Origin of the sequence: Enterobacter quasiroggenkampii (assembly GCF_043972695.1) — a bacterium.
In the GTDB taxonomy this organism is placed as follows: Bacteria; Pseudomonadota; Gammaproteobacteria; order Enterobacterales; family Enterobacteriaceae; genus Enterobacter; species Enterobacter quasiroggenkampii.
The window spans coordinates 1,034,018-1,089,870 of record NZ_CP143745.1; the positions used below are offsets into that span (position 1 = coordinate 1,034,018).

The window sequence follows — 55,853 nt, forward strand, 5'->3', positions numbered from 1 at the left end:
CACTTTCGGTGTGAAAGAGCGTAGCGGCCTGCCGCAGGCGGCGCTGGATTACATCAAGCGTATTGAAGAACTGACCGAAGTGCCGATCGATATTATTTCTACCGGCCCGGATCGTACTGAAACGATGATCCTGCGCGACCCGTTCGACGCATAATCTTCGTGACTGCTGGCCTGCGGGGAGACCCGTAGGCCGGATAAGCGTAGCGCCATCCGGCGACCGCTCCTGGATCTCCGCTTTTTCGCCCCGTCTGTCAAATAAATTAGCCGCTAACTATCTGGCTGGTTTATCATCATTAATGAATATCTCTGCGGTTTGTCCGCGATTTCCCTTTTTCCTGAGGTTGATGTGCAGTTAACAAGTTTCACCGATTACGGCTTACGCGCGCTGATCTACATGGCGTCGTTACCCGATGGGAAAATGACCAGTATCTCTGAAGTCACAGAGGTCTACGGCGTATCCCGTAATCATATGGTCAAAATAATCAATCAACTTAGTCGTGCCGGATACGTTGCTGCCGTCCGCGGGAAGAATGGTGGGATCCGTCTTGGTAAACCGGCACAGAGTATTCGTGTTGGCGATGTGGTACGTGAACTGGAGCCGCTCTCTCTGGTGAACTGCAGCAGCGAGTTCTGCCACATCACGCCCGCTTGCCGCCTGAAACAGGCGCTTTCTAAGGCCGTGCAAAGTTTTCTCATGGAACTGGATAACTACACGCTGGCCGATTTGGTTGAAGAGAATCAACCGCTTTATAAATTATTGCTGGTGGAATGAAGAAAATTTCCACCGGAGCTGACAACGGAGGAACCGACATGTCACACGATCCTTTCCAGGAACGCGAAGCCGAAAAATACGCGAATCCTATCCCCAGCCGCGAGTTCATCATTGAACACTTAACAAAACGCGAAAAACCCGCCAATCGTGAAGAACTTGCTGTTGAATTAAACATTGAAGGTGAAGAGCAAATTGAAGCCCTTCGCCGCCGCCTGCGCGCGATGGAGCGTGACGGGCAACTGGTCTTTACCCGCCGCCAGTGCTACGCGCTGCCAGAACGCCTCGATCTGCTGAAAGGGACCGTTATTGGTCACCGCGATGGCTTCGGCTTCCTGCGCGTGGAAGGCCGTAAAGACGATCTGTATCTCTCATCTGAACAGATGAAAATGTGCATCCACGGCGACCAAATTCTGGCGCAGCCGCTGGGCGCCGACCGTAAAGGTCGCCGCGAAGCGCGCGTCGTGCGCGTGCTGGTGCCAAAAACCAGCCAGATTGTCGGCCGCTACTTTACCGACGCGGGCGTGGGGTTCGTGGTGCCGGACGACAGCCGTCTGAGCTTCGACATCCTGATCCCACCTGAAGAGGTGATGGGTGCCCGCATGGGCTTTGTGGTGGTGGTGGAACTCACCCAGCGCCCAACCCGTCGCACCAAAGCGGTAGGTAAAATCGTCGAAGTGCTGGGCGATAATATGGGCACCGGCATGGCCGTTGATATGGCGCTGCGCACCCACGAAATTCCGTACATCTGGCCGAAAGCGGTTGAAGAGCAGATCGAAAGCCTGCGTGAAGAAGTGCCGGAAGAATCCAAAGTGGGCCGCGTGGATCTCCGCTCCCTGCCGCTGGTCACGATCGACGGTGAAGACGCTCGCGACTTCGATGACGCCGTCTACTGCGAGAAAAAACGCGGTGGCGGCTGGCGTCTGTGGGTAGCGATTGCAGACGTAAGCTACTATGTTCGTCCGCACACCCCGCTGGATAACGAAGCGCGCAGCCGCGGTACCTCGGTCTACTTCCCGTCGCAGGTTGTACCGATGCTGCCGGAAGTGCTCTCTAACGGTCTGTGCTCCCTGAACCCGCAGGTTGACCGCCTCTGTATGGTGTGCGAGATGACCATCTCCAACAAAGGGCGCTTAACCGGCTACAAGTTCTACGAAGCGGTGATGAGCTCGCATGCGCGTCTGACCTATACCAAGGTCTGGCATATGCTGCAGGGCGACCAGGATCTGCGCGAACAGTACGCGCCGCTGGTCAAACACATCGAAGAGCTGCATAACCTCTACAAAACGCTGGATCAGGCGCGCGAAGAGCGCGGCGGGATCTCCTTTGAGAGCGAAGAGGCGAAGTTTATCTTCAACGCCGAGCGCCGCATTGAGCGTATCGAACAGACCCAGCGTAACGATGCGCACAAGCTGATCGAAGAGTGTATGATTCTGGCGAACATCTCGGCGGCACGCTTCGTTGAGAAAGCCAAAGAACCGGCGCTGTTCCGTATTCACGATAAACCGTCGACGGAAGCCATCACCGCGTTCCGCTCCGTGCTGGCCGAACTGGGCCTGGAGCTGCCGGGCGGCAACAAGCCAGAGCCGCGCGATTACGCCGAGCTGCTGGAATCCATTAGCGATCGTCCTGATGCAGAAATGCTGCAGACGATGCTGCTGCGCTCAATGAAGCAGGCGATTTACGATCCGGAAAACCGCGGTCACTTCGGCCTGGCGTTGCAGTCTTACGCCCACTTTACGTCGCCGATCCGTCGTTATCCTGACCTCTCTCTGCACCGTGCGATCAAGTATCTGCTGGCACAGGAGCAGGGACATAAAGGGAACACCACCGAAACCGGTGGCTATCACTATTCGATGGAAGAGATGCTGCAGCTGGGTCAGCACTGCTCCATGACCGAACGCCGTGCCGATGAAGCCACCCGCGACGTGGCGGACTGGCTGAAGTGTGACTTTATGCTGGACCAGGTCGGCAATGTCTTCAAAGGCGTGATTGCCAGCGTGACCGGCTTTGGCTTCTTCGTTCGTCTGGACGAGCTTTTTATCGACGGTCTGGTGCACGTCTCCAGCCTGGATAACGACTACTACCGCTTCGACCAGGTCGGCCAGCGTCTGATCGGCGAATCTGGCGGCCAGACCTATCGTCTGGGCGACCGCGTGGAAGTGAAGGTTGAGGCCGTGAATATGGACGACCGTAAAATCGACTTCAGCCTGATCTCCAGCGAGCGCGCCCCGCGTAACGTCGGTAAAACCGAGCGCGAAAGAGCGAAAAAAGGCGGAAATGGCAAAACGAGCGGCAAGCGCCGTCAGGCCGGTAAGAAGGTGAACTTCGAGCCGGACAGCGCGTTCCGCGGTGAGAAGAAGCAGAAGCCGAAGGCGGCGAAGAAAGAAGCCCGTTCCGCGAAGAAACCTTCCGCGAAGACACAGAAAATAGCGGCCGCCACCAAAGCGAAGCGCGCGGCTAAGAAAAAGCAGGCGGAGTAAATTCTCCCCTCACCCTGACCCTCTCCCCAACCGGGAGAGGGGAAATACTTATTACGAGAACCATCAATGAGTGAAATGATTTACGGCATCCACGCGGTGCAGGCCCTTCTCGAGCGCGCACCGGAGCGTTTTCAGGAAGTGTTTATTCTGAAAGGGCGTGAAGACAAACGTCTGATGCCGCTGATCCACGCTCTGGAAGCGCAGGGCGTGGTGATCCAGCTGGCGAACCGCCAGTTCCTGGATGAAAAAAGTGACGGGGCGGTGCACCAGGGCATTATTGCCCGCGTGAAGCCGGGCCGTCAGTATCAGGAAAACGATCTGCCGGATCTGATCGCTGGGCTGGAGAATCCGTTCTTCCTGATCCTCGATGGCGTCACCGATCCGCATAACCTCGGCGCGTGTCTGCGCAGCGCGGATGCGGCGGGCGTGCATGCGGTGATCGTGCCGAAAGATCGCTCCGCGCAGCTGAACGCGACGGCGAAGAAAGTGGCCTGCGGCGCGGCGGAAAACGTTCCGCTGATCCGCGTGACCAACCTGGCGCGCACCATGCGTCTACTGCAGGAAGAGAACATCTGGATCGTCGGTACCGCCGGTGAAGCGGATCATACACTGTACCAGAGCAAAATGACCGGCCGTCTGGCGCTGGTGATGGGGGCGGAAGGTGAAGGCATGCGTCGTCTGACCCGCGAGCACTGCGACGAGCTGATCAGCATCCCGATGGCAGGCAGCGTGTCCTCCCTGAACGTGTCTGTTGCGACGGGCATCTGCCTGTTTGAAGCGGTGCGTCAGCGTAGCTAATGAGTAAACTATAAAAAAAGCCACCCACTTCGGGTGGCTTTTTTTATGCCCTGGCTGGTAATATAATGGCCGAAATGATACCGGCTTTTATAAATATCTTTAAAACTAACACATGGATGAAATTATGAGATGGTCTCTCTCATCGCTTGCCGATGAATTGTCACGCCGGCGCGATATTTATATTGATTTAAAAAATAACAATGATGTACTTATTATAAAAATGAATGAATATGGCGATTTGCCATTAAGTATTTTTATTACATCCCAGCAAGTTATCATTGAAACCTATATATGTCCTGTTAATGACATTAAGCGCCAGGCTGACTTCAATCTCTTCTTATTACGTAATCAAAAAATGCTTCCCTTATCTTCTGTTGGAATTTCGCAAATTCAACATGATGAATATTATGTCGCTTTTGGTGCCTTATCCGTAAGTTCTTCTCTTGAGGATATTATTCTGGAAATCACAACCCTTGCGGAGAATGCGCTGGATTTGGCTGAGCTTACACAAGAATTTATAAATTAACAGGTAGGGAAAGGTATGGGCATCTTGAAGAATCTTTTTACACTGGGTAAATCACTACTCAATCAGGCCGATGAAGCGATAGAAGAAGCGCAGGGCGTTCGGATGCTGGAGCAGCACATCCGGGATGCAAAAGCTGAGCTTGATAAAGCAGGCAAATCCCGGGTTGATCTGCTTGCCCGGGTGAAGCTCAGTAATGACAAGCTTTCCGAGTTGCGGGAGCGGAAGCAATACCTTGAGTCACGAGCGATAGAAGGAATGAGCAAGAATATTGATGCTGCGCTGCTAAACGAGGTTGCAGAAGAAATCGCCCGACTTGAGAATACCATTACTCGTGAAGCACAGGTTTTGGACTCTCTTGAAACCTCAAGAAATAATATTGAAAAAGCCGTAGCTATTACATCACAACGTATTAATCAGTTTGAACAGCAGCTCGAGGTTGTTAAAGCCACGGAAGCCATGCAGCGGGCGCAACAGGCCGTAACGACGTCAACGGTCGGAGCAACATCGAACGTAACGACGGCCGCAGAGTCTTTAAAAAGACTTCAGACGCGTCAGGCTGAACGTCAGGCCAGACTTGATGCGGCAGCGCAACTGGAAAAAGTGGCTGATGGACGTGAGCTTGAAGAGAAACTCGCGCAGGCAGGCGTGGGTACCTCAGGAACAAGCTCCGCACAGGCGGTTCTTGAACGGTTAAAACTTACGCCGGCTCCGTAATGTTTCTCTCCTGGGTCGTGAATGTTTGCAGGCAACATTTATTCCGGCTTACCTGGACAGCGCTGCTGTGCTTGTTTGCCGGGCATTATTTGCTTTGCTTTATTGTCTTTCGTTGGTTGGGAGAGACGACCCTCGTTGGCCGGATAAGTGATTTTGTTTATTACAGCTCAGTGGTTGGGGCGACGATTGGCTTTGGCGATTTGAGTCCTCAGAGCGAAGCAGGGAAGTTGTTCACAGCTCTCTGGCAAATCCCTATTGGCGTTGGCCTTTTCGGCGCGCTGATGGGCAAAATCATTGCATTGGTGCAGGGATTATTAGCTAAAGGAATAGCAGGAATGGGCAATTTTCATTCTCTACGTAATCATGTTTTGGTGATTGGCTGGCGTGGTCATCAGACAGAGAAAATGATCTCATTGCTGCTTTATGATGAGCAGCGGGTATTTAGTCGCGTAGTGTTGTGTGAGCACCAGGATATAGCGCATCCTTTATCCGATAATTTATATGTCGATTTTCTCAAAGTAAGTAACTACAGCGATCCGAAAGAGCAAAAACGGATGGGGTTAGTAAATTGTTCATGTGTAGTCATTTTTGCCAGCTCCGATGAACAAACCTTTACGGCCACACTCTCGCTGGTAAATGATGCGCCAGCGCATTGCCATATCGTTGCTTATCTTGAGGATGAACGCTACGCAAGCTTACTGGAGACCCATTGTCCGACAATAGAGATTGTTCGCAATCTTTCAGCCGAACAGCTTTCCCGTTCGATCCAGGATCCTGGCTCTTCACAATCCGTAGCATCAATCATGAACCCGATGCTGGGTGATACAGGTTACGCGCTGATGGTACCCACATCGGTTTCCTGTATACCTTATGGTGCGTTAATGCATTACATGAAACTGCAACATGATGCGACGGTGCTGGGGATTAGCCACTGTAAAAATGGTCGTGGTATGGAGCTTAACCCTGTGATCTCCACAGAGGTTAGAGGAGGAATGTGGTTGCATTTAATCGGCAATAGTCGCATTTCGTCGAATGAGGTGTGCTGGCAGAACATAGGGAAAAGTCATGCGGAACTTATTTTTTAATTTATTTAATAAAACAGGTCAGCCAGTGATGCGTGGCCCATTGGGATTACATCAACGTGCGGCGTTTACACTTGATACGCTGACATTTCGACTTTCCGCCCGTTTTTTGACTCAAATACCAGAAGAGGAATATACCATTGCAGCGAGCAGCGTGATTGAAGTTGGCGCAGGTTGTCGTATTTATCGTTATTACACTTCTGGTGATGAGTTTTTGCAGATAAATACTACTGGTGGTATGGAAAGGGAAAATATTGATGATATTAAGCTTTTTATTTATCAGGATAGCTTTGGTATTACTTCGGAGAAACAATGGCAAAAAGAGATTGGTGCCGCTTTAATTGGCAGGCCCAGTCTGCAATGGAATGAACGAGACTGGAAAAGAATATTTAACGAGAATGAGGTGGGGAACGTTGAACCGGTTTACCTGCTGGAACACGTTGAAAATAACCAGAACGAAAAATGGGATGTGCATAATTTCATGATGGCATATCATAGGGAGGCGACTGCCGATCTGTATGAGTACCTTTTGCTAACTGGCGAAGAGACATTTTGTGATAATAGCGAGCCAGAGTGGATCTTTTCGTATGCCGTAGGTGTGGATATTCCACTCACTTCGCTAAATATTGTTGGTTAAATTTCTGGGGATGTAAACCATGCTGGGTTCATTATTTGCTTTTCTTTCTTACTTCTTAACCGGTCTGGCGATGACCGTCATATTCTTATTCATCTACTCAAGAATAACGTCACATGATGAATGGATACTGATTAAAGAAAATAACCTGGCGGCGGCAGCAGCATTCAGTGGCACGCTATTGGGGTATGTGATTCCTCTGTCCAGCGCTGCCGTAAACTCGGTTAGCATGCCGGATTACCTGATATGGGGATGCGTTGCGCTAGTCGTGCAGTTACTGGTGTATGGCTGCGTACGCATTTATATGCCGAACATCAGTGAAAAAATCGTTAACCGCCACTACGCCGCAGGTTTATTTATGGGGATGGCAGCACTGGCTGGCGGAATCTTAAATGCTGCCTGCATGACATGGTAATAAATGAACATGGCTAAAAAGAAAAAAACACGGAAGTCTAATCCGATTCAATCTGCATTAGGTAGCCAAAATGCAGCGTTCCGCTCTTCGCCCTCAAAGCGCAAAAGCGGGAAGTATTTGACGCTGGCAATTATGGGCGGAGCTGCATTTATCGCCCTGAAGGGGTGCGATAGTTCGGCTGATGATAATGACGGTGATGGCGTGTTTTACGCATCGCCGCAAGCGTGCATTGACGATGGCAATAGTGCTCAGGTTTGCAGCGATGCATGGAACAATGCGAAAGCTAAATTTGAAGCAGATATGCCGAAAAATATGTCCAGGGAAGACTGTATACGTCAATTCGAGAACTGCTATTACGACAATATCGAAAATAGCTGGATACCGGTTCTGTCAGGATTCTTACTTAATAAAAAAGTCAGAGAAGACGCTGATGAAGGATACAGGTATACAAGCGGAGGTTCATTTTACTCTTCCCGTCCTGTGTGGCGAAGCTCTTCATCCTATGTCTGGCGCTCCGGTAAGCAGGCCAGTAGTCAAATGGGCTATACAACAAAGCGCGTATCAACAATTTCTCGTGGTGGATATGGGCGCTCATCCAGTGCTCGTGGAAGTTGGGGGGGATAATTATGTTACGTCATGACGTTCCTGTTCGTCCGGGGCTGGACAAAATTGCCCACGACCATGGTTTTCATTTTCATATCATCGACGATGAAATTTACTGGGATGAAAGCCGTGCCTACCGTTTTACGTTACAGCAAATTGAAGAAAGAATAGAAAAACCCACGGCTGAACTCCATCAAATGTGTCTGGATGTGGTGGATCGTGCGGTAAAAAGTGAAGAACTGATGACGCAGTTAGCCATCCCGCCACTTTACTGGGATGCCATTGCGGAAAGCTGGCACAGCCAGGATCCTTCACTGTATGGCCGTATGGACTTTGTCTGGACTGAAGAAGGTAGCGTCAAACTGCTGGAATACAATGCCGACACGCCGACGTCCTTGTATGAGTCAGCCTACTTTCAGTGGCAATGGATGGAGGACGCTCGTCGCTCCGGGTTCATTCCGCGAGACGCCGATCAGTTTAATTCCATTCAGGATAAGCTTGTTGCTCGCTTTGAAGAATTAGCTACAGATATTCCACTTTACTTCTGCTGCTGCAAAGAGAGTGAGGAGGATCGCGGCACGCTTCTTTATCTGGAGGATTGTGCCGTCCAGGCCGGGCTGAACACCCGCTTTATCTATATGGATGATATTGGCCTGGGCACCGGCGGATTTTTAACAGACATTGACGATAACGTGATCCGTCGTGCGTTTAAGCTCTATCCTCTGGAGTGGATGATGCGTGATGAAAATGGTCCACTTCTCTGCGCCAGAAGAGAACAGTGGCTGGAGCCGCTCTGGAAAAGCATCATTAGTAATAAGGGTATTTTGCCCCTCTTGTGGCGCTTTTTTACGGGCCATCCCAACCTTCTTCCTGCGTGGTTTGAAAATGAGTTAACGTCGATTCCAAAAGGCGTTCCGATAGTTCGTAAGCCCTTGTTTTCGCGGGAAGGGGGAAATGTGACTATTTTCGACGCACAGCGCAATATCATTGAGAGTGAAGCAGGGGATTATGCAAACGAACCTATGATTTATCAGGGTTTCCAGGCGTTACCGCGTTTTGGCAACAGCTATACCTTGATAGGAAGTTGGGTGATTGATGATGAACCTGCGGGAATCGGTATTCGTGAAGACGGATCGTTGATCACGAAAGATACTTCGCGTTTTATCCCGCACTATATAGCGGGTTAATTTAAGCTGGGGTGAAAACCCCAGCTCTGAGGCTCACTCCTCCAGAGACCGTAAATGGTCATCCTTCCTCAGCGTCATCAGCGCGAAAATACTCACCACCGCCGTTGCCATCACGTAGTACGCCGGAATATCCAGGTTACCCGTCTGCTTAATCAGCCCGGTAATAATTAACCCCGCACAGCCTGAGAAAATCGCGTTCGATAACGAGTAGGCCAGCCCCAGCCCGGTATAGCGTACGCGCGTCGGGAACATCTCAGAGAGCATCGCCGGGCCGGGCCCTGCCAGCATGCCCACCAGACCGCCCGCAATCAATACCACTATCGCTTTCACCGCCAGCGTGCTGGACTCCGCCTGCAGAAGTTTCAGCAGCGGCAGGGCGAGGATCAGCAGCAGCGCGGTGGCGATAATCATCACCGTGCGACGCCCGATCCTATCGCTCAGGATCCCCGACGGAATGATGGTCAGCGCAAACCCAACGTTCGAGATCACCGCGATCAGCAGCGCCTGGTTAAACCCGGTGTGCAGCGCCGACTGCAGATAGGTCGGCATAATCACCAGGTAGGTGTACCCCGCCGCAGACCAGACCATCACGCGGCCAATCCCCATCATGATGGCCCGGAGCGTGGCGGCAGTATCCGCCTGAGCGACAACCGGTTTATCCTGCTGCTGCACAAAGCTGGGTGTCTCTTCCATACTGACACGAAGCCACAGCGCAACAACGCCCATGGGCAGCGCCAGGAAGAAAGGAATGCGCCAGCCCCAGTCGTGCAGGGCCTCAGGCGTGAGGAGGGCAGAGAGCAGCGCCACGATGCCTGCACCCGCTAACAGCCCCAGCGCTACGGTAAAGGACTGCCACGCGCCGTACAGGCCACGCTTGCCGCGCGGAGCAAACTCCGTCATCAGCGAGACCGCACCGCCGTACTCGCCGCCCGCGAACAGCCCCTGCAGGATGCGAAGCAGCGTAACGATCAGCGGTGCGGCAATCCCGATACTGGCGTAGACCGGCACAATGCCGATGGCGGCTGTGGCCAGCGTCATGAGCACCAGCACAATAATGAGCGTCGGCTTACGGCCAATTCGGTCGCCGATGCGTCCAAACACCACCGCACCCAGCGGACGGAAGAAGAAGGCGATGGCGAATGAGGCGTAGGTGAGGATCAGGCTGGTAAGCCCAGCTTCCCCTTCAAGCTGGAAGAAGTTCTTCGCAATGACGGTCGCCAGAAAACCGTAGACCGCAAACTCATACCACTCGATAAAGTTACCAATGGAGCCGGCAATTAATGCTCGCTTGTGCGCATCTGGTTGCATAACGATCCTCACTGAAAAGGGTAAGAATAAATTATTCAACAAAAGCGAAGTCATGAAATAGTTTATTCTTATGTTCTGTGAGCTATTTCACGAATGATATCAGCGGGATCGTGAACGTGTGACTCCCCTCCCATGCAGCGTGTGCGCGGTCTGTCCATACTTATCGTCATTGCCACTGAAGGAGGGAGACAGTATGCACTGGCAGACCCATACCGTTTTCAATCAACCCGCACCACTCTCTAACAGCAACCTTTTTCTCTCGGACTGCGCGCTGCGTGACGCAGTTTCGCGCGAGGGTGCCGAGTGGGATATCGAGCTGCTCGCCAGCATCGGGCAGCAGTTAGGCACCGCAGAGTCGCTGGAGCTGGGCAGGCTGGCGAACGTGAATCCGCCGGAGTTGCTTCGCTATGACGCCACCGGAGAGCGACTGGATGACGTCCGCTTTCACCCGGCATGGCACCTGCTGATGCAGGGGCTGTGTGCCAATCGGGTACATAACCTGGCATGGGAAGAGGAGGCGCGTAAAGGGTCGTTTGTCGCGCGGGCCGCACGCTTTGTGCTTCATGCTCAGGTGGAAGCGGGCACGCTTTGCCCGGTCACCATGACGTTTGCCGCCACGCCGCTTCTGCAGCAGGCGCTTCCCAAAATATTTCACGACTGGCTGACGCCGCTACTCAGCGATCGCTACGATCCGCATCTGGCGCCTGGCGCGCAAAAGCGCGGCCTGCTGATCGGTATGGGGATGACGGAAAAGCAGGGCGGCTCGGACGTGCTGAGCAACACCACCAAAGCGGAAAAATGCGGCGACGGCAGCTACCGGCTGGTGGGGCATAAATGGTTTTTCTCCGTCCCGCAAAGCGATGCGCATCTCGTGCTGGCGCAGGCGAAGGGCGGGTTGTCCTGCTTTTTTGTGCCGCGCTTTTTGCCTGACGGACAGCGCAACGCCGTCCGGCTGGAGCGCCTTAAGGACAAGCTCGGGAACCGCTCCAACGCCAGCAGCGAGGTGGAGTTTCTCGATGCCTCCGGCTGGCTGCTGGGGGAAGAGGGCGAAGGGGTCCGGCAGATCCTCAAAATGGGCGGTCTGACGCGCTTTGACTGTGCGCTGGGCAGCCACGGACTCATGCGCCGTGCGTTGTCCGTGGCGCTGTACCATGCGCATCAGCGCCAGACCTTCGGCAAAAATCTTATCGATCAGCCGCTCATGCGCGAAGTGCTAAGCCGGATGGCGCTGGTGCTGGAGGGGCAAACGGCGCTGCTGTTCCGCCTGGCGCGGGCGTGGGATAAACGCGCGGATCCGCAGGAGGCGGCATGGGCGCGGCTGTTTACCCCGGCCGCGAAATTTAGCGTGTGCAAAGCGGGCATCCCGTTTGTGGCGGAAGCGATGGAGGTGCTGGGCGGAGTCGGGTACTGCGAGGAGAGCGAACTTCCCCGCCTGTATCGCGAGATGCCAGTGAACAGCATCTGGGAAGGGTCCGGCAACATCATGTGCCTGGACGTGCTGCGCGTGCTGGCGAAGCAGCCGGGTATTCACGATCTGCTTGCCGAGGAGTTTGCACAGGTCAAAGGGCAGGACAGACACTTCGACCGCAGCTGGCGACAGCTTCAGCAAAAACTGCGTAAACCGCAGGAGGCGCAGGGGCGGGAAATTGCGCAGCAGCTTTTCCTGCTGGGTGCCGGGAGCGAAATGCTGCGGCACGCATCGCCCCCGGTGGCGCAGGCGTGGTGCCGCATGATGCTGGATACCCGTGGCGGCACGCTGATGAGCGAGCAGGTGCAAAGTGACCTGCTGCTGCGTGCGACGGGCAGAGTCGGTTAGTCTTTTAGCTGGAACAGGCTTACCAGCTGGGCCAGATGTGATCCCTTCTCACGCAGCGTTTGAGCCGTTTGTTCGCTGCGTGAGATACGATCGGCATTAATATGCGACGCTTCGCCAATGTGGGTCATGGCGAGATTCACCTGGCCAATCCCGGCGGACTGCTCGCGTGAAGCATGGTTAATCTCGGTGACCAGCTGGCTGATGTTATCGATATGAATGATGATGTCATCCATCGCCAGGCGCGTCTTTTCAGACAGCGCATGGCCTTCGCTCACTTTCCTGAGCGTATCGCCAATCAGCTGTTCAATCTCCTTCACCGCGTTAGCGCTGCGTCCTGCCAGGGCGCGAACTTCCTGCGCGACTACCGCAAACCCTTTCCCATGCTCGCCCGCGCGGGCCGCTTCCACTGCCGCATTCAGCGCCAGGATATTGGTCTGGAAAGCGATAGACTCAATCACGCGCGTGATGTCTTCGATGCGTTTTGACGCTTCGCGAATGTCGTCCATCGTCGACACCGCGTGGGTGACCGTCTCACCGCCCTGATGCACCGCGAGCGAGGTTTCACCCACCAACTGCTGCGTTTGCTCCATGTTGGCGGCATTTTGCTGCACGGTGGCGGCCAACTGCTCCATGCTGGCGGAGGTCTCTTCCACGCTGCTGGCCTGCTTGTTGATCTGCTCTGAAATCTCGCCGGTATCGGCGGCCAGCGCGTTGGTGCCCAAATGGATCTCGCCTGCGGCCTCGCGGACCTGCAGGACAATTTTTTGCAGGCCGCCGCCGATGCCGTTGATGGCGTCGATCAACTGGCCGACTTCGTCATGGCGCGTCACGGGCAGGCTGGAACGGAGATCCCCTGCGGCATATTGCCGGGCAAGATGGATCACATTGCGCAGCGGTCGGGTCAGCACGCGGCGAATAAGGACCACGAACAGACCAGCAAACAGGATAGATAAGACCACGCCGGCCAGCAGGAAGCGATCGCGCATGGCGTTGACGCTTGCGAGCAGCACCGATTTATCCACTTCGCCGACAATAGTCCAGTTCCAGCCTGGCAGCGGGGTATACGCCATTTTCAGCGTGCGGCCGTCGTCGCTTACGCGTTCCAGGGTGCCGGGCTTGTCACCCAGAAGCTGCTGCTGCGTCGCGTCGTCCCACTTCGGCAGCTGTCCCTCTTCACCGGCATTGAACAGGTATTGCCCGCGCGTTTTGCCGTTGCTGCGATCCAGCACGAAGAAGTGACCGCTCTCACCCAGGCGGCGGTTGAGAATTTTCTCGCGCATGACGTTCCAGGAGTGAGTGATGTCCACCCCGACAAAGACGATCGCAATGACCTGTCCTTCGGCGTTTTTTACGGGCTGATACTGGGTGATGTAGCGTTTGCCAAACAGCAGCGCCAGGCCGCGGTAGACTTCACCTTTGTTGACGGCGGCAAAGGCCGGACTGGAAGTATCCAGCACGGTGCCCATTGCCCGCTCGCCATTCTCTTTGCGCAGGGAGGTCGCTACGCGAACAAAGTCGTTTCCGCTGCGTACAAACAGCGTCGAGATGGCTCCCGTACGGTTCAGGAAGTCGTCCGACAGGGTGTTATTTTCATGTAGCCCGGTGTCGCCGCCTTTCAGAAGCGGGACGCTGAGCCCGTTGATCGTCTGGGGTTGGGAAGGATCACTATTCAGGGGCTGCGGTAAAAAGGTAGTAAACAGCCGGGTATAACTCTCAACCTCTTCACTCAGGCTGGTGTTAAACATCTGCACCATGTCGACCATGCCGGTAGACTGATTATGCAGGTCTTCTACCGCAAGGGCTTCAAGCTGCTGGCTGGCTTTTTGACTGAGCAGAAAAGTGAAAAGCAGAAACAGCGTGGCGACACTGACGCCTGTAAGCAGCGACAGCTTCGCCCCCAGGCCTGCACGGCGAAAAACGTTGATCATAAATTGCTCATCATTGAAAAGGTATGGTTCTTCAACGGCAGAGCGGGGATTACGTTTACTGAATTAATGTAACAAAATGTTATTTTGTTGTTATTGATTGGTTTTTGATTAGATAAAAAATTTGCAAAAGCGAAAAGCCACTAAAAATAAGTGGCTTTTATCAGGAGGGATATTACACGTAGAGAATGGCCTGTACCCGCCAGTGGTCGATATGGTTATCTTCCTGCATCTGGATGATGCGATACCATGAAGCACCCTGCTCATCGGCCTTTAATGCCACAACGCGTTCAACGTCTTGCGGGCTCCCCGAGATATTATTCACGGAGATCTGGCCAATTTCATTCAGGCCAGTTACACAGTCAGCACTGGCGAATTCTGCTGACTGCGCAGTGGTGCTCACCAGGCCTGCTGAGAGCAACAGAGAGGTCAAAGCAAGAGTTCGTTTCATCGTCAGCTCCATTTCACATATCTCCGGTATCCGCCGGGCAATCCTTCGCGAATAAACTCCCTTCCATTGACGCGGGCATGGAGTTTATTGTGGACAGGAAAATGTCTATGGACGCAAAGCAGTGTAAATCTCGTTCAAAGGAAAACCATTATTTACGGTACAAAATGGCCTGTGAATACCACTGTCCCGTTATGATGGTTTCGTCGATCATAATGATGACGTAATAATCTGCTTTGGCGGCGACGGCTTGTGCTTTGATTGCCGCTTCTGCGTCATCCGGGGAGCCGCGAACCAGCGCGGAGACGGTGCCCATTCGTTGTAATCCTTCCGTCTGATTACGACGAATCTCCTGTGGATGATCGGCGACCGGTGGAGCGGGTTGCGGCGTTCCCAGCAGCGCGCTACAGCCACTGAGCAGAAACACCAGCACTAAAGCAGCAAACCTGCGCATAACCATATCTCGTTTCCTGATAGCCATAGTGTAGTTGTCTGTGAATTTAGTTTTGGGGGAATGTTCCCGAAGTGTTATCTGGGACGTATATTTCGAATGAAAATGATGTGAAAGCGTAACCCAGTTCTCAACATTATGAATCATACATTCGTACAGGGTCGACAATGATTGAAATTGAAATACGCCACCTCGGCGACCATGAAATTTTACACGCTATGCCAGCGGGTAAACGTGATAAACCGCTGCCTGTTGTGGTTTTTTATCATGGGTTTACCTCATCGAAGCTGGTTTACAGTTATTTTGCGGTTGCGCTGGCGCAGGCGGGTTTTCGCGTGGTGATGCCGGATGCGCCTGACCACGGCGCCCGCTTTATGGGTAACGAACAGGCGCGCCTTGGGCAGTTCTGGCACATTCTGCACGGGAGCCTGACCGAGTTTGCCGGGTTGCGCGATGCGCTTTATGAGGCAGGGCTGGTGGCAGAGAATCGTCTGGCCGTGGCCGGGGCGTCGATGGGCGGTATGACGGCGCTGGGGATTATGACGCATCATCCGGAAGTGAAGTCGGTCGCCTGCCTGATGGGCTCGGGCTATTTTACGTCGCTGGCGAAGACGCTCTTTCCCCCTCAGGATTTAGCGGAAATCACCGCGACGCTCGAAGAGTGGGACGTGACCCGGGCATTGCCGCGCCTGGCGGATCGCCCGCTGCTGCTGTGGCACGGCGACGCGGATGATGTGGTCCCGCCAGAGGGAACCTTCCGACTACAGCAGGCGTTAATGAATGCAGGCCTGGACGGTAATCTCACCTGTCTGTGGGAAGCGGGCGTCCGCCACCGCATCACGCCCACGGCGCTGGACGCTACGGTGGCGTTTTTCCGCCAGCACCTTTAAACGCGCAGCACTTTTACGCCCTGATCTTCCAGCTTCTGGAGGATCTCAGGGTTGGCGCCTTTGCCGGTGATCACCATGTCGATCTGCTCGGCACGGCTGAACAGCATGCCAGCGCGCTCGCCCACTTTGCTGCTGTCGACCAGCACAACGAGCTTGCCCACAACGTTGAGCATGTTTTGTTCCGCCATCGCGGTCAGCATATCGGTTTTATACAGGCCATCTGCCGTCAGGCCTTTGCCGCTGGTAAACATCCAGTGCCCGGCATAGAGACTGTTTTCGCTGTCCTGAGGGCTAAGGGTGATGGACTGGCTTTTGTTGTACTGCCCGCCCATGATCACCACGCTCTCATGCTCCTGGTCGATCAGATAGTTAGCTAGCGGTAAGTAGTTGGTGATGATTTGCACCGGCTTGCCGCACATTTCACGGCCCAGCAGAAATGCCGTGGAACCGCAGTTGATCACGACGCTCTCACCGGGATTCACCAGCTGCGACGCGGCTCTGGCAATCCGCACTTTTTCATCATGATTTTGCGCCTGATGAATATTCATTGGCGTCCAGCGAGGGCGCTGCTGGCTGATCGCTTCCGCGCCGTTGCGGACCTTTTTCAGCTTGCCGCTTTCATCCAGCTTGTTGATATCCCGCCGCGCCGTTGCCGGGGAGATCCCTAAACGTTCGATCACTTTCTCGACGGTGATAAACCCGGTTTGCGCCAGGAGTTCCAGGAGAATTTGATGCCGTTGCGCTTCCGTCATGAGCTATTCCGATAAGAATTGATTTGAAAAGATGATATTTGAAATAGCGTGAAATTACTAAAAGAAATATGACATCGCCAGACATCAAATCTGGCGATGTGGCTGCACAATCAGAGGAAGGACTTGAACGGCAGGTCTGGCTCAATGGTGAAGCAATCATCGAAACCACGTGGGTAGTGATATTCAAGATTATCTTTGTCCAGCGGCCAGGTGAACTTGCCGCCGACCTGCCAGATGAACGGCTTGAAGCCATACTTCAGGCGGTCTTTTTTCATCTCCCACAGCACGCGGATTTCCTGCGGATCGGCCTGGAAGTTTGACCAGATATCGTGGTGGAACGGAATCACCACTTTGGTATTCAGCGCTTCCGCCATGCGCAGCATGTCGGCGCTGGTCATTTTGTCGGTAATGCCGCGCGGGTTCTCACCGTAGGAGCCCAGCGCCACGTCGATCTGGTGCTCGTTACCGTGCTTCGCGTAGTAGTTAGAGTAGTGAGAGTCGCCGCTGTGGTACAGGGAGCCGCCAGGGGTTTTAAACAGATAGTTAACCGCGCGCTCATCCATACCGTCCGGCAGTACACCCGCGGCTTTCTGATCGGCAGGCAGGGTAATCAGTGCTGTACGGTCAAAGGCATCCAGCGCATGGATTTCAATATCTTTAATTTTCACCACGTCGCCAGGCTTCATCACGATGCAGCGCTCTTTCGGCACGCCCCAGCCAATCCACAGATCCACGCAGGTCTGCGGCCCGATAAACGGCACATCGTCAGCACAGTTTTGCATCACCGCTGCCGCCACGTTCACATCGATATGATCGTTGTGATCGTGAGTGGAGAGCACGGCGTCGATCTGGCGAATGGCAAACGGATCGAGCACAAACGGCGTGGTACGCAGGTTCGGCTGCAGTTTTTCCACGCCCGCCATGCGCTGCATCTGGTGGCCCTTTTTCATCAACGGGTTGCCGTGGCTCTGCTTGCCGGTGCCGCACCAGAAATCGACGCAGATATTGGCGCCGCCTTCTGATTTCAGCCAGATACCGGTGCAGCCCAGCCACCACATCGCAAAGGTACCAGGAGCAACCTGTTCCTGCTCGATCTCTTCATTCAGCCAGCTGCCCCATTCCGGGAAGGTGCTCAGAATCCATGACTCACGGGTGATGGTGTTCACTTTACTCATCGTTTTGACTCCTGGTTTAATCAAAAGTAATCACTTGGTGATTTGTTGTGATTAATGCTGGCACCATTTGACGCGCTTTGCAATGGTAAAAATGCGGATTTTTATCCGTTCAACTTCACAGATTCTCCGCTTCTTGCTTGTTATAGTAGTACGCACAACTCATTAATTTGATGAATTATAAAGATTAATTTGTTTTTGCAATGCAGTAGTGAAAATCATTATTAACTGCATGGAAATAAATTGCGTGATACGTCACAAATAATCAAATGCAATCTTGTGGTGATTATTTGTGATTAATAGAGTGATGACACCAACCGCACAGGGATTACCCCTCGTGTTCTCATTTCTGGAGAGAGTTATGGAGATCCTCTACAACGTCTTTACCGTGTTCTTTAATCAGGTAATGACCAACGCCCCGCTGCTGCTGGGTATCGTGACGTGTCTGGGCTATATCCTGCTGCGCAAAAGCGTCAGCGTGATTATTAAAGGCACCATCAAAACCATTATCGGCTTCATGCTGTTACAGGCGGGGTCTGGCATTCTGACCAGCACCTTTAAGCCGGTCGTCGCCAAAATGTCCGAAGTGTATGGCATCAACGGTGCGATTTCTGACACTTACGCCTCAATGATGGCGACCATCGAGCGCATGGGTGATGCCTATAGCTGGGTGGGGTATGCAGTGCTGCTCGCCCTGGCGCTGAACATCATCTACGTTCTCCTGCGCCGTATTACCGGCATTCGCACCATCATGCTCACCGGGCACATCATGTTCCAGCAGGCGGGGCTGATCGCGGTTTCTCTCTATATCTTCGGTTACCCAATGTGGACCACGATTATCTGCACCGCGGTGCTGGTCTCGCTCTACTGGGGTATCACCTCCAACATGATGTACAAGCCGACTCAGGAAGTGACGGACGGCTGCGGTTTCTCCATCGGCCATCAGCAGCAGTTTGCTTCCTGGATTGCCTATAAAGTTGCGCCATACCTGGGCAAAAAAGAAGAGAGCGTTGAAGACCTCAAGCTGCCTGGCTGGCTGAATATCTTCCACGACAACATCGTTTCGACCGCAATTGTCATGACCATCTTCTTCGGTGCCATTCTGCTCTCCTTCGGTATTGACGTGGTGCAGGCGATGGCAGGCAAAACCCACTGGACGGTTTACATCCTGCAGACCGGTTTCTCCTTCGCGGTGGCGATCTTCATCATCACTCAGGGCGTACGTATGTTCGTCGCCGAACTGTCGGAAGCGTTCAACGGTATCTCCCAGCGCCTGATCCCTGGCGCGGTACTGGCCATCGACTGTGCCGCTATCTATAGCTTCGCGCCAAACGCGGTGGTCTGGGGCTTTATGTGGGGCACTATCGGCCAGCTGATTGCGGTGGGCATTCTGGTCGGCTGCGGCTCCTCAATCCTGATTATTCCAGGCTTTATCCCGATGTTCTTCTCCAACGCCACCATCGGCGTATTCGCTAACCACTTCGGCGGCTGGCGTGCGGCGCTCAAAATCTGCCTGGTGATGGGCATGGTGGAAATCTTCGGCTGCGTGTGGGCGGTCAAGCTCACCGGTATGAGCGCCTGGATGGGTATGGCGGACTGGTCAATTCTGGCACCGCCGATGATGCAGGGCTTTGCCTCCATCGGGCTGGTCTTTATGGCCATCATCATCCTGATTGCTCTGGCTTATATGTTCTTCGCTGGCCGTTCGCTGCGAGCAGAAGAAGACGCGGAAAAACAAACAGCAGAAGTCTCTGCTCATTAAGGAGTTTCGATTATGACCGTACGTATCCTGGCTGTGTGTGGTAATGGGCAAGGCAGCTCCATGATCATGAAGATGAAAGTGGACCAGTTTTTAACGCAGTCCAACATCGACCACACGGTGAACAGCTGCGCAGTGGGTGAATACAAAAGTGAGCTGAACGGCGCGGACATCATCATCGCCTCTACTCATATCGCCGGCGAAATCAGTGTGTCGGGTAATAAATACGTGGTGGGCGTGCGCAACATGCTGTCGCCTGCGGATTTCGGACCAAAACTGCTGGAAGTGATTAAAGAGCACTTCCCACAAGACGTGAAGTAAGGACGCCATATGAAACTACGTGATTCGCTGGCAGAGAATAACTCCATCCTTTTACAGGCTGAGGCCAGCACCTGGCAGGAAGCGGTAAAGCTGAGCGTGGATCTGCTGGTTAAGGCTGACGTTGTCGAGCCGCGTTACTACCAGGCCATTCTGGATGGCGTGGCGCAGCATGGCCCCTATTTTGTGATTGCGCCGGGCCTGGCGATGCCGCATGGCCGCCCGGAAGAGGGCGTCAAGAAAACCGGCTTCGCGCTGGTGACGCTGAAAACGCCGCTGGTGTTTAACCACGAAGATAACGACCCGGTCGACATCCTGATCACCATGGCCGCTGTTGACGCTAACACCCACCAGGAGGTGGGCATCATGCAGATCGTCAATCTGTTTGATGACGAAGCCAATTTCGACCGTTTACGCGCCTGCCGTACCGAGCAGGACGTGCTGGATTTAATTGATAACGCCACAGCGGCGGCTGTTTAAGAGGAATTGAAAATGTCATTACCCATGTTGCAGGTTGCGCTTGATAACCAGACCTTGTCCCACGCTTATGAAACGACCCGTCTGATTGCGGAAGAAGTCGATATCATCGAAGTGGGTACCATTCTCTGCGTGGGCGAGGGCGTTCGCGCCGTTCGCGACCTGAAGGCGCTTTATCCGCACAAAATCGTGCTGGCAGATGCCAAAATAGCCGACGCAGGCAAAATCCTCTCCCGCATGTGCTTCGAAGCCAACGCCGACTGGGTCACCGTCATTTGCTGTGCGGATATCAACACTGCCAAAGGCGCGCTGGACGTGGCAAAAGAGTTTAACGGCGACGTGCAGATTGAGCTGACCGGTTTCTGGACCTGGGAACAGGCCCAGGAGTGGCGTGATGCGGGTATACAACAGGTGGTGTATCACCGCAGCCGCGACGCGCAGGCCGCAGGGGTGGCGTGGGGCGAAGCGGATATCAGCGCGATCAAACGTCTGGCGGATATGGGCTTTAAAGTCACCGTTACCGGCGGTCTGGCACTGGAAGATCTGCCGCTGTTCAAGGGCATTCCGATTCACGTCTTTATTGCCGGTCGCAGCATTCGTGATGCGGCGTCTCCGGTGGAAGCGGCGCGTCAGTTCAAACGCTCAATCGCTCAGCTTTGGGGCTAAGGAGCGGGTATGTTGTCCAAACAGGTCCCGCTTGGCATCTATGAAAAGGCACTCCCTGCGGGGGAGTGCTGGCTGGAGCGGTTACAGCTGGCAAAACAGCTGGGCTTCGATTTTGTCGAAATGTCCGTGGATGAGACGGACGAACGCCTCTCTCGTCTCGACTGGGGCCGTGAACAGCGCCTGGCGCTGGTGAGCGCCATCGCCGAAACGGGGGTACGCGTGCCGTCGATGTGCCTGAGCGCCCACCGCCGGTTCCCTCTCGGGAGCGAAGATGATGCTGTGCGCGCTCAGGGGCTGGAGATCATGCGTAAAGCCATTCGCTTTGCGCAGGACGTGGGTATCCGCGTGATCCAGCTGGCGGGTTATGACGTTTATTACCAGGAAGCCAACGATGAAACGCGCCGTCGTTTCCGTGACGGGCTGAAGGAGAGCGTTGAGATGGCCAGCCGTGCGCAGGTCACGCTGGCGATGGAGATCATGGACTACCCGTTGATGAACTCCATCAGCAAGGCGCTGGGCTACGCGCACTATCTGAATAACCCGTGGTTCCAGCTTTATCCTGATATCGGCAACCTGTCGGCATGGGATAACGATGTGCAGATGGAACTGCAGGCAGGTATGGGGCATATCGTGGCGGTGCACGTCAAAGATACCCGTCCTGGCGTGTTTAAAAACGTACCGTTCGGCACCGGGGTGGTGGATTTCGAACGGTGCTTCGAGACGCTCAGGCAGACCGGCTATTGCGGGCCTTATCTGATTGAGATGTGGAGCGAAACGTCGGAAAACCCTGCGGCGGAAGTAGCAAAGGCGCGGGACTGGGTGCGCGAGCGTATGGCGCGCGCGGGATTACTGGAGGCTGAACATGCTTAAGCTTAAACAGCAGGTCTTTGAAGCCAACATGGATCTGCCGCGCTATGGCCTGGTCACCTTCACCTGGGGTAACGTCAGCGCTATCGATCGCGAACAGGGGCTGATCGTGATTAAGCCGAGCGGTGTGGCGTATGACACCATGAACGCTGACGATATGGTGGTGGTCGATCTTGACGGAAACGTCGTAGAGGGAAAATGGCGTCCCTCGTCAGATACGGCGACCCATCTGGCGCTTTATCGTCGTTATCCCTCACTCGGCGGCGTTGTGCATACCCACTCGACCCATGCCACGGCCTGGGCACAGGCGGGGCTGGCGATCCCGGCGCTGGGAACAACGCATGCGGACTACTTCTTTGGCGACATCCCCTGCACGCGCGCATTAACGCAGGATGAAGTGGAAGGAGAGTACGAGCTCAACACCGGAAAGGTGATTATCGACACGCTGGGAGAATGCGAGCCGCTGCATACGCCGGGGATTGTGGTGTATCAGCACGGCCCGTTCGCCTGGGGAAAAGATGCCCACGACGCCGTCCATAATGCGGTCGTCATGGAGGAAGTGGCACGTATGGCGTGGATTGCCCGCGGCATTAACCCACGGCTTCAGGGCATTGATGATTTCCTGATGAACAAGCATTTCATGCGCAAGCATGGCCCGAATGCCTATTACGGGCAGAAGTGAATAAGTGCTCTGGAATACCGAAAAACAGTTGTAACCGGTGGTATTCCGGAGCCATTCACAAAAAAAGCCCCCGGGCAGGGGGCAACGTCAACTATGGCTATGTTCTCGTTGTTGGCTTTCCTGGTGCTAGCGTTAAGGCGTTATCGGTAAATATCTGCACTGGCGTGCATATTGCCGTTGCTGCCGGGCTCACGGATTAACATCACGTGGTAATAGGTTGCGCCCTGGGCGTCGGTCTCTTCATTTAGTGCCTGATCTGCTTCGCTTTCGGTGGCGAAATTATGATTAATATAGATTACGCCTAAGCTGTGCACATCATCCATGTTTCTGGCCTGTCGGCTGTCTATCTTGATGGCTGCCATCGCGTTTGCACTGAGCAAAAGCGCTGCCATTAGGGCTAATGCGATTTGTTTCATGATATGCGCTCCACGACTGCGTGCTCTGAGAGGGGGACTCCTTCTTCTGTTCAGGTGATCTCTGATTAAAGTGTAATCATTCCTCCGGCGGGGAAGCGTGACCATTTCTGATGCAGTTGTTCAAAAAAACACCGCTTCCGGGTGTGAGTAATTTTAAATCACCCACTTAGACCCGCTTCGCGCTTTGTGCGAATTATTTGTGCAATCAGCTTGAGTTTCCGGGGGCGCGCAAGTATTATGACGCGTCAATTTTTCAGCCGACCTTTAACACGTTCCTTGCCTCCCCGGGCCTCGGCTGACCCAGACAGGAGGCTGAATAATCCGTAAGGAGCAATTCGATGCGTCATTACGAAATCGTTTTTATGGTCCATCCTGACCAGAGCGAACAGGTTCCGGGTATGATCGAGCGCTACACTGGTGCAATCACTGCAGCAGCGGGCACGATCCACCGTCTGGAAGACTGGGGCCGCCGTCAGCTGGCTTATCCGATCAACAAACTGCACAAAGCTCACTACGTTCTGCTGAACGTTGAAGCGCCGCAGGAAGTGATCGATGAGCTGGAAACTAACTTCCGCTTCAACGATGCCGTTATCCGCAGCATGGTTATGCGTACTAAACACGCAGTTACCGAAGCATCTCCGATGGTTAAAGCGAAAGACGAGCGCCGTGAGCGTCGCGATGATTTCGCAAACGAAACCGCAGATGATTCTGATGCTGGGGATTCTGAAGAGTAATTTCTGATGACCAACCGTCTGGCGTTGTCCGGCATCGTATGCAGGGCTCCCCTTCGAAAGGTCAGTCCATCAGGAATTCCGCATTGCCAGTTCGTGCTTGAGCATCGTTCTGTGCAAGAGGAAGCCGGGTTTCACCGGCAGGCGTGGTGCCAAATGCCCGTTATTATTAGCGGACACGAAAACCAGGCCATTACTCACAGTTTAACGGTCGGTAGTGCAGTAATCGTTCAGGGGTTCATCTCTTGCCACAAGGCAAAGAACGGTCTGAGCAAAATGGTTCTGCATGCCGAGCAGATTGATTTGATAGATTCTGGAGACTAGCCATATGGCACGTTATTTCCGTCGTCGCAAGTTCTGCCGTTTCACCGCGGAAGGCGTTCAAGAGATCGACTATAAAGATATCGCAACGCTGAAAAACTACATCACCGAAAGCGGTAAGATTGTCCCAAGCCGTATCACCGGTACTCGTGCTAAATATCAGCGTCAGCTGGCTCGCGCTATCAAACGCGCTCGCTACCTGTCCCTGCTGCCGTACACTGATCGTCATCAGTAATCGGGCACGGTCCATTAATACGACTTTAAGAGGATAAGGTAATGCAAGTTATTCTGCTTGATAAAGTAGCAAACCTGGGCAGCCTGGGTGATCAGGTAAACGTTAAAGCGGGCTACGCTCGTAACTTCCTGGTTCCACAGGGTAAAGCTGTTCCAGCTACCAAGAAAAACGTAGAGTTTTTCGAAGCACGTCGCGCTGAACTGGAAGCCAAACTGGCAGACGTTCTGGCGGCTGCTAATGCTCGCGCTGAAGCAATCAACGCACTGGGCACCGTTACCATCGCGTCCAAAGCTGGCGACGAAGGTAAACTGTTCGGTTCCATCGGTACCCGCGATATCGCTGATGCAGTTTCTGCAGCAGGCGTTAAAGTGGCTAAGAGCGAAGTTCGTCTGCCGAACGGCGTTCTGCGTACCACTGGTGAGCACGAAGTTGACTTCCAGGTTCACAGTGAAGTGTTCGCTAAACTGGTTGTTAACGTTGTAGCTGAGTAATTTTTTACTCTGCTCACGTTGAAACGCCGGCCTTGTGCCGGCGTTTTGCTTTTTACAGATCCCAGTCCTTAACGTGCCCTGATAAAACTGCCGTCCGGCTGGCGGGTAAACAGCACCTGTTGTCCATTTCCGGTATCAATCGTTAACCCTGTCACCACCCCACTGGCATTCTGACGTATTTGCACCATCTGGCCATTCTGCAGGTTACTGAGCGGCTTACCCGCACCTTCCACTTTCGCCATGGCATACACGTCTGTCGGCGGCAGGTTGTGGTCACGGAACAGCTGCGCCAGCGTTTTACCCGGTTCTACGCGATAGGAACGCCACTGTTGCTCAATGCCGGTGGGCTGTTGCGTCTGAGGCTGAGACGGGGCGGCGGCTTGTTCCTGCGGCTGTTCGTCCTGAATGGGCTCTGGCTCAACCGGCGCGACCTGACCCGGGTCGTTAGACGGGGTGACGAGCTGCGTCTGCATCGGCTGTGCGTCAGGCTGCGGTCGGGTTTGCGACTGAATATCCAGCTGAGCATTGCGGGTGACGGGGGCGGTATCAACATCATCGCCACCGGAAGGAAGCAGGAAGCCCACAATCACCATCAGCGCACCAATGATGATCCCTCTGCGATGCAGAGGCGGCAGCGGGTCCATGATGCGAAAATTGTCCGGCGCCTGCCAGATTTTCGCCAGGGTAGGTTTCAGTTCAAATCGCCCGGGCATGGCACTCCTCCTGCTCCGCGTATTTTTTATCCTGTGCCCCGAAGTATAGTTTGCTAACTGCCTGAACGGCGTAGTAAACCCGACATCCGTGACATCAGTTCGGGATTAATCCTGGTTCTCTCTATTGTTTCTGTTTCGTCGCGGTTTGTCACCTTAACTTCAGACAAAGTTTTACCCATAAGGGCATGGCTGATATGCTGCCCGCTACTTTAAATGTGATGGAAGGAAAACCCATGACCACCCCGACTTTTGACACTATCGAAGCGCAGGCAAGTTACGGTATCGGCTTGCAGGTAGGACAGCAGCTGAGCGAATCCGGCCTGGAAGGTCTGTTACCCGAAGCGCTGGTGGCGGGTATCGCTGACGCGCTGGAAGGTAAACAGCCTGCCGTTCCGGTTGACGTTGTGCACCGTGCGCTGCGTGAAATCCACGAACGTGCTGACGCCGTGCGTCGCGCACGTTTTGAAGAGATGGCCGCCGAAGGTGTGAAATATCTGGAAGAGAACCGTGAGCGTGAAGGCGTGAACAGCACCGAGTCTGGTCTGCAGTTCCGCGTGATCAATCAGGGTGATGGCGCAATCCCGGCGCGTACCGACCACGTTCGCGTACACTACACCGGTAAGCTGATCGACGGTACCGTCTTCGACAGCTCCGTGGCGCGCGGCGAACCGGCTGAGTTCCCGGTGAATGGCGTTATCGCAGGCTGGATCGAAGCGCTGACCCTGATGCCAGTGGGTTCTAAATGGGAACTGACTATTCCGCACAACCTGGCCTACGGCGAGCGCGGCGCTGGCGCGTCCATCCCGCCATTCAGCACCCTGGTCTTTGAAGTCGAGCTGCTGGAAATTCTGTAATCGACTTTTCTTATTTCCTCTCCCCGGCTGGGGAGGGGAAAATAGCGTGAAAACCTATAGTTAAGCCGGAATCAATATTTTATCTTGCAAACGAAACTGTTGCGTGTATTTTTGTGAGCTGTTTCGCGCTGTATGAGTGATATGACACTCACTTTCAACATATTATTAACATAATATCTAAATCATAGTATTCATCCCGCCGATTCTTACCTAATATCGATTAGCCCTTACAAGGGAACGTCATTTTTTTGGCGTATTTAAAGGCCAGAAGAGCCTTAACAACACAGACAGGCATAAACAGGAAAATATCACATGGTAGATCAGGTCAAAGTCGTCGCCGACGAAGAGGCGTCGTCTGAACAGTCGCTACGGCGCAATCTCACAAACCGTCATATTCAGCTCATTGCCATCGGGGGTGCCATCGGTACCGGGTTGTTTATGGGGTCAGGCAAAACCATCAGTCTCGCCGGACCGTCAATCATATTCGTCTATATGATTATCGGTTTTATGCTGTTCTTCGTGATGCGTGCAATGGGTGAACTGCTGCTCTCGAACCTTGAATACAAATCCTTCAGCGATTTCGCTTCAGACCTGCTCGGACCATGGGCGGGCTATTTTACCGGCTGGACCTACTGGTTCTGCTGGGTCGTGACCGGTATGGCGGACGTCGTGGCGATTACCGCCTATGCGCAGTTCTGGTTCCCGGGGCTGTCGGACTGGGTGGCCTCGCTGGCGGTCATCGTTCTGCTGCTGAGCCTTAACCTCGCCACCGTTAAAATGTTCGGTGAGATGGAGTTCTGGTTCGCAATGATCAAAATTGTGGCCATTGTCGGGCTCATCGTGGTGGGCCTGGTAATGGTGCTCACCCACTTCCAGTCACCAACCGGCGTTCAGGCGTCGTTTACCCATCTGTGGAATGACGGCGGCTGGTTCCCGAAAGGCATCAGCGGCTTCTTTGCCGGCTTCCAGATTGCGGTGTTCGCGTTTGTAGGGATTGAGCTGGTCGGAACGACCGCTGCGGAAACCAAAGATCCGGAGAAGTCCCTGCCGCGCGCCATCAACTCCATTCCGGTGCGCATCATCATGTTCTACGTCTTCGCGCTGATTATCATTATGTCCGTGACGCCGTGGAGCTCGGTGGTGCCAAGCAAGAGCCCGTTCGTTGAGCTGTTCGTGCTGGTAGGTCTGCCTGCGGCAGCGAGCCTGATTAACTTCGTGGTGCTGACCTCTGCGGCTTCTTCCGCAAACAGCGGCGTGTTCTCAACCAGCCGTATGCTGTTTGGTCTGGCGCAGGAAGGCGTGGCGCCGAGCGCGTTCGCCAAGCTCTCTAAGCGTGCCGTACCGGCAAAAGGGCTGACCTTCTCATGCATGTGTCTGCTGGGCGGTGTGGTGATGCTCTACGTGAACCCAAGCGTGATTGGCGCATTCACCATGATCACCACGGTCTCTGCGATCCTGTTTATGTTCGTCTGGACCATCATCCTCTGCTCCTATCTGGTGTACCGCAAACAGCGCCCACACCTGCATGAAAAATCGATCTACAAGATGCCGCTGGGCAAGCTGATGTGCTGGGTGTGCATGGCGTTCTTCGTCTTCGTGCTGGTTCTGCTGACGCTGGAAGATGATACCCGTCAGGCGCTGATCGTCACGCCGCTGTGGTTTATCGCGCTGGGGCTGGGCTGGATGTTTATCGGTAAGAAACGTATGGCTGGCATGCGTTAAGCATGTTGCCGGGTGGCGCTGACGCTTACCCGGCCTACGTTCGAGGACGTTGCAGGCCCGGTAAGCTCTAGCGCCACCGGGCTTTTTTATTCCCCCGCCAATGCCCGTGGGAACAGAACGTTATTCTCCAGACTGATGTGTTCCATCAGGTCGTCGATCGTTTCGTTAATGCCGTTGTACATCGCTTTCCACGTTGTGCACGCTTCTGGCGGCGGCGTGACGTTGTGGGTGGTATGTTTGATCACCTCCAGCAGTTCGCCCGCGTCATCATGCTCGCTTTCCATCACGCTGATGGGCCCCATCGCCTGGCTTCCCATTCCCTGTTTAATCATCGGGAAGAGGATCTGCTCTTCTTTCATCATATGGCTGGAAAGCTCTTCGTGCAGAAGGGTCAGGTATTTCGCCAGACCGCGCGGTACGGAAGGTTTGTCGGCATGGACGCGCTCGACTTTGGTCGCCTGCAGGATCAGCTCCGGCAGCTGTTCACGGTGACGGTCATGATAACGCACGATGATATGGTCGATGATTTCCGCGAGCGGAGCGGTTCGCCAGTCTTTGTCGATGGGCTGCGCGGCCAGTTGCGCCAGCTCGGCTTCAATCACCTCAACGTCCAGCTCTTTGCGTAACGCCGCACGCGCCAGGGTTTGCTTACCGCCGCAGCAGTAGTCCATATCGTATTTACGGAACAGCGCAGAAGCGCGAGGAATGGAGAGCGCCAGCTCGCCGAGGGGTTGGTCGCGAAAGGCCATAGCAGTTACCTCATTCTCAATAATATAAGATGCATATTAAATGCATCTTTACGATGACGCTATAACCCTTTAGAGGGACGGGTAAAAATGAGATGCAGATCACAAAAAAATATCCGATTTAACTCTCTGAATGGGCTCAGGAAAGTGGTTTCGAAACTTTTTAAAGGTGGAGAAACAGTAAACAACCCGCTGTGCCTGCCGATATATCCACGTCAGACAAACCTGCATATAACAAAGGCAACGCATGTTTAAACGTATAAAAGTCATTACCCTTCTGATTTCGGTGCTGCTTGTGCTCGGCATCATGCAAGTGATTTCCGCCGGTATCTTTATCAACGCCCTGAACAACGATAAAGACAACTTCACCGTGGCGCAGCTCTCCAGCAAGAACGTGGCGGAGTTTACTGATGCGTGGATCAGTCTGAACCAGGCGCGCGTCACCCTGAACCGCGGGATGCTGCGCCTGCAAAGCAGCATGGCCTCGCAAATTAACGGCGGTCAGCTGAATGAGCTGGTGACCACGGCGAAAAATCTGCTGACTGAAGCGCAGGTTCATTACGATAAATACTATGCCTTGCCGAACACGCCAGGCCTGGATGAGAGCCTGACTAACCAACTCGAAGAGCAGTACCGCATTTACTCTGCGACGCTGACGCAAATGAACGTTCTGCTGAGCCAGGGCAATCTGGAAGATATGTTCAAGCAGAATGCCGAACAAAAACAGAACGCGATGCAGACGGTGTATCGTGAATGGCGTGAAGCGCAGGCTGCGCTCACGGATAAAGGCATTCAGGATAACGAAAGTGATTACAAGCGCATCCTGTGGATCCTCTCTGCGGTCATGTTGCTGGTGATTGTGGTGATTATCTCCAGCTGGATTGCGATGCGCCGCGTGCTGCTGCTGCCGCTGGAAGAGGTGATTAACCATATTCGCGCCATTGCGGCAGGCGATCTCACCCAGCCGATTCAGGCCGACGGGAAAAATGAAATGGCTATCCTGGCGCGCAACGTGCAGGAGATGCAAACTTCGCTGGCGAACACCGTGGGCGTAGTGCGTGAAGGCGCAGATACCATTTACACCGGTGCAGGCGAAATCTCTGCAGGCAGTAACGATCTCTCTTCCCGCACCGAGCAGCAGGCCGCGTCTCTGGAAGAGACGGCAGCCAGCATGGAGCAGCTGACGGCAACCGTGAAGCAGAACGCCGATAACGCGCGTCAGGCCTCCCGTCTGGCGCTGGATGCCTCCTCAACGGCGAAGAAGGGCGGTAACGTGGTGGAAGGCGTCGTACGTACGATGGATGAGATCGCCACCAGTTCCAGCAAGATCGCGCAAATCACAAACGTGATCGACGGTATTGCTTTCCAGACGAATATTCTGGCGCTGAACGCGGCGGTGGAAGCGGCCCGTGCAGGCGAGCAGGGCCGTGGCTTTGCGGTGGTGGCAGGGGAAGTGCGTACCCTTGCCCAGCGCAGTGCTCAGGCGGCGAAAGAGATCAAAGCGCTGATCGACGATTCTGGCGAACGCGTGAACGCGGGTTCGCAGCTGGTTAACGAAGCCGGGGCCACGATGGCCGAGATCGTCAATGCGGTCACCCGCGTCACCGACATCATGGGCGAAATAGCCTCGGCCTCTGACGAGCAGAGCCGTGGTATCGACCAGGTGGGCCAGGCGGTAGCTGAGATGGACCGCGTGACCCAGCAGAACGCCTCGCTGGTGGAGGAGTCTGCGGCCGCAGCGGCGGCGCTGGAAGATCAGGCTGCACGTCTGAACGAAGCGGTGGCGGTGTTCAAAATCACCCGCAACCAGGCGGTTAAAGCGGCGCCGGTGAAAACCTATGCGCCAAAAGCGCAGCCCGTAGCGACGGCACCTGAAGCGAACTGGGAAACGTTTTAAGGTCTTGCCCGGTGGCGGCTACGCCTTACCGGGCCTACGGTTTTGTAGGCCCTGCAAGCGCAGCGCCGCCGGGCAATACTCACATCTCCGACGCCGGAACAACACTCGGTTTTTCCGGCTTCGCTCTCACCGCCATCACCACGCCCACGACCAACAGCACGATCCCGCAGGCCGTGAACAACGGCGGCACGCTCTGGCGCATCAGGAAGGTATACAGCAGCCCGGCCAGGGTTTCGAAGACAATCAGCGGCCCTAAGATCACCGTCGGCAGCTTCTGGCTGGCAATATTCCAGCACAGCGCGCCCACCCATGAACACAGCACCGCAATCGCCACCATCAGGCCGATAAACACCCACGGTCTTGGCCCGAAGGGCTGGGCGAAGTCCGGCTGCTGATGGCCCAGCCAGAGGCATGCGCCGAGATACCCCACGACAGATACAGGCAACGTGACCAGCGCCTGCGCCGTCGCCCACATCATTGGGTGCTTGTCCGGATTCTCACGCAGCCAGCGCGCGTTGCGCAGGGCATACCAGGCCCAGCACGCCACGGAAATGAACGCCAGCAGAATGCCAGAGCCGTATCGCCACAGGTCAACATCCCCCTGCCCATGACGCAGCTCGGCAATATTGACGCATATCAGCCCCAGGGCAGTGCAGACCAGCGCCGGTGCCATTTTTGACCACGCCAGTTTGCCATCGCGGTGGCTGTAAAGCAGGTTAGCAAAGACGGGGATGACGACCGGCAGCGTGCCGATAATCATGGTCGATACCGGCGCACCGGTACGCTGAATGGCGCTCGCGAGGCAAACGTAATAGATAAGATTGCCCATCATGGTCAGCGCCAGCGCGGTGCCCCAGTCCTGACGGCTGAGCTGACGCAAGCGCGCGCGCCCCAGCCACGCCAGGGGCAGGGCAATCAGCCCCAGCGCCAGATAACGTCCGGTCGACTGCAATATCGCCGGGTACTCCGGCACGATCAGCGGGCCGACAAAAATCAGCCCCCACATCATCCCGGCCAGCAGGGCATACAACACTCCACTAATCATTTTTCCATCCACAGGTATTTACGCTGTTCTCAGTGTAGGAGGGGCAAATGCGCGCGTATTGTATGAGGTTGCGCATTAGCGCCGGGTGACCTGCTTCTGGTAGCGCACGGGGGTAATGCCATAGCGGTGGGTAAACGCGCGGGTCAGATGCGACTGATCGGTCAGTCCGGTTGCGGCGGCGACCTCTGCGGCGGGCATGCCGTGGGTGAGGAACGCTTTGGCGCGCCAGAGGCGAATGGCCATCAGCATCTGATGCGGCGTCACGTGAAAATGGGCTTTGAACTGGCGCTGGAAATGATACGGGCTGAGTGAAACGACGCTGGCCAGCTCGTCCAGCGTCAGGGCGCGCATATAGTTGTCGTGCAGGTACTCGCGTACCCGTTCGAAGCGGTGCGCGCGTTCCTGAACCCGCGGCGCGTGATGGGCAAACGGCTGGAAGGTCTCAATCAGATCCAGCAGTAATCCTTTTTGCGCAAGCGGATCGTCCGTGTGCCACAAGCCGTAAATAAGCCTGCCAATTTGCTGCGAGCGCAATGGGTCATGACGGGTCACGTCGCTGAACCACCAGTGCCGCAGACCGGTCACCTCTTCCAGTAGATCGGGTTCGATATAGACCATCCGGTAGCGCCAGCCGCCCTCGGTGGCGGATTCGCCGGTATGGATCTCGTCCGGGTTCATGGTAACGACGGATTTTTCCGCCGCGAGATGCTGGCTACCGCGATAGCGAAAGCGTTCGGCACCGGTTTCAATCGTGCCGATCCCGAAGGCTTCATGGGTGTGAGGCTCAAAGGCGTAGTCAGAAATGTGCGCGTGGTACAGCTCCAGGCCCGGCAGCTGCGCCAGATGGCGAAAGCGCGCGCTGTCTCTTTCATCATTAAACTGTTCCGGTACGCCTTGCACGGTAAGCCTCCTCGTGGGTCATCTTTTCATTATCAAAGATGACAAGAGGGGATGCCACAAAAAATAACCATCCCGTAACAATTACAGGATGTCTTTAATGCTCTGCGCCAGCGGCGTGGTGGCGCGTCCGATCAGTTTGCTCAGCGTATGGCTGTCGTCAAAGAGCCCGCCTTTGGAGGCCCCGACATCGGAGTCCGCCAGCATATCGGCCAGACCGGCAGGCAAGCCGACGCTCTTCAGCGCGGCGGCAAAATCCGCTTCACTGAGATTCTGGTAGGTGACCGGCTTCCCGCTCTGTTTGCTGAGTTCAGCCGCCAGTTCGCTCAGCGTCCAGCCGTGGTCGCCCGCCAGTTCATACACCTTGCCCGCATGGCCCTCTTCAGCGATCACTTTGGCTGCCGCCGCGGCATAGTCTGCGCGGGTGGCTGAGGCAATTTTGCCTTCGCCTGCCGCACCAATAAACACGCCGTGTTCCAGCGCAGGCGGCGCGCTCGCCAGATAGTTTTCGGTATACCAGCCGTTGCGCAGCAGGGCATAAGGAATGCCGGACGCCGCCAGCGCTTTTTCAGTGGCAACGTGTTCAACGTGCAGGCCGAGCGGTGAGGTATCCGCGTGCAGCAGGCTGGTGTAGGCGATAAATTTCACCCCTGCCGTTTTGGCGGCGTTAATGACGTTCTGGTGCTGGGTCGCGCGCTGGCCGACTTCGCTGGACGAGATCAGCAGCAGCTTATCCACGCCGCTCAGCGCGGCGGCGAAGGCGGCTTCATCCGTGTAGTCCGCCTGACGCACCACAATTCCCTGCTGGCTTAAGGCTTGCGCTTTCGCCGGGTTACGTACGATAGCTACAATCTGGTTAGCCGGTACGGTTTTCAACAGCTGTTCGATAACGAGATGGCCAAGCTGGCCGGTGGCGCCGGTAATCGCGATCATGATGAATCTCCTTCGTGTTTGTCTGGTGTTGTGGCACACTAGCACCATAGCTAACTTTTAGTAAGTACGTACAAAAAGGTAAGTATGAAAACAACGATACCGACGCTCAGCGAGCAAATGCGCGATGGCAATCTTTTCGCGGAACAGTGCCCTTCACGAGAGGTGCTCAAACACGTGACCAGCCGCTGGGGGGTACTGATTCTGCTGGCGCTGCGCCAGGGGACGCATCGCTTTAGCGATCTGCGCCGTAAAATGGGCGGGGTGAGCGAAAAGATGCTGTCCCAGTCGCTTCAGGCGCTAGAACAGGACGGGTTTGTCGATCGCGTATCGTATCCGGTCGTGCCGCCGCACGTAGAGTATAGCCTGACGCCGATGGGTATCGAGGTCAGCGAAAAAGTCGCCGCGCTGGCGGACTGGATTGAGGTGAATACGCCGAAGGTGATGGCGAACAGGGAGGATCGCGCGGCGTAAAAGCCGGGTGGCGCTTCGCTTACCCGGCCTACGGGATGGAAGATTACGGGTAGGCCGGGTAAGGCGAAGCCGCCACCCGGCACAATCGCCGCTACTTGCTTAAATCCACCTGATAAATCGCGAACCCGATATCATCCGTCGCGACCTGTTTCATCGGATATTGCGCCTTCTCCTTGATAAACGCGGCTGCCTTGTCGGACGGTGACGTTTCAAAACGGATATCCAGCGGCGTATCGCTGTGGATCGGCGCCAGACGCCAGTTGTTATCCACCGCCGGATGAATTTCTCCCGCTTTTTTCGACTCCGCGCTGATCCACGCCGCCAGCACCGAGCGGTTCTCGTCCGGCGAGGCAAAGGCGATATGGCTATCTCCCGTACCGGCAAACTTACCGCCGTAGGCACGGTAGTTATTGGTCACCACCAGGAAGGTGGCATTCGGGTCGATCGCCTTGCCATTGAAGGTCAGGTTTTTAATGCGCTCCGCCTGCGGGTTGATCGCCTGACACGCACCGTCATATTTCGCCGGTTGGGTGACGTCAATCTGGTAGTTCACGCCGTCGATCACGTCGAAGTTGTAGGTGCGGAAGCCGTCCCAGTTAATCAGCGACTGCGGCTTGCTGCTGCGCGGGTCAATCTGGTTAAACTGTCCGGCAGAACACTCCAGCCACTCCTTTACCTCTTTCCCGGTGGCTTTAACCACTACCAGCGTATTCGGATAGAGATAGAGATCGGCGGCATTACGGAAGGTGAGCTGGCCCTTTTCGACCTCAACATAGCTTGCCGGGTCATTCTTACGTCCGCCCACTTTGAATGGCGCAGCGGCCGACAGGACCGGCAGCTTCGCCAGATCCGGATCGCCCTGCACAAAGTGTTCGGCATAGGCTTTCTGTGCCATGTTGACGACCTGGACGGTCGGATCGTCCTGCACCAGCGCCAGGAAGCTGTACATGTTGTCGGCGGATTTACCGATCGGCTTGCTGACGAATTCGCGCGTGGCGTCGTGATCGTGCTTCAGCACGTCGACCAGTTTTTTATCTTCCGCCGCCAGTGATTTCTTCGCTGCCGCGTCGTAGATCGGACGCGCTTCGGCTTTTGACTGCGTCACCTTCCAGCGGTCGCCGTCGTTATTCAGCACCAGATCCACTACGCCAAGATGGTCACCCCACATGCCCGGCATCACCGACGGCACGCCGTTGAGCGTGCCTTTCCCGATATCCGCCCCTTTGATGCTGGCGAAGTCTTTGCCCGGGAAGACCGCGTGGGCGTGGCCGAACAGGATCGCATCGACGCCCGGAACCTCACTCAGGTAGTAAACGGAGTTTTCTGCCATGGCCTGGTACGGGTCGGCGGAGAGACCCGAGTGGGCGACAACGACCACCAGATCGGCGCCTTTCTCACGCATTTCCGGCACGTATTTGCGCGCGGTTTCGGTGATGTCGTTAACGGTCACCTTACCGTCGAGGTTGGCCTTATCCCATGTCATGATCTGCGGCGGGACAAAACCAATATAGCCGATGTTCAGCGTCTGCTTTTTCCCGTCCCGATCGACAACCTCGGTCTCTTTAATCAGGTAAGGGGTAAAGAGCGGTTTTTGGGTCTTAACGTCGATGATATTGGCGTTAACGTACGGGAATTTTGCACCTGCCAGGGCATCGTGCAGGTATGTCAGACCGTAGTTGAATTCATGGTTGCCAAGGTTACCCACGGTATAGTCCAGGGTGTTCATCGCTTTATAAACAGGATGGACCTCGCCTTTTTTCAGCCCCTTAGTCGCCATGTAATCCCCGAGCGGACTGCCCTGAATGAGATCGCCGTTATCGACCAGCACGCTATTTTTCACTTCGCCACGTGCGGCATTGATCAAACTTGCCGTGCGTACCAGTCCGAATTTTTCCGTCGGGGTATCTTTGTAGTAATCGAAGTCCATCATGTTGCTGTGCAGATCGGTCGTTTCCAGAATACGCAGATCTACCGTCGCCGCCTGAACGCTCGCTGCAATCAGCGTCGCCAGAAGCGTTGCACTAAACTTAATCATCAGAGGAGTCCTTTTTTCGATGCAGACCACAAAAGAGTATGTATCTATAGCTTGTTGCTTACAGAAATGTGAATCCTGACAGAAAAATGTAACCTGAAACCGGAATTGCTTCACAGATAGCGGAATTGTTCACATTACGATATAACTAAAACAAAGAGTTAACCTCACTGCGTTAACAAAGAGGTGGAAAATGCTAGATAAAATTTGTCAGCTCGCACGGGATGCGGGAGATGCCATCATGCAGGTGTATGACGGTATTAAACCTATGGAGGTCGTCAGCAAAGCGGACGACTCTCCGGTCACGGCGGCAGATATCGCGGCGCATAAGGTGATCCTGAAAGGGTTACAGGCCTTAACGCCGGACATCCCCGTCCTGTCAGAAGAAGCGCCGCAAAGCTGGGACGAACGCCAGCACTGGCAGCGTTACTGGCTGGTGGACCCCCTGGACGGGACAAAAGAGTTCATCAAGCGCAACGGTGAATTCACCGTCAATATCGCCCTGATTGAGAAGGGTAAAGCGGTGCTGGGCGTGGTCTACGCGCCGGTCATGAAGGTGATGTACAGTGCTGCAGAAGGGAAGGCGTGGAAAGAAGAGTGCGGCGTGCGCAAGCAGATCCAGGTGCGCGATGCGCGTCCGCCGCTGGTGGTGATTAGCCGCTCGCACAGCGACAGCGAGCTGCAGGAGTACCTGCAGCAGCTGGGTGAACACCAGACCACCTCGATTGGCTCATCGCTGAAATTCTGCCTGGTGGCGGAAGGACAGGCTCAGCTCTATCCCCGCTTTGGGCCGACGAACGTCTGGGATACCGCCGCGGGGCATGCCGTTGCTGTGGCCGCCGGGGCGCATGTTCATGACTGGCAGGGCAAGCCGCTGGACTACACCCCGCGCGAATCCTTCCTCAACCCCGGCTTCCGCGTCTCTATTTATTGAGCCAGCAGCTTATGCAGCAGGTCGACAACCTGCTGCACCTCTTCCTGGGTCAGCGCCCCGTCTTTCACCCACTGTACGCGACCTTCTTTATCCAGCACGATAATCGCGGAGCTCTCTTCCTCCAGCTGCCAGGCCTTACGGGTGACGCCGTTGCTGTCGACGATAAACTGCGACCACGGGTAGAGCTTTTTATTGCTCTCAAGGCTTGAGCGCACAAACATCCCCGAACCCGGAATGGCGTCATCGGTATTCACGATCGTGGTGGTCTGGTAGCGGTCGTGAGGGAATTTTGCGGCCTTGATCGCTTCCACCAGGCTGGCATTTTTCTCTTTTGCAGATGTACGACCGGCAATATGTTGTACAACTCTCACTTTGCCCGCGAGTTGCGCGCTATTCCAGGCTTTGTAGCTAAACTTATCATTGTCGAGAATCAATTCTCCCCGGTCAGCAATGCCGACTGGCGGTACACGTTGTCCTTTTTCAATGTTGTGAGCACTCGCCCACAGTGGCAGCAGCAGGCAGGCTGCTGCAAGGATATTACGTAGGGTCATGGCGTTTCCTTATTGTTTGCAGGTGATCCGACCACTTGGTCATACGCTTTTAATGATAAGTGCGATCAATGTGGTTTTCCCGCAATCCCGATGCCAGTTTGCGGGTGAACGCACATATCCATGAAAAAACGACGGCTTATACTGCGCTCAGTCACGCTTTGCAAAGATTATTCTGAATAATTGTAATCAAACGGTAAATAAACTTATGCACACTGGGTAACACCGTAGTTCTGGTCTATAGTCATTGGGCATTAAAATTTGCGCTCAGGACAGTCGGGCCGATTGTGGCACCGCAAGAGCGTATGATTCGCAGGAGATACAAGAATGAAAATTTTCCAACGCTACAACCCGCTTCAGGTGGCGAAGTACGTGAAGATCCTGTTCCGTGGACGGTTGTACATCAAGGATGTTGGCGCTTTTGAGTTTGATAAGGGCAAAATCCTTGTCCCAAAAGTGAAGGACAAACAGCACCTGTCTGTGATGTCCGAAGTCAACCGTCAGGTTATGCGTCTGCAAACTGAGATGGCTTAACCAACGTGCTATGCAGTAGTAGTAGATAAAAAGACGGCTCCCGATGGGAGCCGTTGATGTTTGTGGGGGCAGGAACGTTACGCCGACACCTTCTCTTCCGCATCCGGCAGCTTCGGCACCAGCACGGTCGGTTTGTTGTCGATACGCGTCACCAGCAGCTGGTCGATGCGGTAGTTATCAATATCCACCACCTCAAACTTGTAGCCGGAGAACTTCACCGAGTCGGTGCGTTTCGGGATTTTACGCAGCATAAACATCATAAAGCCGCCGATGGTCTCGTAGTTTCCGGACTGCGGGAACTCGTCGATATCCAGCACACGCATCACGTCTTCAATCGGCGTGCCGCCATCAATCAGCCATGAATTATCGTCACGCTGAACAATCTGCTCTTCCAGCCCCTGGCCTACCAGGTCGCCCATCAGCGTGGTCATGACGTCGTTGAGGGTGATAATACCCACCACCAGAGCGTATTCGTTCATGATCACCGCGAAGTCTTCCCCGGCGGTTTTGAAACTTTCCAGCGCTTCTGAGAGCGTCAGGGTGTCCGGCACAATCAGGGTATTGCGGATCTGCACGCCGCTGTTCAGTGCCAGGCTCTGGTTCGCCAGCACGCGGTTCAGCAGGTCTTTGGAGTCGACGTAACCGATGATGTGGTCGATATCTTCATTACAGACCAGGAACTTGGAGTGCGGATGCTGCGCCACTTTGTTCTTCAGGCTCTGCTCATCTTCATGTAAATCGAACCAGATAATGCTTTCACGGCCCGTCATGGAAGAGGGCACGGTACGGGATTCCAGTTCGAATACGTTCTCAATCAGCTCATGTTCCTGCTTGCGCAGCACCCCGGCCAGCGCGCCGGCCTCCACGACCGCATAAATATCGTCAGAGGTGATGTCGTCTTTACGCACCATAGGTAGCTTAAAGATGCGGAAAATGACGTTTGCCAGGCCGTTGAAGAACCACACCAGCGGGCGGAACACGAACAGGCAGAAGCGCATCGGGTTGATGATACGCAAAGCCACAGCTTCTGGCGCAATCATACCGATGCGTTTCGGGGTCAGGTCGGCGAAGAGGATGAACAGCCCGGTCACCAGCGAGAAGGAGAGGATAAAGCTCAGCTGTTCGGCCAGTTCGGCGGACATGTACTGCGCAAAGAGGCTATAAAACGCCGGGGAAAACGCCGCATCGCCCACGATACCGCCGAGAATGGCGACCGCGTTCAGACCAATTTGCACCACGGTAAAGAACGTACCGGGATTTTCCTGCATTTTGAGAATGCGTGAGGCGTTGATGTTGCCTTCGTCGGCAAGCAGCTTCAGTTTGATTTTACGGGACGCGGCCAGCGAGATCTCGGATATCGAGAAAAATGCACTGACGGCAATCAGACAAAGTATTACTAAAATACTGTTTAACATAGTTTATCCGGCTTCTCGCCAGATCCTCAGAAGGGGAGTTGATACCATTTGTGTGGAAACACATTGAACACCAGCTCGTAGCGTTGAGCCGATTATTTCAGCGGGTAGTATAGCGTAAAGAGATGTAAATCTGCCAGAGGTCACATTTTTGGCATAAAACAGACCGGACAGCGGGCGCTGTCCGGTACATCGCGTTATTTCACGGTAGACAGGCGGACATCGCCCACCGCCCGACGGGTGGCATCGCCTCCCCATACCTGATCGTATTCATAGCCCGTGAGCTGCTTAATCACCACGCGGGTGCTAGCGTCGCAGTCGCGGTAATCGCCACCCAGCTTACGGCGCGCAATCTCCTTGAGGAGCAGCTTGTGCGTCTCACGGGTGAGCTTGAACCTGTAGGTGGTGAAGAAGCTTACCGCCAGCAGAGCTGCCGTTGCGAAGATCATCAGGCCGATAATCGCCCCCAGCGCGCTTTCAGGCTGCGCGCCGCTGCCCTTCACAAAGCCGGATTCCTGCAGCACCAGGCCAATAATCATGATGGCAATCGCCACGGTGCTCTTGCGGGTCAGGACCATCACCCCGGCAAAAATCCCTTCGCGGCGCTGCTGGGTCACCATCTCGTCAATATCCGGAATGAAGCTGTAGATATTCCACGGAATATAGTAGAGGCCAGAGCGGGCGGCACCGAGCAGAATAAAGACCGCGGAGAACAGCAGCGTCGGTACCTGCGTTTTGGTGAGGTAGACCGTAAACAGGAAGGCCAGCACCAGGAAGATACAGCCGTAGGAGAGCCGCAGGGCGGCAGACGGCGTGACGTTCAGCCGGTTCAGCAACAGCATAAACCCATAGGTGCCGGGTACCGAGGCGAAGGCCGCAATGCTCAGCCAGCCGGATACCGCAGCCGCATCCTGGCTCAGACAGTACACGACATAATAGGTAAACACCGAACCGAACACGTCCATCGCCGTGAACGAAAAGATATAAATAATAATATGCAGGCGGAACGCGCGGATACGGAAGGAGGAAAAGAGATCCAGCACCAGATATTTGAGGTGATTCAGTAGCCCGCCGCTGCGCTGGTTATCCACTTTAAAACTGGATTCCTGCTGCACATCCTTCGCTTCCCAGGTGGTGAACCAGGTAATAAATACCGCAAGGCAGAACACGCAGGAAAATATCAGCCCGGTGAGGGTATAGGTAAACGGATTATCTTTCCCCGTGAACTGCATAATCACCCCGGGAACGGATACCGCAAGAAAACCGCCCAGCTGGGAGCAGATCATCCGCACGCCGGACAGGCGGCTACGTTCTTCATACCGGTTCGTCATTTCAGCCGCCAGGGTCTCCCAGGGAACCAGCACCATCGCCGACAGCAGCTCAATAGAGAGGTAGGTGCCCAGGTAGTACCAGTAACCCATGTCCGTCAGCCATAACAGGGCATACAAAAACATGAGCGGTGAACTGAGTAATAAAAAGAAGCGGCGACGGCCAAATTTACGCCCGAGCCAGGTATCCCCGAAGTTATCGGTGATATAACCCATTATCGGGCTTAATAGCGCATCAATCACGCGGGCAATGGCGAATATTGATCCCGCTTCAATGACTGAGAGTCCGCAATAGGTGGTGTAAAAAAATAACAGCCAGGTGCCGATAATGGCGAAAGCGCCTCCGCCAAAAAGATCGGTTACGCCGTAGCCGAGCGCTACGCCATAACCCACTCTACGTTCAGTTGGTTTGACCATAATAATATCCAGTGTAGGGTAATGATTAACCCGTTTTCGGGTCGTTTTTTTATTGAGTGCTGGAATACAAATTACGTTCTAGTTATTGATATCTATCCATTGTCTTAATTGAGATGAGCGGTAAATAGCCTCCACAAGCGTGAGTGAATGTCCGGCTTCACGGATGGTGGTGTAATCCGTGTGCCCCGGGTGGGTGATTGCGTGATAAAACCGGCGGATCGCCTGCTCGTGCCCCAGCCCCCAGTAGCTTTTGACCGAGCCGTCGGGAGAGTCATCGCTGGCCAGCCTGAGGCGCTCGCCGCGGGTGATGCACCAGAGCACGTTGTTATTCAGCAGCAGCGAGCCCTGTTCGCAGTGGATCTCCATCAGAAGCGCGGAATCGGTGGTATTGCAGTTGCTGGCGTAAAACAGGCCGCGCGCGCCGTTGGCAAAGTGCAGCGTGGCCATTGCGCTGTCTTCCCCTTCGGTCACGTCCGCCAGCTCGCCGCTGTCCACCACGCCTTTCACGCGCGTTACGCCACCGGCAAACCACTGCATCAGGTCGAGGGTATGAATGGCCTGGTTGATCAGCAGGCTGCCACCTTCCGTTGCCAGCCGCCCGCGCCACGGGCTTTCGGTGTAGTACGCGCCCGAGCGTGACCACGTCAGCACGGCCTTAATGCTGAGCATTTTCCCCAGCCCGCCCTCCTCCAGCATCTGGCGAATGCGCAGGCTGGTGGGGTTGAGGCGATTCTGGTAGCACACGCCGAGCAGACCCGACGCCTGTTCGGCGGCGCGGGTGATATCCACGAGTTCGCTGCTGTTCATGCCCACCGGTTTTTCGCAGAAAACATGTTTCCCGGCGGCGAGCGCCGCCAGGATCATGCTTTTATGCTCGAAATGCGGCGTGCAGATGTGGACCACGTCGATGGCATCATCCAGCAGCATTTCCCGGTAATCCTGATAGAAGCGGCACTGATAGCGCATTGCCAGCTCCAGCCCTTTGACGCTGTCGATGTCGACCAGCGCGCGTAGCGCGACGTTGGGGAGCAGGCGCAACGCATTCACATGGCAGCCGTGAATCGCTCCGGCACCGATAACCGCCGTGTTCAGGATCGTCATTGTCGCCTCCCGTTATTCCGTCGCGTTGGCCAGCATCTGGGCCTTCACGCAAAGCTCGGCCGCTTTGAAGGCGTGCGCCTGCGTCATGGCGTTTTCGGTACGATGCAGACAGTCGAGGATCAGTTCGCCAAAGAACGGGAACCCGACCTGTCCGGCGACCGGATAGCGGAATTCCCCCTCTTTATTGACGAGATAAACCACGTCCTGCTCGCCGCGGGTGAGATCGACATATTTGCGGATCTCGATATACCCGTCGGTGCCGAGCAGCGTCAGACGTCCATCGCCCCAGGTTGAGAGTCCGTCGGGGGTGAACCAGTCACAGCGGAAATAACCGCTGGCGCCGTTTTCGCCCCTGATTGTTGCGTCACCGAAATCTTCGAATGCCGGATGCTGTGGATGGTTGAAATTGCGTGCCTGACTGGCGACCACGGTGGCGTTACGGTTGCCCGTGTAAAACAGAAATTGCTCAATCTGGTGGCTGCCGATGTCGCACAGAATGCCGCCGAAGTAGCGACGATCGTAGAACCAGTCCGGGCGGCCGGTCCCTTCCCGGTGCGGGCCTGTCCCCAGGGTTTGGACGACGCGGCCAATGGCCCCCTGCTGCACCAGCTGTCCGGCAAACACCGCGCTCTCCACGTGGAGACGTTCGCTGTAGTACACGGCGTATTTCCGGCCGGTTTTCTCAACCATCGCTTTGGCATCCGCCAGCTGTTCAAGAGTGGTGAGCGGGGCTTTATCCGTGAAGTAGTCCTTGCCGGCCGCCATCGCTTTCAGCCCCAGCGCGCAGCGCTCAGACGGGATGGCCGCACCGGCCACCAGGCGCACTTCGTCGTCGTTGAGTATCACCTCCAGCGACTCCGCCACGTTGACCTGCGGGTATTGCTGGATAAATTTATCCACTTTTGCCGGATCGGGGTCGTACACCCACTTCAGCGTGGCCCCGGCTTCAATCAGGCCGTTACTCATGCCATAGATATGGCCGTGGTCGAGCGCGGCAGCGGCAAAAACAAACTCCCCCTCGCGGACGACCGGCTGAGGTTTACCCACCGGCGCGTAGTTCATTCCGTCATTTTTGTTCATGGTGTCACTCCTTAATCCAGGTCTTTGCCAAGGGGAATCGCACCCACTTCGCTGAAGTTGGCGACGCTTGCGGATTTTTCATAAAAACGGGGAGCGTGGGCGCTCGTCCCGCCGGTACGGTAAAACGGGTCGTCGCGCTGAATCGGCAGCGAGACCACGGTGCGGGTAATGGCGGATTTATAGATCGCGGCGATCAGCTCCAGCGAGCGTTTGCCCTGTAACCCATCCACTAACGGTGCCGTGCCGTGCTCGATGGCAGAAAGCAGGTCATTAATCTGCCCGGCGTGCAGCGTCCACTCGAGCTTCGGCGTCTGCTTAAACACCGCGTCGAGCTGCGCTTCGCGCTGCTGGTCGTGGGTTTCCTGCGGGAAGCCGTTATCGGCGCTGACGCTGGCAAAGGCCTGCCATGGCGCGGAGATGCGCGCCTTCTCACCCTGAATGATGATTTTCTGATCTTCCCCGTGGTGCACGACCGAGGCGGTAAGCTGGGTGAGCGCACCGCTGGGGTATTTGAAGATCGCGGCGCTAAGGTCTTCGACTTCAGCGTTGTCGTGCGCCACGTTGGTCATCATCGCCACCACCTCGGACGGAAAGCCCAGCATCCACTGAATGGCGTCGATGTGGTGAACCGCGTGGTTAAGCGTGCAGCCGCCGCCCTCTTTTTCCCAGGTGCCGCGCCACCAAAGGTCGTAATAGCAGTGTCCGCGCCACCAGAAGGAGTCCACCTGCGCGTGGCAAACCTTGCCCGCAAGTTCCGAATCCAGCGCTGCTTTTAAGCGCCAGAAGGCATCGGTAAAGCGGTTTTGGGCAATGATGGAGAGCATTTTGCCGCTGGCCTTTTGTGCGGCGATCATCGCGTCGCACTCCTCCAGCGAGGCGGCCATCGGTTTTTCGCACAGCACGTGGCAGCCCGCGTTCAGGGCATCAATGCTGATCTCTGCGTGGACGTAGGGCGGCGTGCAGACGTCGACGATATCGATATCCGGCTCTGACGCCAGCATCTGCTGGTGGCTGTCATACACGCGTGCGTCCGTCAGGCCGTAGCGCGCTTTTTTCTCGTGGGCTTTTTCCGGATAAATATCAACCAGCGCGACGATCCGGCAGCGTTGGCCAAACTGCAAATAGCCCTGAATATGGTTGTGCGAGATATTCCCTGTTCCCACAATAGCGACATTTAACATTGATTCTTCTCCGGAGTTACCAGGTGCCTGAGGCGTCCAGCGTGACGCTGGCTGTCTCTTTAGCCACTGAGGTGCTGATGCGTTGTTGAAGCAGGCGCAGATACTGTTTTTCGTTGAGCGGGAACTCGACCCAGTCGTCTGTCCAGGTGGAGAGGTGCATGGCGTTGGAGAGCGTCAACCCGTGGATCCCTTCCAGACCCGGCGCAATGAGCGGCTCGCCGCGCAGGATGGCGGCACAGAAGTTGGCGGTAATGACGTGGTGTTCGCTGCATTCCGGGGCCACGGGAAGCGTGACCTCCCAGCATTCAGGCTCGCCAAAACCGTTCTGCCAGCGGGCGTTGAAGGCGGTTTCAGATTCCCGCAGCCGCCAGTAGCGCAGCTTGCCCTCTTCGACGACCACCTTGCCGCGATCGCCGACGATTTCCAGCCGGTTGGTTCCCGGCGTTTCCGCCACGGTGGTGATGAACACGCCCGTCGCGCCGTTGGCATATTCGGCGTAGGCGGTGACGTCGTCTTCCACTTCGATATCGCGATGCTTGCCGAACTGGCAGAACGCGCGCAGACGGACCGGCATACCGACCAGCCACTGCCAGAGATCGAGCTGGTGCGGGTCCTGGTTGAGCAGCACGCCGCCGCCTTCTCCTTTCCAGGTGGCGCGCCAGCCGCCGGAGTTGTAATAGCTCTGCGAGCGATACCAGTTGGTGATGATCCAGTTGGAGCGGCGGATCTCACCCAGCTCGCCGCTGTCGATCAGATCTTTCACCTTCTGGTAGAGCGGGTTCGGGCGCTGGTTGTACATGATGCCGAACACCACATCGCACGCCTGGGCGCAGGCGTTCATCTCCTGTACCTGGGCGGTATACACGCCCGCCGGTTTTTCACACAGGGTGTGGATGCCGTTGCGCATCGCCAGCATCGACAAGCGCGGATGCTCGTAGTGGGGCGTAGCGACAATCACCGCGTCGATAAGCCCGCTCTGGAGCATCTCCTGCGCGTCGCTGAACACGGGGAGGGTGCCGACCAGCTGGCGAATGGCCGGATGCTTTTCCAGCGCATTATCACAAACTGCGGCAAGGCAGGCGTCGCTGACCGTACCCGCCAGTAAATAACGCGCGTGGACCGTACCGATATTACCTATTCCAATAATGCCAAAACGTACCTTCTCCATGTCACACCTTAATTTCAGTTGAAATGAGTGATGACCGGAAAATAGGAAAGGGGAGCGGTAGCGACAATGTGTTTTTGTGAGAATACTCGCAAGGTGATTAAGTAATCTCCAGGCGTTTTGAAATTTGGTTTTAAAATCAAAGGACTGTTTCTGCAAATATTTGCAAAAACTGAATGAGAGCGAGGTCACACTATGCCGGGCAAGTTAAAAATGGAGGAAATTGCGGCTCTGACGGGCTATTCCGTCAGCACGGTTTCGCGGGTATTAAGCGGCAAGTCTTACACCAGCGATAAAGCCAGGGAGGCGATCGTTCGCACCGCGCGGGAGCTCGGTGTGCTGGAGTCTATGGCGAGCGGAAGACTGCTCATTAACGGTATCGCTGTTTTTGCACCGGAAAGAACCTTTCAGGGACGCGGGGATATTTTTTATCTGGAAGTGACGAAAGGAATTGCTGAAGCCTGCGCGCGGCATAATGTGTGGGTCACGTGCTGTGGTTTAGAAGAGCAGCACGCCGATGTGAAAGTCTTTATGGAAAAGGCCAGCCATAAGAATATTAACGCGATAATTATTATTGGCACTGATGATTCCACCATATTTAAACTGGCAAGCACCCTGAATAAGCCCTGCGTGTTAATTAATTCCGTTGACCGGGATCGGGTACTGGATTCCGTGTCACCCGATCACCGGGCGATCGGCTTCACCACCATGCAGTACCTTTTCGAGCAGGGGCATCGCCGCGTGCTCACGCTCACCTGCCTGCGGCGGGATACGCTGTACGCGCGTCTGGACGGCATCAAAGAGGCGTACCGTCATTTTCATGTCGCCTTCGATCCCCAGCGCGATTTGCTCGTGACGGAGTGGTTTACCGCAGAAGAGGCCGAGCAGGCGCTGGATGCGTGGTTAGTGAATCATGACCGCTCGCAGTGGCCGGAGGTGATTTTCCCGAACAGTACCAGCATGACGGAAGGGGTGGTAAGGGCGTTGACGCGACACGGGCTGCGCATTCCGGAAGACATTTCGCTCATCACGACCGATTTTGCATGGAATTTAGCGCACCGTCTGGAAAAACCGGTCACGGGCGTGACGGTGCCCTGCCGCGAGCTGGGAATTGAGGCCGTTCACCTGCTGCAAACGCGGCTCAACCGACCGCAGGCACCGGTCTTTAACCTGCTGTTGCAGGGCAAAGTGATGGATTACGGCTCGGTCAGCAATGCCACGCGCCACGCGGCTCGCGTGGCGCTGGATCAGTGATCAGGCCAGCTGTGGCGGCAGGCAAACGCCGATGCCTCCGATGCCGCAGTAGCCGTACGGGTTTTTATGCAGATACTGCTGGTGATCGTCCTCGGCGTAGTAGAACGGTTTCGCCGTCGCGATTTCCGTGGTCACCTCGCGCGTATCGCCCGCCTCACGCATGGCCTGCTGAAAACGCTCCAGGCTGGCGCGCGCGGCGGCATCCTGCTCAGGGGTGAGCGGATAGATAGCCGAACGGTACTGCGTGCCGTGGTCGTTGCCCTGACGCATGCCCTGCGCCGGGTCGTGATTCTCCCAGAAGACCTGCAGGAGCTGTTCGTAGCTGATTACCGCAGGGTCATAGACCACGCGTACTGCTTCCGCATGGCCGGTTTCGCCGGAGCAGACTTCGCGGTAGGTTGGATTCGGCGTGTAACCGCCCGTGTAGCCGGCTGCCGTGCTGTAAACGCCGGGCAGCTGCCAGAAGAGGCGCTCAACGCCCCAGAAGCAGCCCATGGCGAACAGGGCGATTTCCATGCCATCGGGCACGTTGGTCATAGAATGGCCATTGACGGCGTGTAAGGTCGCTACAGGCATAGGGGTGTTGCGTCCCGGTAATGCATCAGTTTGTGAAACCAGATGCTTTTTGTCGAATAAACTCACGATGGGGCCTCCCGGGGTGCGATGTTTCAGTTAAGGTTGTCACGAAGCGTTTAATTGAACACAATAAATGCGCTGAATGAGACTAGATTTAATCATAAGAAATATTTGGGTGTTACACCCATTTTCAACCCGCGATTCGGGTTTTTGGCCAACAGGCCGTATTTTGCCGCGGAGCGGCACTTCATTTGCTTCCAGGGTGGAAACAGGGATATTCAGGAGAAAACGTGACAAAAATCCGCCAGTTATGTTTAGTCAGTGTGTTGCTGACAAGCGGGATTGCCAGCGCGGCGAATGTCCGTTTGCAGGTTGAGGGGTTATCCGGGGCGCTACAAAAAAACGTACGTGCGCAGTTATCGACCATCCAGAGTGATGAGGTGACGCCGGACCGGCGTTTTCGCGCGCGCGTCGATGATGCGATCCGCGAGGGGCTGAAAGCGCTGGGTTATTACGAACCCACCATTGATTTTGACCTCCGTCCGCCTCCAAAGAAGGGGCGCCAGGTTCTTATTGCCCGCGTTTCGCCGGGCGAGCCGGTGTTGATTGGCGGCACGAACGTTATCCTGCGCGGCGGGGCGCGTACCGACCGGGATTACCTGGACCTGCTCAGCACGCGGCCGAAAATCGGTACCGTGCTTAACCACGGCGACTACGACCATTTCAAAAAAGAGCTGACCAGCGTTTCCCTGCGTAAGGGCTACTTTGACAGCCAGTTCAACAAAAGCCAGCTGGGCATTGCGCTGGCGCGACGTCAGGCCTTCTGGGATATCGATTACGACAGCGGAGAACGTTACCGCTTTGGCGACGTGACGTTCGAAGGTTCGCAAATTCGTGAAGAGTATCTGCAAAACCTCGTGCCCTTCAAAAAAGGGGACTACTACCAGTCGAGCGACCTCGGAGAGCTGAACCGACGCCTCTCCGCTACCGGCTGGTTTAACTCCGTGGTTGTCGCACCGGAATTTGATAAGTCACGCAAAACCAAGGTGTTGCCGCTGCATGGCGTTGTTTCGCCGCGCACCGAGAACACCATTGAGACCGGTGTGGGCTACTCGACGGACGTGGGGCCACGGGTGAAAACCTCGTGGAAAAAACCGTGGGTGAACTCGTACGGCCACAGCCTGACCACCAGCCTGAGCCTCTCAGCGCCCGAGCAGCAGCTGGATTTCAGCTACAAAATGCCGCTGCTGAAAAATCCGCTTGAGCAGTATTACCTTCTGCAGGGCGGTTTTAAGCGCACCGATTTGAACGACACCGAGCAGGACTCGACGACGCTTGCGGTCTCCCGCTTCTGGGATCTCTCCAGCGGCTGGCAGCGCGCCATTAACCTGCGCTGGAGCCTCGATCACTTTACCCAGGCTAACGTCACCAACACCACTATGCTGCTTTATCCGGGGGTGATGATCAGCCGCACCCGCTCGCGCGGGGGCCTGATGCCGACCTGGGGCGACTCACAGCGCTACTCCATCGATTATTCCAACACCGCCTGGGGCTCCGACGTGGACTTCTCCGTCTTTCAGGCGCAAAACGTCTGGATCCGCACGCTGTACGATAAACATCGCTTTGTGATGCGCGGCAATCTCGGCTGGATTGAAACGGGCGATTTCGAGCGCGTTCCGCCGGATCTGCGCTTCTTCGCCGGGGGCGACCGCAGCATTCGCGGGTATAAGTACAAATCGATCTCACCTGAGAACGAAAAGGGCCAGTTGACCGGTGCGTCAAAACTGGCGACGGGCTCGCTGGAGTACCAGTACAACGTCAGCGGAAAGTGGTGGGGCGCCATGTTTGTTGACGGCGGTGAAGCGGTGAACGATATCCGCCGCAGCGACTTTAAAACCGGCGCGGGCGTCGGCGTGCGCTGGCAGTCACCCGTCGGGCCCATCAAGCTCGATTTCGCCGTGCCGGTGGGTGACAAAGATGAACACGGATTACAGTTTTACATCGGTCTGGGGCCTGAATTATGAGTTTATGGAAGAAAATAAGCCTCGGAGTGCTGATCTTTATCGTGCTGCTGCTCGGTACGGTGGCGTTTCTGGTAGGAACGACGACCGGGCTGCATCTGCTGTTTAACGCCGCGAACCGCTGGGTGCCGGGGCTGGAAATTGGCCAGGTGACGGGCGGCTGGCGCGACCTGCGCCTGAAGAACATCCGCTATGAGCAGCCGGGCGTGGCGGTTAACGCCGGGGAGTTTCACCTGGCGGTGAAGCTGGGCTGTTTGCGGGACAGTAAGCTCTGCGTCAACGATCTGTCGCTAAAAGATGTCAACGTGGCGATAGACTCGAAGAAAATGCCGAAGTCTGCGCCGGTTGAAGAAGAGGACAGCGGCCCGCTGAATCTCTCCACGCCGTACCCGATCGCGCTTTATCGGGTCGCGTTCGATAACATCAATATCAAAATCGACGATACCACCGTGTCCGTGATGGATTTCACCTCCGGCCTGCGCTGGCAGGAGAAAAACCTCACCCTGACGCCAACGTCCCTGCAGGGCTTATTGATCGCGCTGCCGAAAGTGGCCGACGTGGCGCAGGAAGAGATCGTCGAGCCGAAGATCCAGAACCCGCAGCCGGAAGAGAAGCCGCTGGGCGAAACGCTGAAAGACCTCTTCTCGAAGCCAGTGCTGCCGGAAATGACCGACGTTCATCTGCCGCTGAACCTTAACATTGAGGAATTCAAAGGCGAACAGCTGCGTCTGACGGGCGATACCGACCTGACGGTCTATAACATGCTGCTGAAGGTCAGCAGCATTGACGGCAACATGAAGCTCGACGCGCTGGATATCGACACCAACCAGGGCTCGGTGAATGCGTCAGGTAATGCCCTGCTGCGCGACAGCTGGCCGGTGGATATCACGCTGAATAGCACCCTGAACATCGACCCGCTGAAAGGCGAGAAAGTGAAGGTCAAGGTGGGCGGGGCGCTGCGCGATAAGCTCGATGTTGGCGTGAATCTCTCCGGCCCGGTGGATATGGCCCTGCGTGCGCAAACCCAGCTGGCGGAAGCCGGGCTGCCGCTTAATCTTGAGGTTGTCAGCAAGCAGCTTTCCTGGCCGTTCACCGGCGAAAAGCAGTTCCAGGCCGATGACCTGAAGCTGAAGCTGAGCGGCAAGATGACCGACTACACGCTCTCGTTCCGCACCGCGGTGAAGGGGCAGGGCGTGCCGCCCGCGAACATCACCCTGGATGCGAAGGGCAACGAACAGCAGGTCAACCTCGACAAGCTGACCGTCGCGGCGCTGGAAGGTAAAACCGAGCTGACCGCGCTGCTCGACTGGCAGCAGGCGATCAGCTGGCGCGGCGAGCTGAAGCTGACGGGCATTAACACCGCCAAAGAGGTGCCGGACTGGCCGTCGAAGCTCGATGGCCTGATTAAAACGCGCGGCAGCCTGTACGGCGGCACGTGGCAGATGGACGTGCCGGAGATCAAGCTCACCGGGAACGTGAAGCAGAACAAGGTAAACGTTGAAGGCTCGGTGAAAGGCAACAGCTATCTGCAGTGGGTTATCCCGGGCCTGCACGTGGCCCTGGGGCGCAACACGGCGGATATCAAAGGCGAGCTGGGGGTGAAAGATCTTAATCTGGATGCCACCATCGACGCGCCGAATCTGGATAACGCCCTGCCGGGGCTTGGCGGTACGGCGAAGGGGCTCGTGAAGGTGCGCGGCACGGTAGACGCACCGCAGCTGCTGGCGGATATCACCGCCAATAACCTGCGCTGGCAAGAGCTGAGCGTTGCCCGCGTCCGCGTGGAAGGGGATGTGAAATCCACCGACCAGATCGGCGGTAACCTGAACCTGCGCGTGGAGCGCATTTCTCAGCCGGACGTGAACATCAGCCTGGTCACCCTGGACGCGAAAGGGAACGAGAAACAGCACGACCTCCAGCTGCGGGTGCAGGGCGAGCCGGTCTCCGGCCAGCTTCACCTGACCGGTAGCTTCGACCGCAAAGAGGCGCGCTGGAAAGGGACGCTGGATAACACCCGTTTCAATACGCCGGTCGGGCCGCTGGCGCTGTCGCGCGCCATTGCTCTGGACTACCGCAACGCCGAGCAGAAGATCAGCATTGGGCCGCACTGCTGGACCAACCCGAATGCGGAACTGTGCGTGCCGCAGACCATCGATGCGGGCGCGGAAGGGCGCGCGCAGATCAACCTCAACCGCTTCGATCTGGCGATGCTAAAACCGTTTATGCCGGAGACCACGCAGGCGAGCGGCGTCTTCAGTGGGAAAGCCGATGTCGCCTGGGACACCACCAAAGAGGGGCTGCCGCAGGGTAGCGTCACGCTGTCCGGGCGTAACGTGAAGGTGACGCAGGAGGTGAATGACGCGCCGCTGCCAGTGGCCTTCGACACCCTGAACCTGAGCGCTGACCTGCATAACAACCGTGCGGAGCTGGGGTGGCTGATTCGCCTCACCAATAACGGTCAGTTTGACGGGAAGGTTCAAATTACCGACCCGCAGGGACGGCGAAATCTGGGCGGCAACGTTACTATCCGCAACTTCAACCTGGCGATGGTGAACCCGATTTTCGCACGCGGGGAAAAAGCCGAGGGCATGGTGAATGCCAACCTGCGCCTGGCGGGCAATGCGCAAAGCCCTCAGCTGTTCGGCCAGCTGCGCCTCAGCGGCGTGGATATTGACGGCAACTTTATGCCGTTTGACATGCAGCCCAGCCAGATCGCCATGAACTTCAACGGCATGAGCTCGACGCTAAGCGGCTCGGTACTGACGCAGCAAGGACAAATCAACCTGAGCGGCGACGCGGACTGGAGCCAGCTCGATAACTGGCGCGCCCGTATTGCCGCGAAAGGCAGTAAGGTGCGCATCACCGTACCGCCGATGGTGCGTCTGGACGTCTCGCCTGATGTGGTCTTTGAAGCCACGCCAAGCCTCTTCACGCTTGACGGTCGCGTCGACGTGCCGTGGGCGCGCATCGTGGTTCACGATGTGCCGGAAAGTGCGGTCGGCGTCTCAAGTGATGAAGTTATGCTCAATGAAAATCTGAAACCTGTCGAACAGAAGAGCGCTGGCATACCGATTAATAGTAACCTTATCGTGCACGTGGGGAATAACGTGCGGTTGGATGCGTTTGGGCTGAAGGCGAGGCTTACGGGCGACCTGAAGGTGGCGCAGGATAAACAAGGGCTTGGCCTGAACGGGCAAATCAATATTCCTGAAGGGCGTTTCCACGCTTATGGTCAGGATCTGATTGTCCGTAAAGGCGAGCTGCTGTTCTCCGGTCCACCGGATCAGCCCCTGCTGAATATCGAAGCGATTCGTAATCCGGAAGCGACGGAAAACGACGTCATTGCTGGGGTACGCGTCACCGGTTCTGCTGACGAACCGAAGGCGGAGATCTTCTCTGACCCGGCGATGTCCCAGCAGGAAGCCCTCTCTTACCTGCTGCGTGGACAAGGTCTCGACAGCGGTCAGAGCGACAGTGCGGCGATGACCTCGATGTTAGTGGGGCTGGGGGTTGCACAAAGTGGGCAGGTTGTGGGTAAAATCGGCGAGACGTTCGGCGTAAGCAATCTGGCGCTGGACACCCAGGGCGTGGGTGACTCCTCGCAGGTGGTGGTCAGCGGCTATGTACTGCCGGGTCTGCAGGTAAAATATGGTGTGGGGATCTTTGACTCACTGGCAACACTCACGTTACGCTATCGCCTGATGCCTAAGCTATATCTGGAAGCAGTGTCCGGCGTAGACCAGGCACTTGATCTGCTCTATCAGTTTGAGTTTTAGCAATGCGAATATTTGTCTACGGCAGTTTACGAACCAAGCAAGGCAACAGTCACTGGATGACCAATGCCCTGCTGCTGGGGAATTACAATATCGAGAACTACCAGTTGTACAGCCTGGGCCACTATCCAGGCGCGGTTCCCGGCGAAGGAACAGTACAGGGTGAAGTTTATCGTATTGATAACGCGACACTTGCCGAACTTGATGCCTTGCGCACCAGGGGCGGTGAATACGCGCGCCAGTTGATCCAGACGCCGTACGGAAGTGCGTGGATGTATGTCTACCAGCGTCCGGTCGAAGGGTTAACGCGGATTGTAAGCGGTAACTGGTTAGACAGAGACCAGTACTGAAAAAAAACAACGCCACCGTGAGGTGGCGTTGTTTTTTTACGCCTCTTGCCGGAGGCGCTGCGCTTACCCGGCCTACATGTTCCAGCCACAAAAAAGCCCCGGCATGCGGGGCTTTTTTTAATCGGCACTAAGAATTACTTCTTAGCAGCGCGTTCGAAAGAGGCGATGATTTCCGCTTTCGCTGCTTCTGCGTTGTCCCAGCCGTCAACTTTAACCCACTTGCCTTTTTCGAGGTCTTTGTAGTGCTCGAAGAAGTGAGTAATCTGCGCTTTCAGCAGCTCTGGCAGGTCGTTCACATCTTTGATGTGATCGTATTCTTTGCTCAGCTTGGTGTGCGGTACCGCAACCAGCTTCGCATCTTCACCGGATTCGTCGGTCATTTTCAGCACGCCAACAGGACGGCAGCGAATCACTGCACCTGGCTGCAGTGGGTATGGCGTTGGGACCAGCACGTCAACCGGATCACCGTCCAGAGACAGGGTGTGGTTGATGTAACCGTAGTTGCACGGATAGAACATCGCGGTAGACATGAAACGGTCTACGAACAGGGCGCCGCTCTCTTTGTCCACTTCGTATTTGATCGGATCTGCGTTAGCCGGGATTTCGATAACTACGTAGATGTCTTCTGGCAGTTCTTTACCTGCTGGGACGTTGAGTAAGCTCATGTCGGTGTCCTTTAAAATGGATGGTAAACAAGTGGCAGGTATTATAGCCAACTCGCGCTGAATGTCTCCGCCTGTTTTCGCCTTCTCTCCACGTTATTCCCACTTTTCAGACCGATTCCATGACAGAAAAATCCATAAACTCAGCCGCATTTTTCATGGAGAAATGAAAGCGATTACAAACTTGTGATTAACGTTTTATTCACTTTTCTGAAGTGTGATGTAACGCAATTCGTTACATATTTCATGGGCTATAGTCATTCCGCAGAACATCTTTTAACCAACAATAACTCACCCTACGAGGACGTTCATATGTGGAAGCGCTTACTCCTGGTCACAGCCGTTTCGGCAGCCATGTCGTCTATGGCGATGGCCGCTCCCTTAACCGTAGGTTTTTCGCAAGTCGGCTCTGAATCTGGCTGGCGAGCGGCAGAAACCAATGTGGCGAAAAGCGAAGCTCAGAAACGCGGTATTACCCTGAAAATCGCCGATGGTCAGCAAAAACAAGAGAATCAGATCAAAGCCGTGCGCTCCTTTATCGCCCAGGGCGTGGATGCCATCTTTATTGCCCCCGTCGTGGCGACCGGCTGGGAACCCGTCCTGAAGGAAGCGAAAGACGCTGAGATCCCGGTCTTCCTGCTCGATCGTTCCATCGACGTCAAAGACAAATCTCTCTATATGACCACCGTGACGGCCAACAACGTGCTGGAAGGGCAGTTAATTGGTGACTGGCTGGTAAAACAGGTCGACGGCAAGCCGTGTAACGTCGTTGAGCTGCAGGGTACCGTCGGGGCGAGCGTGGCTATCGACCGTAAAAAAGGCTTTGCTGAAGCCATCGCGAAAGCGCCAAACATCAAGATTATCCGCTCTCAGTCCGGCGACTTTACCCGCAGCAAAGGTAAAGAGGTCATGGAGAGCTTCATTAAGGCTGAAAACAACGGCAAGAACATCTGCATGGTTTACGCCCACAACGATGACATGGTGATCGGTGCGATTCAGGCCATTAAAGAAGCGGGCCTGAAGCCGGGCAAAGATATCCTCACCGGCTCTATCGACGGCGTGCCGGACATCTACAAAGCGATGATCGACGGCGAAGCCAACGCCAGCGTGGAGCTGACGCCAAACATGGCGGGCCCGGCATTCGACGCGCTGGAGAAATTCAAGAAAGACGGCACGATGCCGGAGAAAGTGACGGTCACCAAGTCCACCCTCTACCTGCCTGATACGGCGAAAGAAGAGTTAGAGAAGAAGAAAAATATGGGCTACTAAGA

At 55.5% G+C, this 55,853-nt stretch carries 56 protein-coding genes (1 of these 56 cut by a window edge); 34 read left to right on the top strand and 22 right to left on the bottom strand.

Translation table 11 applies throughout. The features are described 5' to 3' along the window. From V1572_RS04930 to V1572_RS04980, 11 genes are all read left to right on the top strand, one after another. Positions 1–154 carry the 3' end of an adenylosuccinate synthase gene (locus V1572_RS04930; protein WP_006178975.1) on the top strand. Its footprint begins 1,145 nt before the window's first position, so the window shows 154 of its 1,299 coding nt (coding positions 1,146–1,299); its start codon lies beyond the left edge, outside the window; its stop codon occupies positions 152–154. Positions 155–346: 192 nt separating this feature from the next. Beyond that, positions 347–772: a nitric oxide-sensing transcriptional repressor NsrR gene (gene nsrR / locus V1572_RS04935; RefSeq protein ID WP_010427492.1), complete on the top strand. Its 426-nt coding sequence runs from the start codon at positions 347–349 to the stop codon at positions 770–772. A 38-nt stretch (positions 773–810) separates the two neighbouring features. Next, positions 811–3,252 (top strand): ribonuclease R, encoded by a 2,442-nt coding sequence (rnr, locus tag V1572_RS04940; RefSeq protein WP_048027861.1) that lies wholly within the window; start codon positions 811–813, stop codon positions 3,250–3,252. 66 nt (positions 3,253–3,318) lie between these two features. Beyond that, positions 3,319–4,050 (top strand): 23S rRNA (guanosine(2251)-2'-O)-methyltransferase RlmB, encoded by a 732-nt coding sequence (gene rlmB / locus V1572_RS04945; protein WP_048225287.1) that lies wholly within the window; start codon positions 3,319–3,321, stop codon positions 4,048–4,050. Between the two features lie 124 nt (positions 4,051–4,174). After that, complete coding sequence (locus tag V1572_RS04950) at positions 4,175–4,576, top strand: YjfI family protein (RefSeq protein ID WP_223539906.1); 402 nt, start codon at positions 4,175–4,177, stop codon at positions 4,574–4,576. 15 nt (positions 4,577–4,591) lie between these two features. Next, positions 4,592–5,290 carry a PspA/IM30 family protein gene (locus V1572_RS04955; protein WP_223539907.1) on the top strand — a complete coding sequence of 233 codons (699 nt, stop codon included), beginning with the start codon at positions 4,592–4,594 and terminating at the stop codon, positions 5,288–5,290. Then, positions 5,290–6,375, top strand: a complete 1,086-nt coding sequence (locus V1572_RS04960) for a potassium channel protein (protein WP_126534155.1) — start codon at positions 5,290–5,292, stop codon at positions 6,373–6,375. Before V1572_RS04955 ends, V1572_RS04960 begins: the two co-directional genes overlap by 1 nt. After that, entirely contained in the window at positions 6,356–7,009 is a 654-nt protein-coding gene (locus V1572_RS04965) for a DUF2491 family protein (RefSeq protein WP_252077661.1), read from the top strand. The genes V1572_RS04960 and V1572_RS04965 overlap by 20 nt, the downstream gene beginning before the upstream one ends. Positions 7,010–7,028: 19 nt before the next feature. Next, positions 7,029–7,421 carry a DUF350 domain-containing protein gene (locus V1572_RS04970; RefSeq protein ID WP_126534157.1) on the top strand — a complete coding sequence of 131 codons (393 nt, stop codon included), beginning with the start codon at positions 7,029–7,031 and terminating at the stop codon, positions 7,419–7,421. Between the two features lie 9 nt (positions 7,422–7,430). Further along, positions 7,431–8,045 (top strand): DUF1190 domain-containing protein, encoded by a 615-nt coding sequence (locus V1572_RS04975; protein WP_395299744.1) that lies wholly within the window; start codon positions 7,431–7,433, stop codon positions 8,043–8,045. A gap of 2 nt (positions 8,046–8,047) precedes the next feature. Beyond that, positions 8,048–9,211, top strand: a complete 1,164-nt coding sequence (locus tag V1572_RS04980) for a glutathionylspermidine synthase family protein (protein ID WP_252077659.1) — start codon at positions 8,048–8,050, stop codon at positions 9,209–9,211. A gap of 33 nt (positions 9,212–9,244) precedes the next feature. On the opposite strand, the gene V1572_RS04985 is transcribed toward V1572_RS04980, so the two are convergent. After that, positions 9,245–10,519, bottom strand: coding sequence for an MFS transporter (locus tag V1572_RS04985; RefSeq protein ID WP_395299745.1), 1,275 nt, complete (start codon positions 10,517–10,519; stop codon positions 9,245–9,247). Positions 10,520–10,712: 193 nt separating this feature from the next. On the opposite strand from V1572_RS04985, the gene V1572_RS04990 reads away from it, so the two are divergent. Further along, complete coding sequence (locus V1572_RS04990) at positions 10,713–12,335, top strand: isovaleryl-CoA dehydrogenase (RefSeq protein WP_343666737.1); 1,623 nt, start codon at positions 10,713–10,715, stop codon at positions 12,333–12,335. Here V1572_RS04990 and V1572_RS04995 read toward each other — a convergent pair. The 3 genes from V1572_RS04995 to bsmA form a co-directional block, all read right to left on the bottom strand. After that, positions 12,332–14,263 (bottom strand): methyl-accepting chemotaxis protein, encoded by a 1,932-nt coding sequence (locus V1572_RS04995; protein ID WP_395299746.1) that lies wholly within the window; start codon positions 14,261–14,263, stop codon positions 12,332–12,334. The two genes, V1572_RS04990 and V1572_RS04995, sit on opposite strands and share 4 nt — an antisense overlap. A 172-nt stretch (positions 14,264–14,435) precedes the next feature. Continuing rightward, on the bottom strand, positions 14,436–14,723 hold the full coding sequence (yjfN, locus tag V1572_RS05000; RefSeq protein WP_021240708.1) for a DUF1471 family protease activator YjfN: 288 nt from the start codon (positions 14,721–14,723) through the stop codon (positions 14,436–14,438). 136 nt (positions 14,724–14,859) lie between these two features. Beyond that, entirely contained in the window at positions 14,860–15,189 is a 330-nt protein-coding gene (gene bsmA, locus V1572_RS05005) for a biofilm peroxide resistance protein BsmA (protein WP_395299747.1), read from the bottom strand. A gap of 137 nt (positions 15,190–15,326) precedes the next feature. Here bsmA and yjfP point away from each other — a divergent pair, with 137 nt between their 5' ends. Continuing rightward, positions 15,327–16,049 (top strand): esterase, encoded by a 723-nt coding sequence (gene yjfP, locus V1572_RS05010; protein ID WP_048225304.1) that lies wholly within the window; start codon positions 15,327–15,329, stop codon positions 16,047–16,049. Here yjfP and ulaR read toward each other — a convergent pair. Beyond that, positions 16,046–16,801 (bottom strand): HTH-type transcriptional regulator UlaR, encoded by a 756-nt coding sequence (ulaR, locus tag V1572_RS05015; RefSeq protein ID WP_045907973.1) that lies wholly within the window; start codon positions 16,799–16,801, stop codon positions 16,046–16,048. The genes yjfP and ulaR overlap by 4 nt on opposite strands. Positions 16,802–16,911: 110 nt before the next feature. Further along, the gene (ulaG, locus tag V1572_RS05020) at positions 16,912–17,976 is read right to left on the bottom strand and encodes an L-ascorbate 6-phosphate lactonase (protein ID WP_010427455.1); all 1,065 of its coding nucleotides are present in this window, start codon (positions 17,974–17,976) and stop codon (positions 16,912–16,914) included. 358 nt (positions 17,977–18,334) lie between these two features. Here ulaG and ulaA point away from each other — a divergent pair, with 358 nt between their 5' ends. From ulaA to V1572_RS05050, 6 genes are read left to right on the top strand one after another with little or no spacing between them, the layout of a single operon-like run. Further along, positions 18,335–19,735, top strand: coding sequence for a PTS ascorbate transporter subunit IIC (ulaA, locus tag V1572_RS05025; protein ID WP_032675818.1), 1,401 nt, complete (start codon positions 18,335–18,337; stop codon positions 19,733–19,735). A gap of 12 nt (positions 19,736–19,747) precedes the next feature. Then, on the top strand, positions 19,748–20,053 hold the full coding sequence (ulaB, locus tag V1572_RS05030) for a PTS ascorbate transporter subunit IIB (protein ID WP_003856022.1): 306 nt from the start codon (positions 19,748–19,750) through the stop codon (positions 20,051–20,053). A gap of 9 nt (positions 20,054–20,062) precedes the next feature. Then, complete coding sequence (ulaC, locus tag V1572_RS05035; RefSeq protein ID WP_024907321.1) at positions 20,063–20,530, top strand: PTS ascorbate transporter subunit IIA; 468 nt, start codon at positions 20,063–20,065, stop codon at positions 20,528–20,530. 12 nt (positions 20,531–20,542) lie between these two features. After that, complete coding sequence (gene ulaD / locus V1572_RS05040; RefSeq protein ID WP_008502901.1) at positions 20,543–21,193, top strand: 3-keto-L-gulonate-6-phosphate decarboxylase UlaD; 651 nt, start codon at positions 20,543–20,545, stop codon at positions 21,191–21,193. 9 nt (positions 21,194–21,202) lie between these two features. Next, the gene (locus V1572_RS05045) at positions 21,203–22,063 is read left to right on the top strand and encodes an L-ribulose-5-phosphate 3-epimerase (RefSeq protein WP_045907974.1); all 861 of its coding nucleotides are present in this window, start codon (positions 21,203–21,205) and stop codon (positions 22,061–22,063) included. Next, positions 22,056–22,742, top strand: a complete 687-nt coding sequence (locus tag V1572_RS05050) for an L-ribulose-5-phosphate 4-epimerase (protein ID WP_395299748.1) — start codon at positions 22,056–22,058, stop codon at positions 22,740–22,742. Before V1572_RS05045 ends, V1572_RS05050 begins: the two co-directional genes overlap by 8 nt. Positions 22,743–22,882: 140 nt before the next feature. Here the strand turns inward: V1572_RS05050 and yjfY are convergent, their stop codons facing one another. Continuing rightward, positions 22,883–23,158, bottom strand: a complete 276-nt coding sequence (yjfY, locus tag V1572_RS05055; protein WP_058653830.1) for a DUF1471 family protein YjfY — start codon at positions 23,156–23,158, stop codon at positions 22,883–22,885. Between the two features lie 338 nt (positions 23,159–23,496). Between yjfY and rpsF the strand changes: the two genes are divergently transcribed. Genes rpsF through rplI form a run of 4 tightly spaced genes read left to right on the top strand, consistent with a single transcriptional unit; the run spans position 23,497 to position 24,936 of the window. Next, positions 23,497–23,892 (top strand): 30S ribosomal protein S6, encoded by a 396-nt coding sequence (gene rpsF, locus V1572_RS05060; protein ID WP_014830397.1) that lies wholly within the window; start codon positions 23,497–23,499, stop codon positions 23,890–23,892. A 6-nt stretch (positions 23,893–23,898) separates the two neighbouring features. Then, positions 23,899–24,213: a primosomal replication protein N gene (gene priB / locus V1572_RS05065; protein ID WP_008502895.1), complete on the top strand. Its 315-nt coding sequence runs from the start codon at positions 23,899–23,901 to the stop codon at positions 24,211–24,213. 4 nt (positions 24,214–24,217) lie between these two features. Continuing rightward, positions 24,218–24,445: a 30S ribosomal protein S18 gene (gene rpsR / locus V1572_RS05070; RefSeq protein ID WP_000135199.1), complete on the top strand. Its 228-nt coding sequence runs from the start codon at positions 24,218–24,220 to the stop codon at positions 24,443–24,445. A 41-nt stretch (positions 24,446–24,486) separates the two neighbouring features. Next, positions 24,487–24,936, top strand: a complete 450-nt coding sequence (rplI, locus tag V1572_RS05075; RefSeq protein WP_008502894.1) for a 50S ribosomal protein L9 — start codon at positions 24,487–24,489, stop codon at positions 24,934–24,936. A 68-nt stretch (positions 24,937–25,004) separates the two neighbouring features. On the opposite strand, the gene V1572_RS05080 is transcribed toward rplI, so the two are convergent. Further along, on the bottom strand, positions 25,005–25,649 hold the full coding sequence (locus V1572_RS05080; RefSeq protein ID WP_126328973.1) for an OapA family protein: 645 nt from the start codon (positions 25,647–25,649) through the stop codon (positions 25,005–25,007). Positions 25,650–25,882: 233 nt separating this feature from the next. On the opposite strand from V1572_RS05080, the gene fklB reads away from it, so the two are divergent. Together fklB and cycA are read left to right on the top strand one after the other, a co-directional pair. After that, positions 25,883–26,503: an FKBP-type peptidyl-prolyl cis-trans isomerase gene (gene fklB, locus V1572_RS05085; protein WP_008502892.1), complete on the top strand. Its 621-nt coding sequence runs from the start codon at positions 25,883–25,885 to the stop codon at positions 26,501–26,503. Positions 26,504–26,815: 312 nt separating this feature from the next. After that, positions 26,816–28,225, top strand: a complete 1,410-nt coding sequence (gene cycA / locus V1572_RS05090) for a D-serine/D-alanine/glycine transporter (protein ID WP_008502891.1) — start codon at positions 26,816–26,818, stop codon at positions 28,223–28,225. A gap of 86 nt (positions 28,226–28,311) precedes the next feature. On the opposite strand, the gene ytfE is transcribed toward cycA, so the two are convergent. Then, complete coding sequence (gene ytfE / locus V1572_RS05095; RefSeq protein WP_248222647.1) at positions 28,312–28,974, bottom strand: iron-sulfur cluster repair protein YtfE; 663 nt, start codon at positions 28,972–28,974, stop codon at positions 28,312–28,314. Positions 28,975–29,218: 244 nt separating this feature from the next. Between ytfE and V1572_RS05100 the strand changes: the two genes are divergently transcribed. After that, positions 29,219–30,868: a methyl-accepting chemotaxis protein gene (locus tag V1572_RS05100; RefSeq protein WP_395299749.1), complete on the top strand. Its 1,650-nt coding sequence runs from the start codon at positions 29,219–29,221 to the stop codon at positions 30,866–30,868. Positions 30,869–30,947: 79 nt separating this feature from the next. Here the strand turns inward: V1572_RS05100 and V1572_RS05105 are convergent, their stop codons facing one another. The 3 genes from V1572_RS05105 to V1572_RS05115 form a co-directional block, all read right to left on the bottom strand. Beyond that, positions 30,948–31,913: a DMT family transporter gene (locus tag V1572_RS05105; RefSeq protein ID WP_045907980.1), complete on the bottom strand. Its 966-nt coding sequence runs from the start codon at positions 31,911–31,913 to the stop codon at positions 30,948–30,950. A 75-nt stretch (positions 31,914–31,988) separates the two neighbouring features. Next, positions 31,989–32,813 (bottom strand): AraC family transcriptional regulator, encoded by an 825-nt coding sequence (locus tag V1572_RS05110; protein ID WP_048225327.1) that lies wholly within the window; start codon positions 32,811–32,813, stop codon positions 31,989–31,991. 81 nt (positions 32,814–32,894) lie between these two features. Beyond that, positions 32,895–33,743 (bottom strand): SDR family oxidoreductase, encoded by an 849-nt coding sequence (locus V1572_RS05115; protein ID WP_262801998.1) that lies wholly within the window; start codon positions 33,741–33,743, stop codon positions 32,895–32,897. A gap of 84 nt (positions 33,744–33,827) precedes the next feature. On the opposite strand from V1572_RS05115, the gene V1572_RS05120 reads away from it, so the two are divergent. Continuing rightward, complete coding sequence (locus tag V1572_RS05120) at positions 33,828–34,214, top strand: helix-turn-helix domain-containing protein (protein WP_048225332.1); 387 nt, start codon at positions 33,828–33,830, stop codon at positions 34,212–34,214. Between the two features lie 91 nt (positions 34,215–34,305). Here the strand turns inward: V1572_RS05120 and V1572_RS05125 are convergent, their stop codons facing one another. Beyond that, on the bottom strand, positions 34,306–36,249 hold the full coding sequence (locus tag V1572_RS05125; RefSeq protein WP_262801999.1) for a bifunctional 2',3'-cyclic-nucleotide 2'-phosphodiesterase/3'-nucleotidase: 1,944 nt from the start codon (positions 36,247–36,249) through the stop codon (positions 34,306–34,308). A gap of 190 nt (positions 36,250–36,439) precedes the next feature. Here V1572_RS05125 and cysQ point away from each other — a divergent pair, with 190 nt between their 5' ends. Next, the gene (cysQ, locus tag V1572_RS05130; RefSeq protein ID WP_262802000.1) at positions 36,440–37,180 is read left to right on the top strand and encodes a 3'(2'),5'-bisphosphate nucleotidase CysQ; all 741 of its coding nucleotides are present in this window, start codon (positions 36,440–36,442) and stop codon (positions 37,178–37,180) included. Here cysQ and V1572_RS05135 read toward each other — a convergent pair. After that, on the bottom strand, positions 37,174–37,731 hold the full coding sequence (locus tag V1572_RS05135) for a YtfJ family protein (RefSeq protein ID WP_023617831.1): 558 nt from the start codon (positions 37,729–37,731) through the stop codon (positions 37,174–37,176). The two genes, cysQ and V1572_RS05135, sit on opposite strands and share 7 nt — an antisense overlap. A 324-nt stretch (positions 37,732–38,055) precedes the next feature. Between V1572_RS05135 and V1572_RS05140 the strand changes: the two genes are divergently transcribed. After that, the gene (locus V1572_RS05140) at positions 38,056–38,262 is read left to right on the top strand and encodes a DUF1107 domain-containing protein (RefSeq protein ID WP_008501430.1); all 207 of its coding nucleotides are present in this window, start codon (positions 38,056–38,058) and stop codon (positions 38,260–38,262) included. A gap of 77 nt (positions 38,263–38,339) precedes the next feature. Here the strand turns inward: V1572_RS05140 and V1572_RS05145 are convergent, their stop codons facing one another. The 6 genes from V1572_RS05145 to V1572_RS05170 all read right to left on the bottom strand — a co-directional run bounded on the left by V1572_RS05145 (position 38,340) and on the right by V1572_RS05170 (position 45,949). Further along, the gene (locus V1572_RS05145; protein ID WP_008501429.1) at positions 38,340–39,677 is read right to left on the bottom strand and encodes a hemolysin family protein; all 1,338 of its coding nucleotides are present in this window, start codon (positions 39,675–39,677) and stop codon (positions 38,340–38,342) included. A 194-nt stretch (positions 39,678–39,871) separates the two neighbouring features. Beyond that, the gene (locus V1572_RS05150; protein WP_252077652.1) at positions 39,872–41,419 is read right to left on the bottom strand and encodes an MFS transporter; all 1,548 of its coding nucleotides are present in this window, start codon (positions 41,417–41,419) and stop codon (positions 39,872–39,874) included. 78 nt (positions 41,420–41,497) lie between these two features. Further along, on the bottom strand, positions 41,498–42,520 hold the full coding sequence (locus V1572_RS05155; protein WP_126534171.1) for a Gfo/Idh/MocA family protein: 1,023 nt from the start codon (positions 42,518–42,520) through the stop codon (positions 41,498–41,500). Positions 42,521–42,532: 12 nt separating this feature from the next. Then, positions 42,533–43,600, bottom strand: a complete 1,068-nt coding sequence (locus tag V1572_RS05160) for a Gfo/Idh/MocA family protein (RefSeq protein ID WP_048027907.1) — start codon at positions 43,598–43,600, stop codon at positions 42,533–42,535. 11 nt (positions 43,601–43,611) lie between these two features. Further along, a complete protein-coding gene (locus V1572_RS05165; RefSeq protein ID WP_196347116.1) occupies positions 43,612–44,781 on the bottom strand; it encodes a Gfo/Idh/MocA family protein in 1,170 nt (389 codons plus the stop codon). Between the two features lie 16 nt (positions 44,782–44,797). Then, on the bottom strand, positions 44,798–45,949 hold the full coding sequence (locus V1572_RS05170; RefSeq protein ID WP_262779833.1) for a Gfo/Idh/MocA family protein: 1,152 nt from the start codon (positions 45,947–45,949) through the stop codon (positions 44,798–44,800). Positions 45,950–46,141: 192 nt separating this feature from the next. On the opposite strand from V1572_RS05170, the gene V1572_RS05175 reads away from it, so the two are divergent. Then, positions 46,142–47,200, top strand: a complete 1,059-nt coding sequence (locus tag V1572_RS05175; protein ID WP_048027913.1) for a LacI family DNA-binding transcriptional regulator — start codon at positions 46,142–46,144, stop codon at positions 47,198–47,200. On the opposite strand, the gene msrA is transcribed toward V1572_RS05175, so the two are convergent. Next, positions 47,201–47,842, bottom strand: a complete 642-nt coding sequence (msrA, locus tag V1572_RS05180; protein WP_045908042.1) for a peptide-methionine (S)-S-oxide reductase MsrA — start codon at positions 47,840–47,842, stop codon at positions 47,201–47,203. It abuts the gene before it with no gap. Between the two features lie 224 nt (positions 47,843–48,066). On the opposite strand from msrA, the gene tamA reads away from it, so the two are divergent. From tamA to V1572_RS05195, 3 genes are read left to right on the top strand one after another with little or no spacing between them, the layout of a single operon-like run. Next, on the top strand, positions 48,067–49,800 hold the full coding sequence (gene tamA, locus V1572_RS05185) for an autotransporter assembly complex protein TamA (RefSeq protein WP_045908043.1): 1,734 nt from the start codon (positions 48,067–48,069) through the stop codon (positions 49,798–49,800). Beyond that, positions 49,797–53,573, top strand: a complete 3,777-nt coding sequence (tamB, locus tag V1572_RS05190) for an autotransporter assembly complex protein TamB (RefSeq protein WP_395299750.1) — start codon at positions 49,797–49,799, stop codon at positions 53,571–53,573. Before tamA ends, tamB begins: the two co-directional genes overlap by 4 nt. A 2-nt stretch (positions 53,574–53,575) precedes the next feature. Beyond that, the gene (locus V1572_RS05195) at positions 53,576–53,920 is read left to right on the top strand and encodes a gamma-glutamylcyclotransferase (RefSeq protein ID WP_014830431.1); all 345 of its coding nucleotides are present in this window, start codon (positions 53,576–53,578) and stop codon (positions 53,918–53,920) included. A gap of 134 nt (positions 53,921–54,054) precedes the next feature. Here the strand turns inward: V1572_RS05195 and ppa are convergent, their stop codons facing one another. Then, a complete protein-coding gene (gene ppa, locus V1572_RS05200; protein ID WP_008501423.1) occupies positions 54,055–54,585 on the bottom strand; it encodes an inorganic diphosphatase in 531 nt (176 codons plus the stop codon). A 309-nt stretch (positions 54,586–54,894) separates the two neighbouring features. Here ppa and ytfQ point away from each other — a divergent pair, with 309 nt between their 5' ends. Further along, on the top strand, positions 54,895–55,851 hold the full coding sequence (gene ytfQ / locus V1572_RS05205) for a galactofuranose ABC transporter substrate-binding protein YtfQ (protein WP_014882271.1): 957 nt from the start codon (positions 54,895–54,897) through the stop codon (positions 55,849–55,851). Positions 55,852–55,853 lie beyond the last annotated feature (2 nt).

Excerpts from the sequence above, each read along its gene's own strand:
- V1572_RS05145 (WP_008501429.1), bottom strand. The coding sequence starts at position 39,677 with ATGTTAAACAGTATTTTAGTAATACTTTGTCTGATTGCCGTCAGTGCA.
- V1572_RS05150 (WP_252077652.1), bottom strand. The coding sequence starts at position 41,419 with ATGGTCAAACCAACTGAACGTAGAGTGGGTTATGGCGTAGCGCTCGGC.
- V1572_RS04955 (WP_223539907.1), top strand. The coding sequence starts at position 4,592 with ATGGGCATCTTGAAGAATCTTTTTACACTGGGTAAATCACTACTCAAT.
- V1572_RS04950 (WP_223539906.1), top strand. The coding sequence starts at position 4,175 with ATGAGATGGTCTCTCTCATCGCTTGCCGATGAATTGTCACGCCGGCGC.
- V1572_RS05125 (WP_262801999.1), bottom strand. The coding sequence starts at position 36,249 with ATGATTAAGTTTAGTGCAACGCTTCTGGCGACGCTGATTGCAGCGAGC.
- V1572_RS04990 (WP_343666737.1), top strand. The coding sequence starts at position 10,713 with ATGCACTGGCAGACCCATACCGTTTTCAATCAACCCGCACCACTCTCT.
- rplI (WP_008502894.1), top strand. The coding sequence starts at position 24,487 with ATGCAAGTTATTCTGCTTGATAAAGTAGCAAACCTGGGCAGCCTGGGT.
- V1572_RS05135 (WP_023617831.1), bottom strand. The coding sequence starts at position 37,731 with ATGACCCTACGTAATATCCTTGCAGCAGCCTGCCTGCTGCTGCCACTG.
- ulaA (WP_032675818.1), top strand. The coding sequence starts at position 18,335 with ATGGAGATCCTCTACAACGTCTTTACCGTGTTCTTTAATCAGGTAATG.
- V1572_RS05195 (WP_014830431.1), top strand. The coding sequence starts at position 53,576 with ATGCGAATATTTGTCTACGGCAGTTTACGAACCAAGCAAGGCAACAGT.
- rlmB (WP_048225287.1), top strand. The coding sequence starts at position 3,319 with ATGAGTGAAATGATTTACGGCATCCACGCGGTGCAGGCCCTTCTCGAG.
- rnr (WP_048027861.1), top strand. The coding sequence starts at position 811 with ATGTCACACGATCCTTTCCAGGAACGCGAAGCCGAAAAATACGCGAAT.
- rpsF (WP_014830397.1), top strand. The coding sequence starts at position 23,497 with ATGCGTCATTACGAAATCGTTTTTATGGTCCATCCTGACCAGAGCGAA.
- V1572_RS04980 (WP_252077659.1), top strand. The coding sequence starts at position 8,048 with ATGTTACGTCATGACGTTCCTGTTCGTCCGGGGCTGGACAAAATTGCC.
- ulaG (WP_010427455.1), bottom strand. The coding sequence starts at position 17,976 with ATGAGTAAAGTGAACACCATCACCCGTGAGTCATGGATTCTGAGCACC.
- V1572_RS05175 (WP_048027913.1), top strand. The coding sequence starts at position 46,142 with ATGCCGGGCAAGTTAAAAATGGAGGAAATTGCGGCTCTGACGGGCTAT.
- bsmA (WP_395299747.1), bottom strand. The coding sequence starts at position 15,189 with ATGGCTATCAGGAAACGAGATATGGTTATGCGCAGGTTTGCTGCTTTA.
- V1572_RS05080 (WP_126328973.1), bottom strand. The coding sequence starts at position 25,649 with ATGCCCGGGCGATTTGAACTGAAACCTACCCTGGCGAAAATCTGGCAG.
- V1572_RS05170 (WP_262779833.1), bottom strand. The coding sequence starts at position 45,949 with ATGGAGAAGGTACGTTTTGGCATTATTGGAATAGGTAATATCGGTACG.
- V1572_RS04960 (WP_126534155.1), top strand. The coding sequence starts at position 5,290 with ATGTTTCTCTCCTGGGTCGTGAATGTTTGCAGGCAACATTTATTCCGG.
- yjfY (WP_058653830.1), bottom strand. The coding sequence starts at position 23,158 with ATGAAACAAATCGCATTAGCCCTAATGGCAGCGCTTTTGCTCAGTGCA.
- cysQ (WP_262802000.1), top strand. The coding sequence starts at position 36,440 with ATGCTAGATAAAATTTGTCAGCTCGCACGGGATGCGGGAGATGCCATC.
- tamB (WP_395299750.1), top strand. The coding sequence starts at position 49,797 with ATGAGTTTATGGAAGAAAATAAGCCTCGGAGTGCTGATCTTTATCGTG.
- V1572_RS04975 (WP_395299744.1), top strand. The coding sequence starts at position 7,431 with ATGGCTAAAAAGAAAAAAACACGGAAGTCTAATCCGATTCAATCTGCA.
- ulaR (WP_045907973.1), bottom strand. The coding sequence starts at position 16,801 with ATGACGGAAGCGCAACGGCATCAAATTCTCCTGGAACTCCTGGCGCAA.
- V1572_RS04985 (WP_395299745.1), bottom strand. The coding sequence starts at position 10,519 with ATGCAACCAGATGCGCACAAGCGAGCATTAATTGCCGGCTCCATTGGT.
- ppa (WP_008501423.1), bottom strand. The coding sequence starts at position 54,585 with ATGAGCTTACTCAACGTCCCAGCAGGTAAAGAACTGCCAGAAGACATC.
- V1572_RS05155 (WP_126534171.1), bottom strand. The coding sequence starts at position 42,520 with ATGACGATCCTGAACACGGCGGTTATCGGTGCCGGAGCGATTCACGGC.
- rpsR (WP_000135199.1), top strand. The coding sequence starts at position 24,218 with ATGGCACGTTATTTCCGTCGTCGCAAGTTCTGCCGTTTCACCGCGGAA.
- V1572_RS05115 (WP_262801998.1), bottom strand. The coding sequence starts at position 33,743 with ATGATCGCGATTACCGGCGCCACCGGCCAGCTTGGCCATCTCGTTATC.
- V1572_RS05105 (WP_045907980.1), bottom strand. The coding sequence starts at position 31,913 with ATGATTAGTGGAGTGTTGTATGCCCTGCTGGCCGGGATGATGTGGGGG.
- ulaD (WP_008502901.1), top strand. The coding sequence starts at position 20,543 with ATGTCATTACCCATGTTGCAGGTTGCGCTTGATAACCAGACCTTGTCC.
- V1572_RS04970 (WP_126534157.1), top strand. The coding sequence starts at position 7,029 with ATGCTGGGTTCATTATTTGCTTTTCTTTCTTACTTCTTAACCGGTCTG.
- V1572_RS05140 (WP_008501430.1), top strand. The coding sequence starts at position 38,056 with ATGAAAATTTTCCAACGCTACAACCCGCTTCAGGTGGCGAAGTACGTG.
- ulaC (WP_024907321.1), top strand. The coding sequence starts at position 20,063 with ATGAAACTACGTGATTCGCTGGCAGAGAATAACTCCATCCTTTTACAG.
- V1572_RS05120 (WP_048225332.1), top strand. The coding sequence starts at position 33,828 with ATGAAAACAACGATACCGACGCTCAGCGAGCAAATGCGCGATGGCAAT.
- fklB (WP_008502892.1), top strand. The coding sequence starts at position 25,883 with ATGACCACCCCGACTTTTGACACTATCGAAGCGCAGGCAAGTTACGGT.
- V1572_RS04995 (WP_395299746.1), bottom strand. The coding sequence starts at position 14,263 with ATGATCAACGTTTTTCGCCGTGCAGGCCTGGGGGCGAAGCTGTCGCTG.
- V1572_RS05165 (WP_196347116.1), bottom strand. The coding sequence starts at position 44,781 with ATGTTAAATGTCGCTATTGTGGGAACAGGGAATATCTCGCACAACCAT.
- ulaB (WP_003856022.1), top strand. The coding sequence starts at position 19,748 with ATGACCGTACGTATCCTGGCTGTGTGTGGTAATGGGCAAGGCAGCTCC.
- V1572_RS05045 (WP_045907974.1), top strand. The coding sequence starts at position 21,203 with ATGTTGTCCAAACAGGTCCCGCTTGGCATCTATGAAAAGGCACTCCCT.
- ytfE (WP_248222647.1), bottom strand. The coding sequence starts at position 28,974 with ATGGCCTTTCGCGACCAACCCCTCGGCGAGCTGGCGCTCTCCATTCCT.
- ytfQ (WP_014882271.1), top strand. The coding sequence starts at position 54,895 with ATGTGGAAGCGCTTACTCCTGGTCACAGCCGTTTCGGCAGCCATGTCG.
- V1572_RS05100 (WP_395299749.1), top strand. The coding sequence starts at position 29,219 with ATGTTTAAACGTATAAAAGTCATTACCCTTCTGATTTCGGTGCTGCTT.
- yjfN (WP_021240708.1), bottom strand. The coding sequence starts at position 14,723 with ATGGAGCTGACGATGAAACGAACTCTTGCTTTGACCTCTCTGTTGCTC.
- V1572_RS05160 (WP_048027907.1), bottom strand. The coding sequence starts at position 43,600 with ATGAACAAAAATGACGGAATGAACTACGCGCCGGTGGGTAAACCTCAG.
- V1572_RS05050 (WP_395299748.1), top strand. The coding sequence starts at position 22,056 with ATGCTTAAGCTTAAACAGCAGGTCTTTGAAGCCAACATGGATCTGCCG.
- yjfP (WP_048225304.1), top strand. The coding sequence starts at position 15,327 with ATGATTGAAATTGAAATACGCCACCTCGGCGACCATGAAATTTTACAC.
- V1572_RS04965 (WP_252077661.1), top strand. The coding sequence starts at position 6,356 with ATGCGGAACTTATTTTTTAATTTATTTAATAAAACAGGTCAGCCAGTG.
- cycA (WP_008502891.1), top strand. The coding sequence starts at position 26,816 with ATGGTAGATCAGGTCAAAGTCGTCGCCGACGAAGAGGCGTCGTCTGAA.
- priB (WP_008502895.1), top strand. The coding sequence starts at position 23,899 with ATGACCAACCGTCTGGCGTTGTCCGGCATCGTATGCAGGGCTCCCCTT.